Below are 49,634 nucleotides of genomic sequence, written 5' to 3' on the forward strand. Positions count from 1 at the left end.
GAAGGACAGGTTCCACGCGTCGCTCAGGTTAGCCTGGAAGTCCAGTTCCACGCCACGGCCGGTAACCTTGTCAGCATTGATCAGCTGGTTCATGTTCACGGTGCCCGAACCTGCGGTCAGCTGCTTGTCGGTCATGCGGTAGTCGAACACAGTCGCGGTCATGCGCGCGCGGCGGTCGAACAGGTCAGCCTTCACGCCCATTTCCACCGACACGGCTTTTTCAGCATCAGCCTGAGATGGCTTGGAATCCAGGCCAAACAGGCGGCCCTGCATGGATGGCGCGCGGTAACCGGTAGCGATACGGCCGAACAGGTTGGTGTTCTTGTCCAGAGTGTAGGTACCGCTCAGGTCCCAGCTCACGTTGCTCGAGGTGTCGGCCAGGGTGTTGACTGCGGACTTAGGAGGCTCAACGCGGGTCGCGGTGAAGTCCTTCTTGTCCTTGGTGTAGCGCAGGCCGGCGCGCAGCTTGAAGTCCGGCGACACGGCGTAGTTGACGGTACCGAAAGCGGCCCACGACTTGGCATCCTGCACCTGGGTCGCGTAAGCGGCGTTCTGCGGGTTGCCCTTGGTCAGCGAGTCGTACGAGATCGAGTCGATCTGGATATGCTCGTCGAAGTAGAACAGGCCGGCGATCCACTGCAGCGGGCCCTTGTTGTTGGACTCGACACGGAACTCTTGCGAGAACTGCTTATGGTCAGGAATCAGGTCGGCGGTTTCAACCACGAATGGGATGAAGCCCGGGCCCATTGGTGGAGCGTAGGAAGCGCCGTAGCCGCCGTCCACGTCACCGCGCGAGAAGAACTCCAGCTTTTCGTAGCCGGTGATCGAGTGGAAGGTCAGGCCAGGGGTATCCCAGCGCAGGCGCAGGTTGGCGCCCTTGTTCTTCAGGCTTTGCGAGTTGCCGCCGTCGGTCGGGTAGGAACCGTAGTCGAAGTTGTCGACCAGCTCATTGGTGCCCTTCTTCAGGATATTGGCGCGGAACAGGGTGGCATTGCCATCCATGTCGCGGGCGTGCACGTTGAACAGCGCGCTGAAGTCCTTGTTAGGCTTGACCAGCACCTGGATGCGGCCGGCGTTGTCCTTGTAGCCTTCGAAATCGGTGGTTGGGGCGTTCGGACGATCGTTATGTACACGGTCGCCGCGGTGCTGCGATTGCAGGGAAACGCGGGCTGCCACAACTTCGTTCACTGGAATGTTGTACGCGCCTTCCAGGTTGCGTACGCGGTCCTTGCCGAAGCCCAGGTTCACATAGCCTTCCTGGCGGAATACCGGCTTGGCGGAGTCGAACTTGATCACGCCGGCTGGGGAGTTACGGCCGAACAGGGTGCCCTGTGGGCCGCGCAGCACTTCAACCTGGTCCACGTCGAACACAGGGAAGCCCTTCAGCATCGGGTTTTCCTGCACGATGTCGTCCATCACCAGGCCAACCGGCTGGGAGGCGTTCAGGTCGAAGTCGGTGTTACCCAGGCCGCGGATATAGAAACGCGGGAAGGTACGGCCGTAGTCGGATTCAACGGATACGGATGGCGAACGGCCGTTCAGGAAACGGATGTCCTGGCCACCGGAAGTCAGCACGTCCAGCTTCTCGCCCTTCAGGGTGGCGATTGCCATCGGCACGTCCTTGATGTTTTCAGCGCGGCGCTGTGCGGTAACAATCACAGTCTCCAGCTGGCCAGGCTTTTTTACTTCTTCGGTTGGCTGCGCTTCTTGCGCGCTTGCGTATTGCAGGGGAAAGGCGCCGGCGACTGCCAGGGCGATCAGGGAATGCTTGAGGCGTTTATCCATACCCAATGTTCCAATCTTAAAGAAAAGTAACGAAATGTTGCATTGGCGCGCATGTTAACACGAAAGTAAACTAGGTTAATTGCTTTCGAGTAAGCACTCATTTAGTTGACTTACGTATAAATAGGCAAGTAAAAACGTATTTGCCATACATATAGCGCCTGCGGCATAGTAGTGATCCACGAATCCATGCCCTGACAAGCGGATTCATGTATGTGAACAAGTAGTTGCAGTTTGATTACGTGCCTAAGATTTAATCAAGGGGACTTAGTCAAAATTTCATTTGTGTGTTGTTGACAAGCTACACGGAGCCTTAGCTTGCTTTGGCGCGAAAAAGCGATCCGAGGCACTCCATAAAAATATACAATAACGAACTTCCACGGAGCCCTTACATGAAAATCAAACAACTTAGTATGATGATCGCCGCAGTTACGGTCGCAGCAGGCGCACACGCCGCTGATCCGAAGCTGGGCATCGTGTACGACGCTGGCGGCAAGTTCGACAAGTCGTTCAACCAGTCCGCATTCGAAGGCGCCTCGCGCTTCCAGAAGGACACCGGTATCAAATTCATCGAAGTGCAAGCCAGCAGCGACACCCAGGCTGAGCAGGTGATGCGCGGCCTGGCCCGCAAGAACCTGGACCTGATCGCCGCAATCGGCTTCGCCCAGACCCAGGCCGTGCAGAAAGTCGCCAAAGAATTCCCGAAAGTCCGCTTCGTCCTGATCGACGGCGTGGCGCAAGGCAATAACGTCAATTCGGTGACCTTCAAGGAAGAAGAAGGTTCCTACCTGGTGGGCGTGGCCGCTGCCATGGCCTCCAAGACCAAGAAGCTGGGCTTCATCGGCGGCATCGACATCCCGCTGATCCGTACCTTCGCCTGCGGCTATGCCCAGGGCGCCAAGTCGGTCGACAAGAAGTCCGAAGTGATCTCCAATATGGTCGGCACCACCTCCGCCGCCTGGAACGACCCTGCCAAGGGCGGTGAGCTGGCGCGTGCGCAGTTCGACCGCGGCGTGGACGTGGTGTTCGCGGTGGCCGGCGGTTCCGGCATGGGCACCCTGCAGACTGCCAAGGAAAAGGGCAAGCTGTCGATCGGTGTGGACTCCAACCAGAACCACCTGTACCCGGGCTCCGTGCTGACCTCCATGGTCAAGCGCGTCGACAACGCCGTGTACGACTCCTTCATGCAGATGAAGAACGGCACCTGGAAGGCCGGCGTCACCGCCAAGGGCCTGAAGGAAGGCGGCGTGGACTGGGCGCTGGATGAGCACAACCGCAAATTGATCACTCCGGAGATCGAGAAGAAAGTCATGGGCGCGCGCAAGGACATCATTGACGGCAAGACCAAAGTCATCGATATCCGCACCACCAATGCCGCCTGCCCGGCCTAACCAGCAGTTCCAATAAAGAGAACGCGCCGACGGGAATTCCCGTCCGGCGCGTTTTTCAGTAAATAAGACCGAAAAATCCTTATGACGCCAGCAGTAGAATTCCGCAACATCTCCAAGCACTTTGGGGCGGTAAAGGCGAATACGGACGTCAGTTTCTCCATCGCCAAAGGGGCCATCCATGGCCTGGTGGGCGAGAACGGCGCCGGCAAGTCGACCTTGATGAGCATCCTTTACGGCTATTACCGCGCAGATGGCGGTGAGATCCTGCTGGACGGTAAGGTGCAGCACATCCACAACTCGCACGAGGCGATCCGCCTTGGCATCGGCATGGTGCACCAGCACTTCATGCTGGTCGAGAACATGACCGTGCTCGATAACGTGATGCTGGGCAGCGAAGGCGGCTTCCGCCTGCGCGAGCACCGCGCCGAGACCGAGAAGAAGCTGCGCGAAATCTGCCAACGCTATCGCCTCGACGTCGATCCGCTCGCCACCATCCAGGACCTGTCGGTGGGCGCGCAGCAGCGCGTCGAGATCCTGAAGCAGATCTACCGCTCGGCCAACATCCTGATCCTGGACGAGCCGACCGCCGTGCTGACCGCGCAGGAAACCGAATCGCTGTTCGAGATCCTGAAGCTGTTCAAGGAGCAGGGCAAGACCATCATCCTGATCACCCACAAGCTGCAGGAGATCAAGGACATCACCGACACCGTCACCGTCATGCGCGGCGGCCGTGTGGTGGGTGCAGTGCAGACTGCCGACACCACCAAGGAAGAACTGGCGCAGATGATGGTCGGCCGCCCGATCGAGAACAACCTGCCGCGCGGCGCCTATAACCCGGGCAAGCCGGTGCTGGAAGTGCGCAACTTGCAGCTGGCCGACGACAACGGCGTCAAGCTGCTGCAGGATATCGGCTTCACCCTGCGCGCCGGTGAGATCGTGGCGATTGCAGGCGTGTCCGGCAACGGCCAGTCCGAGCTGATGGAAATCCTGTCCGGCATGAAGCTGCCGACTTCCGGCGACGTAGACTTCGAAGGCAAGCCCCTGCCGTTCGCCGGCCGCAGCGACGCCGACGGCCTGCCGACCAAATTCCGCGAACTGGGCATCGGCCACGTGCCGGAAGACCGCCTGCGCGACGGCGTGATCAAGGCCTTTTCGGTCATGCACAACACCTTCTTCGGCTACCAGGACAAGGTAAAGAACAAGTGGGGCCTGATCGACTTCAAGGGCATCGCCCAGCGCTGCGCCGGCCTGCTGAAAGAGTTCGACGTACGCCCGGCCAATCCGGACCTGCGTATCGGGCTGCTGTCCGGCGGTAACCAGCAGAAGGTGGTGATCGCACGCGAAGTGCTGGCCAAGCCTAAGCTGATGCTGGTCGGCCAGCCGACCCGCGGCGTGGACATCGGCACCATCGAATCCATCCACACCCAGCTGCTCGCGCTGCGCGACCAGGGCGTGGCGATCCTGCTGGTATCGGTGGAGCTGGAAGAAGTGCGCGCCCTGGCCGACCGCATCCTCGTGATGTGCGGCGGCAAAATCACCGGCGAACTGAAAATCGACGAATTCGACACCACCCGCATCGGCCTGCTGATGGGTGGCATGCACAAGCACTGATTATGACTACGAACGATATGCCACGCTGGGCAACTGGCTTTGTCCTGCCCATCCTGAACCTGCTCTCCGCGCTGCTGGTTGCTGCGCTGGTGATCCACCTGCTCGGCGAAGATCCGCTCGAGTCGATGAAGATCCTGATCAACAGCGCCGTCGTCAATCCGGAAGGCTTGTCCTACACCCTGTTCTACGCCTCCACCTTCGTGTTCACCGGTCTCGCCGTGTCGATCGCGATGCAGGCCGGCCTGTTCAACATCGGCGCCGAAGGCCAGATGTACTTCGGCGGCCTGGGCCTGACCCTGGCCATGCTGGCGTTCGACGCTTCCCTGCCCTGGTACCTGCTGATCCCGGTCGGCATGATCGGCGCCGCCCTGTTCGGCGCGCTGTGGGCCTTCATCCCAGGCTACCTGCAAGCCAAGCGCGGCTCGCACATCGTGGTGACCACCATCATGTTCAACTTCATCTGCGCCTCGCTGATGAACTTCGTGATCGTGAAATACCTGATCCCGGCCGGCGAACAGAATACCGCCTCGCGCGTGTTCTCGGCCGCCGCCGAAATGACGCGCCTGAACGGCCTGTTCCCGATCCTGGGCGAAACCCCGCTGAATATCGGCTTCTTCTTCGCCATCATCGCGCTGGTGGTGTACGGCGTTGTGATGAGCCGCTCCGCCTGGGGCTACAAGGTGCGCGCACTGGGCCTGAACCAGCACGCCGCCCACTACGCCGGCGTCAAGATCAGCGCCATGATCATCATCGTCATGCTGATTTCCGGCGCGCTGGCAGGCCTGGGCGCGGTCAACTCCATCATGGGCTCGACCCACTACCTGTCGCTGAACTTCGTTGGCGGCGCGGGCTTTGTCGGTATCGCGATTGCGCTGATGGGCCGCCAGCATCCGGTCGGCATCTTCCTGTCCTCCGTGCTGTTCGGCGCGCTGATCCAGGGCGGCTTCGACCTGTCGCTGGAAAAACCGAACATTCCAACTGAAACCTTCATCTTCATCCAGGGCTTGATCATCCTGTTCTGCGGCGCTATGGAAAACCTGTACGCCCCGGCCATCATCAAGCTGATCAAATCGCGCAAGGGCTAATACCATGACTTTCGAAGATCTCCACCTGGGCTCCATCCTCGTCTCCACCGTGCGCAATGCGCCGGTGCTGATTTTCGCCGCCATGGCCGGCCTGTTCGCGGAACGCTCCGGCGTGATCGACATCGGCCTGGAGGGCAAGATCCTGGCCTCCGCCTTCGTCTCCGCCGCCGTCGCCTTCGCCACCAAGAACCCATGGATGGGCATCCTGGCCGGCATGGCCGTCTCCGTTGCGCTGGCCATGCTGCAAGGCTTCGTCGCCATCACCCAGAAGGGCAACCAGCTGGTAGGCGGCATCGCCATCAACATTGCCATGAGCGGCCTGACCTTCGTGGTCGCGCAATACTTCTTCCAGCAAGGCGGCCGTACCCCCGACCTGGGCGAAGCGCGCCTGTTCGACGTGGTGCTGCCGGGCACCGCCGCTGTCGCCGACGTGCCCTTCCTCGGCTGGTTCTACACCAAGCTGATTGGCGGCCACTCCGTGCTGGTCTACCTCGCGTTTGCGCTGGTACCGCTGGTGCACTGGTTCCTGTACCACTCCCGCTTCGGCCTACGCCTGCGCGCCTGCGGCGAAAACCCGCACGCCGCCGATGCGGCCGGCGTCTCGGTGGAACGCACCCGCTACGCCGCCATGCTGATCGCCGGCATCCTGTGCTCGTTCTCCGGCGCCTACCTGGCCATCGTGCAATCCGGCTTCTTCCTGCGCGACATGTCGGCTGGCGCCGGCTACCTGGCGCTGACCGCCATGGTGTTCGGCAACTGGCGTCCGGTGTACACCTTCCTCGGCTGCCTGATGTTCGGCTTCTTCGGCGCCGTGCAGATCCAGCTGGAAGGCGTCGACCTGCCGGTAATCGGCCGCATCCCAGGCGCCCTGATCCAGATGGTTCCATACGTCGTGACCGTGATCGTGCTGGCCGGCCTGATGGCCAAGTCGGTGGCGCCAAAAGCCATCGGCGTACCGTTCGTCAAGTCGCGTTAAATCGGCGCCAAATTCGGTACCAGGTCTGACAATCGAACAAAGAGAAACGGGGCGAAAACGCGATATAGCGTTTTTGCCCCGTTTTGATTTAGATCCAAGGTGTGTCATCCGTGTCCGAATGACAGACCTGGCATCGGTTTAAGGCCAGATTTTTTGCAGCATGGCGGCCAGGTTGTAGCCGCCCTTGATCAGCTGTTCACGCGCGATGGCGGAGGACGGCACCGGGTAATTATCCGGCACAGTCATCGCCCACACGGTATAGGTGGAACCGCTGCGGCTGGTCTGCTTGGTTGCCAGGCCAACCTTTACGTCGGCGTAGGCTTGTTTGGAGACCGCCAGCGAATCATTGGCCCACTGCACCGGCCAAGTGCTCACATCGCCTTTGGCCAGGGTCACAATCGGCTTGCCGTCGATTGCCCACTTGGTGAATCCATCCACCGTGCGCTGGCTGCTGCGGCGCATTGCGTAATCGACCACGGTGGTGTCCCAGTAGGAGTGGAACGGCTTGGTCGGGTATTTCGACACTTCCGCGTCTTCGCCAGGAATAACCTTGGCGCTGGCTGCTTTCAGCAGGGCTTCGTCCATCTGCAGGTTATTGCCGCCGCGCGAGTCGAAGATGTTCAGCGAGTCGACTTCCTTTTCGGTCTTCGGCACCACGAACTTGCCGTCCTTGTCGACGAAGGCTGCACCCACGTGCAATGGCTGGTGGATGTCGCCGGCCAGGTGGGTCAGGATCAGCAGCGCCTGGCGCGGCGTGAACTTGCCGTCGCCCTTGCCCTGCAGGGTGGCGATGCATTGCTGCATGGTCTGCACGATATCGTGTTCGGCTGTGCCGACGCCGTGCAGGTGGTATTCGTTCAGCTGGAACGGTACGTCGGTGTAGTGGTACTCAGTGTGCTTTGGATGCGCAGCGACGTAATCATTCATCTCCTGCGACTGCGGGCCGCAGAAAGTGCCCTTCACGCAGTCGGCCCAGTTGGCAACCTTTTCCAGGTTCTCGCCTTGCAGCAGCAACGCGGCGATCTGCTTCTCGGCATTGGTGCCCTTGAGCAGGTTGTCGGCGATGGCGCCGACGATGCGGTGGCCGGCATTGCCCCAGGCCATGGCGTTGTTGGCGGCGAAGGCGCCGGCCAGTGCAGCGATCAGTACGATTTTCTTCATTCTTCTTTACCTTTGCTAGGTTTCGGGTAGTCCTTGTTGATGTCGATCGGCTGCGCGTACGGCGACGACCATGCCTGCTCTTGCACGGCGTACAGGCGCTTGGCCATGGCGTCGTTGCGCATCACCACTTCCAGGTTGCGCGACAGGTCGAAGTAGCCGCCGGCCCAGTTGCTGGTGCCGACCCAGGCCAGCTTGCCATCGATGACCATGGTTTTGCTGTGCCACACGCGGGCGAACGGGATGAAGCCGGTCGAGGCTTTCGGCAGCGTGACGATGCGGATTTCCACATTCGGCAGCATGGCCAGCGATTTAAGGTGGTGGATGGCCGGCTTCTCGGTGTTCCAGTTCGACACCAGCAGCTTGACCTTGACACCGCGCGTGGCGGCAGCGCGCAGCGCGTTGTCGACCACGGCGTAGAACGGGCGGGTGCCGTTCGGGCCGTAGCTCAAAGGCGCGTAGTCCAGCATGGAGACGCGGATCTCCTGTTTGGCGTCGGCCAGCAGCGCCGGCAGCACGGTTTCGGAGTCGGCCACGCCGACCGGATTGTAGGCGGCCGGGCTGGCGACCAGGAAGCTGGCGTCGGCCGGCAGCGCTACTGGCGCGCCGGCAATCCCCTTGGCCTGCACCGGCGCGACGGTCTTGCCGGCGGCCAACGCGGCCTGGGCGTTCCAGTCCTGCTCGAAGATGGCCTGCACCTGGCCCGCCACCTTGGCGTCGGTGATGCGCAGGCCGGTTTCGTGGATGTGCGTGAAGGCGCGCCAGTCGAAGTTCTGGCTGCCGACGAAGGCGATCTTGCGGTCCACGGTCAGGTATTTGGCGTGGATGATGCCGTTGCCGGTCAGCTGGTTCACGTCCAGCACGCGCATCTCCAGGTTCGGGATGGCGCGCAGGCGCTCCACGGTGGCCTTTTCCGACAGGCCGCTGACGCCCTTCTTGTCGATCAGGAAGCGGATCTTCACACCGCGCTTGCCGGCCGCTTCCAGGCGCTCGATCACTTTCTCGAACGGCGCACCAGGCACGCTGGCCACGTAGAACTGGCCGATGCAGATTTCGCTCTTGGCGTTGTCGAACAGCTCGGCCCACACTTCGATCGGGCCGCGCAGGTCGTCGCTTTTCAGCGTGGTCTCGACCGGTGCGGTTTGTACCAGTTCAAAGCCCGGCACCTGGAAGTCCGCGTGGGCGCTGCCGAAGCAGGCCGCCAGTGCGGCGGCGAGGAGATAACGGCGCATAGCCATCCTTTCTTTATTTGATGCGCACAATGCGCGGGACGGCGCCATAGGTGCCGGCTGGTTTATTGTCCTGCTCCAGGCGCTGCAGGTAGCTTCGCAGCGCGTCGACGTCGCGCACGCCGGTTGGCGCCTGGTTGCTGCCTTCGCGGAAGGTCACGAAACCGTCGTTGCCCTCCGCCAGGAAATTGAATACCGCCACGCGGTAGCTGGCGCCGTCTTCGATCGCTGCTCCGTTCAGCTTGACGCTGTCGCGCACAATGCGCTGACCCAACGGCCGGCGTCCATCCCACGCGTAGCTGAAGCCTTCCGATACCTGCAGCACGCCGCGTTTTTCGGCCTCCACGCCGCCCCATTGCCCTTCCAGCAATTTGAAGATCTGGGCCCCGGTCAGGTTCATCACCACGATCTCGTTCCCGAACGGCAGCACGGCCTGTACGTTGGCGACGTTGGCGATATGGTCCTTGCCCGCATCCAGGCTGGTGCGCACGCCGCCGGTATTGGTGAAGGCGATCTGCGCGCCCCATTTGCGCCCGGAAGCGAGGATGGCGTCCGCCACGATCTGCCCCAGCGGCGATTCGTCGGCATTCGGCATCAGGGTCTTGCTGATCGATGGCACGGCCAGGCGCGCCACCGGCTTGCTCAGCTCCGCGTGGCTGCGCTTGCGCAGGTCGGCCAGCAAGGCATCGACTTCGGGCACGCCGGCATAACGCCCCGGCTCCACCACGATATTGCGCGCGCTGGTGTCCACCACGGCGCCGCTCTGGCGGTCCACCACCAGCGTTATGCGCGACAGTATGTGGCCGAACTTTTCCGCCTGCGTCACCAGCTTGCCGTCCACACGGCACAGGTAGCCGGTATGCGAGTGCCCGCTCACCACCAGGCGGATGGCCGGGTCGAGGCGCTTCACCACGTCGACGATATCGCCCGACAGGTCGCCGCAGTATTGCTGGTCATAGCGCGCTTCGGTGCGGCCGCCCTGGTGGATCAGCACCACGAACACCGTCGCGCCCTGCGCGCGCAGCTCCGGCAGCAGCCGGTTCACGGCCTGCGCCTCGTCGATGAATTCCAGGCCGCTGACGCCGCCGGCGGCCACCAGCTCCGGTGTCGCCTTCAGCGTGGTGCCGATAAAGGCGATTTTGACGCCCTTCACTTCGGCGATGTGATACGGCGGCAGCAGCGGCTGGCGGGTGCGCGTATCGATCACGTTGGCCGCCAGATAGCTGAATTTCGCTCCCTCGTGCGGCGAATACTTGCAGGCCTTGTCCGGGCGCGGCGAATTGGCGCAGCCGCCCTTGGCCTGGCGCAGCAGCTCCACGCGGCCATTGTCGAATTCATGGTTGCCGACGGAAGTGGCGCGCATGCCCAGCATGTTGAGCGCCTGGATGGTCGGCTCGTCGGCGAACATGGCCGACATTGCCGGGCTGGCGCCGATCATGTCGCCGGCGCCCACCAGCAGCAGGTCCGGGTCTTCCTGGCGCCAGGCTTGCAGCGTGGCCGCCAGCGCATCGATGCCGCCGGCCTTGGCGCTATCGCCGAAGCGCGAGGCTTCCAGGTGGCCATGCAGGTCGTTCAGGCCGACCAGGTTCAGTTCTACCTGGCTGTCCGGGCGCTGCAGCGCGCAACCGGCCAGCAGGGCAGCCAGGGCTAATGGACGCAGAAAAAGCTTCATAAAATCGCAGGCTGGATAAAAGTAGATTGTACAAGCCGCGCCGGCTGCGGCGCGGCTGCGAAACGTTATGTTACGCACAAAAAAAACGGGCCTTGCGGCCCGTTTTCATGCGGTTCTAAGCAGCTTAGAACTCGTAACGCAGGGATGCCTGGATCGACCACTGCGATTCGCCGCGAACCTGGCGAACATCGTAGTCTTCCACAGCGTCACGCACGCGGTACACGTACTTGCCGGTAACTGGGTCAACACCGCCGAAGTCCACGAAGGAACGCGACACGCCGCCGGACGAGGAGTAGCCAACTTCGTTGATGTGGCCCCAACGCTTGTTCAGCAGGTTACCCAGGTTCTGGATATCGAAGCGGAACACGCCTTTGTGACCGGTCATGAAGCCAGGGATCTCTTGCGAGATACGCAGGTCGAAGTTGTGCGCCCATGGAGCGAACGATTCGCCGCGCTTCACGATGCCGCCCTTGCTGTTACGCAGAGCGCGGTACTGGTTAACAACTGCCCAGAACTTGTCTTCGTTAGCGTGGTTGGTTGCGGTGTCGCCAGCAAAGATCACGTCGCCCGAACCTGGTGCACGTGGGATGTACATCAGGTCGTTGGAGGTGATGCTGTCGCCGTTGGCGTCGTTGTTGAAGGTCCAGTTGTACGGCTTACCGGAACGGCCTTCGTAGTTCAGGCCGAAGGTGGTGCGGTAGTTGCCGAAGAAGGCCTTACGGAAGTTCACCAGGGCTGCGATACGGTCCTTCACCATGTACTGGGAATTCGCCACCACGTTTTCGTTCGGGTTGAACGAACCACGGGCGCCGTAGGTCGAGCTGGCGGTCGAAGCCTGCAGCGGCGACACTTCTTCAGCATCGGTGTAGGTGTACGACACGGACCAGCCGAAGCCACCGATCAGCGGACGGCTCAGGGACACGGTCGCCAGGTTGGACTGGCCTTCCTTGGTGTTGGTTGCCACGAACACGTTGCCGAAGGCTGCATTGCTCAGTGCCTTGTTACGGGCGCCGGCGCAGTTGAAGCCGTTGACGGTGCCGGTGGTGATCATGCCGCCGGTGGCGTTCCAGCAGTTCGGGTTCAGGCCCTGGGTGGTGTAGTACAGCGCGCGGCCGTCGGTACCGGTCTTGGTCGCTTCGCCCAAGTTCAGGTTACGGTAGTAGATACCGTCCTTGGTGCGCAGCGCCAGCAGTTCGGTGGTCAGGACCATGTTGTACCAAGGCAGTTCGTGGTCGAATGCCAGGTTGGCTTTCCAGATCGAAGGCTGACGGAAGCCTGGAGCCAGTGCATCCACGTTGGCAGCGGAAGTCGCGCCCGGGAAGTTGGTCACTTGCTTGGTCACGTCAGGGTTGAAGGTGCCGTTCGGGCAAGCCGAGGTGGTGGAACCGGAGCAGCTGACGGTGCGGGTTGCCACGCCGTTGTTCTGGTATGGGTTGGCCATCCAGACCGACATCGCCACGCCCTGGAACAGGCCGGCGCCGCCGCGAACCTGGGTTGGACGCTCGTGGTCAATTTTGTAGTTGAAGCCAACGCGCGGCTGCCACAGTTTCTGGCCGTCGATGGTGTTGGTGTTGTCCAGGCCGAAACCGCCGGTGGCGCGGGCGCCGGTGGCTGGGTTGCCGGCAACGTAAGCTGCCTGCACCGCGGCGTTGCGGGTTGGACGCTCAGGCAGATCGGTCATGTCGACGCGCACGCCGGCATTCACGGTCAGGCGGTCGGTCACGCTCCAGGTGTCCTGTACGAACAGGCCGGTGTTCTTCAGGGTGAAGTGCGCGATCGCGTCATCGAAGGTGCGGCCAGCGGCTGGCACCTGCACCGAGAAGCTCGATGGACGGCCGTTGCCGAAGTTTTCCAGCATGGCTTGTACACGCTGGTCGTAGCTCAGGTTGTTACAAGTAGCAGGGGTGGCCTGGAACGAGTACACAACGTTGTCGATACACGCGAAGGTGTAGTTGCCGTATACGTTCTGCAGGAAGATGTTGGTAACTTCGTTCTTGTTCATGTCCGCGCCGAACTTCAGTTCATGCGCGCCCAAGCTCCAGTTGGCGCCGACGTACATGTCGTCGGTATTGGTGCCCAGCACGTTACGCTGACGGCTGAACTCGGTACCTGCGTTCAGGAAGCGGTTCGCGGTCGATACGCCGGCTGGAGTGCCGGCCGGGTTGGCGCCGGTGAACTGGAAGCCCATTGCCGGCAGGGTGGAGCCGACCTTTGGTACGGCGTCGTACTGGCGGTTGGACCACTTGACTTCGGTCGAGAAGTTCGGGGTCCAGTCGGAGTAGAGCTGGGCCACTTTGGTTTCCAGGACCTTGCCCTGGGTGTACCAGTTCGAGCTCAGCGACAGGCTGCTGGAGCCGAAGCCGGAGAAGATTGGCTCAGCCTGGTCGGTCTTGGACCAGCGGACCATCATGCGGTGGTCGTCGTTGATGTTCCAGTCAACCTTCACCAGCTTGTCGGTCACGTTCATGGCCGCGCCGCTGGCTTCCATGCCGCCCAGGTCCATGCCGTACTTGGACTTGGCCAGAGCCGAGATGGAGGAGATCGCCGCTGGGGTGATACCGATGTTGGTCAGGCTCGAACCCAGTGGGCCGAAGGCCGGGGTCGACAGGCTCGACTTGTACTTTTCGTAGTTGACGAAGAAGAACAGCTTGTCCTGGATGATCGGGCCGCCCAGGGTCGCGCCCTTGGTGGTGGTCTGGAATGGCTGTGGCTTGGTGTAGGCGCCGGTCGACAGGTTGAAGCGGTCGCCAGCCATGTCTTCGTTACGGAAGACGGTGTACACGGAGCCCTTGAACTTGTTGGTACCGGACTTGGTCACGGCGTTGATGTTGGCGCCGGTGTAGCCCTTCTGGGTCACGTCGTAGTTGGCGACGTTGATCTGGGACGACTGGATCGCTTCGATCGAAATTGGCTGCTTGGCGAACGGCGAACCGGAGCCTTCCAGGCCGAAGGTGTCGCTCACGGCCACGCCGTCGATGGTCATCGAGTTGAAGCGCGAGTTCTGGCCGGCTACGGAGATCTCGTTACGCTCCTTGTCGGTCTGCGAAACGCGTGGGTCCATACGCGCGTAGTCTTGCAGGCTGCGCTGGATCGAACCCTGGATTTCCAGATCAGCGGAGCTGATCGTGGTCACGGTGCCCTGGGTTGCCTTGTTGAACTTGTCAGCGCGGGCAGCGTTGGAACCGGCGATGGTCACGGTCTGCATGGCCTGGCCGATGGTGGCGTCCACGGAAGCGGTTTCAGCCAGTTCGACGAAGATGTTATCGCGCTTTTCGGAAACGCCGTTCTTGGTAATGGTGATGGTGTACGGGCCACCGGCGCGCAGGCCGCGGGCAACATAACGGCCTTCGGCATCCGTGGTCACGGTGCTGACCGAGCCGGATTCCACGTGCACGATGTGCACGGTTGCGCCAGCTGCTGGCTTGCCGTCGGAGGCAGAAATACGGCCGCCAATCGCGGAGGTCGTGTTCTGCGCGAATGCCGGAGCGGCAAACACGAGGGACAGGCTCAACGCGATTTGCGTCAGCCGGAGCCGTTTATGATTCATCATTGATATACCCCAAAAGAGAACAAAATATTGGTAAATGTCGCCAACTCACTGCAAAGTGTCGACGCATTTGCGCTTTTTACTAAATGTTGCAAAAAATAGCAGCCGCCCAGCGATTTTAGGCACCCTTGGTGACAAGGGTGCTACAGCGTTATGACAAACTTGTGACGCCTGTGACCATTCAGACGTGGTGGACGTATCTTTCCGTCAACTATGCCTGAAATGTGTCATTCAACACAAATTCATTTTCCTTTAGGTATTTATACGTAGGGAAAATAAATTGCATATCGTTATACGTTTTTTTGAAATTACAGAGGGCTTTAAGGCGGCATTATAAAGAATCGCCACGCCTTGGAGGGAAATGCAACGTTGGGGATTTGTAACTGGAGGGGGCACTTGTGGCGAAAGGGCCACAAGTGCGCTCAAACAGAGGCTTACTTCAGCGAAGCTGCCACCTCGGCTTCGAACTTGGCGAAACGCGCGTCCAATTGCTTCAACAGGCGCTGTTTGTCGCTGTCGGCCAGGAAGCCGTAACGGATGCTGTCATATGACAGCTTCTTCACTTCCGCATAGCTGGTTTTGTAGCGGCTGGCGAACAGCACGTACTCGTTCGACAAGGTGTTACGGCTGACGCCGGTATCGTCGCTCGACAGCACAAACGGCACGCCATATTTGCGGTAGATGTTAACTGGGTGCATCTCACCCTTCACGCCCAGGATGAATTCGTTTGAAGTCAGGTTCACTTCGACTGGAATATTTTTCTCGCGCATCTTTTTCAGGATAGCCAGCGGCTGGCTCTCATGGGCGATGTCCATGCCGTGGCCGATGCGCTTGGCGCCGGCGATGTCGATGGCTTCGGCGATGTGGAACTTCAAGCCTTCCGGCGGCACCTGGCCCAAGGCCAGCTCGCCGGCGTGCAGCGACAGCTTGACGCCCGGGTACTTGGCGCTCAGGAATTTATACATGCGCATGTGCAGCTTGTAGTCGCGCATCGAGACTGGATAGTGCTCGGCGCCAACAATATTCACCGACACCACCTTCTTGTTCTGGCTGGCGATCTTGAAACCGGCGGCCATCTGCGAGAACACGATGGAAGGCGACAGGAAGCGCAGCACGAAGGGCTGGTAACGCATGGTGAAGTTGTCGTCGTCGATGCCGGCGCTGCTGCTGTCGACATAGGCGCTGTAGTCGGCGATGCCCTTATTGAAAGCCGGGCTGGCTTCCAGCTTGGCCAGGTAGGCGGCGAAGGCCGCTTCGTCGCTCAGCTTGCCGTCGAATTCGGCGTCGAAGGTGATCGGGGCGATCTCGAAGACGGTTTCGATATAGCTGACATTTTCGGCGATAGCGCGTTCTTTCAGGCGTTTCTGGCCGTCATTGCCATTGGTCGATGCCACGCCGTCAAAGCGCAGGAAGGTGGTGAAGAAGGCCAGGTCGGGCGGCAGCTGGTTCTCGGTGTGGTTGTAGAAGTCCATCACCGACCACTTGTGCATCAGCGAGCGGTAGGCGACCGGGTCTTTTTCCAGTTCGGCAACGGTGGCGCAGTTCTTGCGGTCGGCCGCCTTGTCGGTCTGCACGCTCCAGGTGGTCTTGTCGATGCAATAGCCCAGCTTGTCGACCCACTCCAGGTATTGCTCGGCATAAATGGAGCCCGAGTAGTGGTGGTGCAGGTCGGCGCCCTTCGGCATATTGTTGAAGAACATGGTCAGCTCTGCCGTTTTCGGCGCCGGGCCGGCCACCAGGGAGGCGAAGTGGCGCGCGGTTGCTTCGGCGGCGGTCGGGGCGGATTGGGCACCCGGCGCGGCAAAGGCGGCGGAAACCGCGGCGGCGATCAGCAGGCTGGACAAGTTCTTGGGCATGGCGTTCCTTTATCAGTGTGCTTGGTGGACCAGCTGCCCTGCCGAATACGTTGCCGCAATGGCACGGTCATCTCCCAGCAGCGCCAGCGCGAACAGCTGTTCTTCCAGGCTGTCGGTATTGGCGCTGCGGCGTGCCAGCAGCGGCGTGGCCTGCGGGTCGATCACGATGAAGTCCGCTTCGCGGCCGGCGGCGAAACTGCCGATAGTGTCGTCCAGGTGCAGGCTGCGCGCGGCGCCCAGCGTCGCCAGGTAGAACATGCGCATGGCAGGCAGGTAGCTGCCCTTCAAGCGCGCTACTTTATAGGCTTCATTCATGGTTTGCAACATGCTGAAGGAGGTGCCGGCGCCGACGTCGGTGGCCAGCGACAGCAGCATGCCGGCCTTGTCGGCTTGCTCGAAATCGAACAGGCCGGAGCCCAGGAACAGGTTGGAGGTCGGGCAGACGGCGGCGGCGGACTTGGTCTCGGCCATGCGGGCACGGTCGTTCTCGTCCAGCCAGATGCAGTGGCCGTAGACGGCGCGCGGACGCATCATGCCGTAGCGGTCGTAGACGTCCAGGTAGCTGCGCGCCTCCGGGAACAGCTGCTTGACCCAGGCGCATTCTTCCTTGTTTTCCGAGACGTGGGTTTGCAGGAAGGTGTCCGGGTAATTGCGCGCCAGCTCGCCGGCCAGCTGCATCTGCGCTTCCGTGGAGGTGGGGGCGAAGCGCGGGGTGATGGCGTACAGCGAGCGTTCGTGCTTGTGCCAGCGCTGGATCAGGGCTTCCGTCTCCAGCGCGCCGCTTTCGGCGGTGTCGCACAGGAAGTCGGGGCAGTGGCGGTCCATCATGACCTTACCGGCGATCATGCGCAAGTTGCGCTTTTCGCTGGCGGTGAAGAAGGCGTCCACCGATTGCGGATGCACGGTGCAGTACACCATGGCGGTGGTGGTGCCATTGCGCAGCAGCTCGTCGAGGAAGAATTCGGCGACCTGCGCGCTGTGCGCCGGGTCGGCGAACTGGCGCTCGGTCGGGAAGGTGTATTGCTCCAGCCATGGCAGCAGGCCTGGCGCCGGCGAGGCGATCATGTCGGTCTGCGGGTAGTGCACGTGGGCGTCGATGAAGCCGGGCATGATGATCTTGCCGCGGTAGTCGTGCACCGGTGCGTCCGGCGCCAGCGTGTGCGCCAGGGTGGCGTAGTCGCCGGCTGCCTGCACCTTGCCGTCTGCGACGATCAGCAGGCCGTCTTCGTGCCAGGCGTGGGCGCGTTCGATGAAGGCCGGATCGGCGTGAAAATGCAGCAAGCCTGCTCGGTAGGCTTGCACGCTGGATTGCTTGCTCATTCTTTATTCTTTCGCCTGGGATTCCCAGACCATCAGTAGTTGTGCTGCGACCGACGCGGCGATGACGGCCGGTGCTTTGTTGATGATACCCGGTAGGCCGACCGGGCATACCATGGTGTCGGCGCTCAGGCCTTTGGCTTCCATGCGGCTGGTGAATTGGGCGCGCTTGGTTTTGGATCCGATCAGGCCGAACCAGCCTACCCTTTCCCTTGCTGCGATGGCTTCGCAGAGGCGCTGATCGAGGGCGTGGCTGTGGGTCATGACCAGGTAGCTGGCGTTGTCGGGGGCTTCTTCGACGCAGGCTTCGGGTGTATCGGTGGCTTCGATGGTGACGTTGTCCGGAATCTGGTCGGGGAACATGGCGTCGCGTTCGTCGACCCAGGTCACGCTGCAGGGCAGCTCGGCCAGGGCGCGCACGATGGCCGCGCCGACGTGGCCGGCGCCGAACAGGACCAGGTGGGCTCGAGGGGCGTTGATCGCGTCGACCAGCCAGCGGCGGCCGCCTTCGTCAGTGCGGATGTGGGTTTGCGCATGGCGCTCGTCGATGATGCGGCTCTCGGCCGGGCCGTCGAGGGCCACGATACGGCAGGTATCCTCCTTGCGCCGCTGGCGGAGCTGCGCGAGGACGCGTTCCAGGTCGCCGCTCACCGGCTCAAACAACAGCCACACGACGCCGCCACAGCATTGCCCCAGGCTCGGACCGAGCGGGAAGCGCTCCAGGCGCGCCGCGGCCACGGGCGCGGCGGCGGCGGACGTGGCGAGGATGTCGCGGGCGATGGCGAGGGCCTTGTGTTCGAGGTGGCCGCCGCCGATGGTGTCTTGCTGGCCGTCGGCGGTAACGAGCATGTGGGTGCCCGCTTCGCGCGGCACCGAACCTTCGGCGCGTGCGACCGTGACGAGGACTGCCGGCACGCCGGCTGGAGTCAACCAGTCCGCCATATCAGCCTGCCGCGCCCGGCGCAACCGCCGCTTCGACTGCGCTGATGGCGCGCAGGATCTCTTCGCTGGTGGCCGGCGCATTGAGCGGCGGATTCACGCGATGCTCGCCGACGGCGGAAACCGCGTCGCGAATCGCGAAGAACACCGAGAACGGCAACAGCAGCGGCGGCTCCCCCACCGCTTTCGAGCGATGGATGGAATCCTCAACATTCTTGTTGGCGAACAAACGCACCCGGAAATCCGCCGGGCAGTCGGAAATGCCCGGGATCTTGTAAGTCGACGGCGCATGCGTCATCAGCTTGCCCGCCGGGTTCCACCACAGCTGCTCGGTGGTCAGCCACCCCATGCCCTGGATGAACGCCCCTTCCACCTGGCCGATATCAATCGCAGGATTCAGCGACTGGCCGGCATCGTACAGCGCGTCGGCACGCAACAGCTTCCACTCGCCGGTCAGCGTATCCACCACCACTTCCGACACCGCAGCGCCGTACGCATAGTAGGAGAACGGATGCCCGTTCATGGTCTTCGGATCCCAATGCAAATGCGGCGTAGCATAGAAGCCGTCCGACCACAGCTGCACGCGCGCCAGGTAAGCCTTCTGCACCAGCGCCGCGAACGGCACGCTCTGCCCGTTCACATGCACCTCATTGGCGTAGAACCGAACGGCCGACGCTTCGCCGCCCAAGGTCTTGGCCGCAAACTCCGCCAGGCGCTGGCGGATCTGGCCAGCAGCGTCCTGCGCCGCCTTGCCGTTCAAGTCCGCGCCGGTGGAGGCTGCGGTGGCGGAGGTATTCGCCACCTTGCTGGTATCGGTCGCCGTCACGCGCACGTGCGACAGGTCCAGCCCCAGCTCGTGCGCCACAACCTGCGCCACCTTGGTATTGATGCCCTGCCCCATCTCCGTGCCGCCATGGTTGACCAGCACCGAGCCATCGACATACACATGCACCAGTGCGCCCGCCTGGTTCAGGTGGGTCACATTGAAGGCGATGCCGAACTTGACCGGCGTCAGCGCCAGCCCGCGCTTCAGCACCGGGCTGGAGGCGTTGTAGGCGGCAACGTCAGCGCGGCGCGCGCGGTATTCGCTGCTCTGCTCCAGCTCCGCCACCAGTTCATGAATCACGTTATCCACGATCACCTGGCCGTATGGCGTCTGGTTGCGCTCCGTCTTGCCGTAGAAATTCAGGCGGCGGATATCCAGCGCATCGCGCCCCAGGTTGCGTGCAATCTCGTCGATCACGTACTCGATGGCGATGGCGCCCTGTGGGCCGCCAAAGCCGCGGAACGCGGTGTTCGACTGGGTATTGGTCTTGCCGCAGCCGGCATGGATCTCAACGTCCGACAGGTAGTAGGTATTGTCGAAGTGGCAGACCGCGCGTGTCGCGACTGGGCCGGACAAATCGGCCGAGAAGCCGGCGCGCGAAGTCATGTCGACCTTGGCCGCCACGATGCGGCCCTCATCGTCGTAACCGACTTCGTACTCGTAATAGAAGCAGTGCCGCTTGCCGGTCACCATCATGTCGTCATCGCGGTCGGCGCGCAGCTTGACCGGCTTGCCGGTGCGCGCGGCAGCGATGGCCGCCGAAGCCGCCCACAAGGCCGACTGCGACTCCTTGCCGCCGAAACCACCGCCCATGCGGCGGCACTCCACTGTCACATGGTTCGAATGCAGGCCCAGCGCGTGCGCCACCACGTGCTGCATTTCGCTCGGGTGCTGGGTCGAGCACTGCACCAGCATGGCCCGGCCCTCTTTCGGGATCGCATAGGCGATCTGGCCTTCCAGGTAGAACTGCTCCTGGCCGCCGACATATAGCTGGCCTTTCACGCGATGCGGCGCCTGCTCGAAGGCCGCCTGCGCGTCGCCGCGCAGCAGCTTCATTGGCGGCAGCACGTAGGAACCGGCCGCCTTGGCCGCTTGCGGCGTCAGGATCGCTGGCAGCTCTTCGTAGCCCACTACGCCGCGCTTGGCCGCGCGGCGCGCATTGGTGTGCGAGTCCGCCACCACGATGAAGATCGGCTGGCCGACATACTGCACCAGGCCATCGGCCAGGATCGGGTCGTCATGGATGATCGGGCCGCAGTCATTGGTGCCCGGGATATCGGCCACGGTGAACACCGCCACCACGCCCGGTGCGGCCCGCACCGCATCCAGGTCCAGCGAGGTAATACGTGCATGGGCCTTGGACGACAGGCCCAGCGCCGCGTGCAGGGTGCCCTGCAGCTCGGGGATATCGTCGGTGTAGGTGGCCTGGCCCAGCACGTGCAGCTCGGCCGATTCGTGCGGGCGCGGAATGCCGACGCCGGTCCAGGTGGCGGCCTTCAGTTCAGGGGTGACGGGATGGTTCATGATGCCTCCACGGCAAACGCATTGACGGCATTGGCCGCCAGCGGCGCATCGCTGCGCGTCTCCAGCCAGAAGCGGCGCAGCAGGTTCTGCGCCGTCTTCATGCGGTATTCACTGCTGGCGCGCATATCGCTCAAAGGCGCGTAGTCGCGCGCCAGGGCCGCCATGGCATCGGCCAGCGCAGCCTCGCTCCAGGCGCGGCCCGCCAGCGCGGCTTCGGCCTGCGCCGCGCGTTTGGGCGTGGCCGCCATGCCGCCGAACGCGATGCGTGCTTCGGTAATCTGATCGCCGTCCATGCGGAATGCAAACGCTGCGCAAACGGCGGAAATATCCTGGTCGAAGCGCTTGGCCAGCTTGTAGGTGCGGAAGCGCACATCGGCACGCGGCAGCGGCACGCGCAGGGCCTGCACGAATTCGTCCGGCTGCAAGTCCTTCTTCATGTAATCGAGGTAGAAGCTTTCCAGCGCCAGTACGCGCTCGCCCGCCGCACCGCACAGCACGACCTGCGCGCCCAGCGCGATCAGCCACGGCATCGAATCGCCGATCGGCGAGCCGTTGGCGACATTGCCGCCCAGGGTGCCGGCATTGCGGATCGGCAGCGAAGCGAAGCGCTGGCGCATCTCGCCCAGTTCCCGCGGGTAGTGCTGGCACAACACGTTGTAGGCATCTTCCAGCGACACGCCGGCGCCGATTTCCACCGCGCCGTCCAGCGCCCGCACGGTCTTCAGCGCATCGACATGGCCAAGGTAGATGATGTCGCCCAGCTCGCGCATCTGCTTGGTGACCCACAGGCCGACGTCGGTGGAGCCGGCCAGCAAGGTAGCGCCCGGGTTGGCGGCGCGCAGCTGGATCAGTTCATCCAGGGTGCGCGGAGCCAGGAAGGTCTGGCCGTGCGCGGAGTAGACCGCCAGCGAGTCGCGCTTCAGCGCCTCCAGCTGCTCGGCCACACGGGCCGCATCGAACTGCACTTGCGGCAGTTCGACCATGCGCTGGGCGGCGTCGATGATCGGACGGTAGCCGGTGCAGCGGCACAGGTTACCCGACAGGCAGTCGTCGATTTCCTTGCGCGAGGCGCACTGGCCGTCCTGCTTCAGGTACAGGCCCCACAGCGACATGGCGAAACCGGGGGTACAGAAACCGCATTGCGAGCCATGGCATTCCACCAGCGCCTGCTGCACCGGGTGCAGCGCGCCGTCCGGCTGCTGCAGGTCTTCCACGGTGAACAGGGCCTTGCCGTCCAGCGTAGGGGTGAGCTGGATGCAGGAATTGACCGCCTTCAGCTGCAGCTGGCCATCATCGGCCAGCGAGCCGACCAGCACGGTGCAGGCGCCGCAATCGCCCTCGGCGCAGCCTTCCTTGGTGCCGGTGCAGTGCAGATCTTCGCGCAGATGCTGCAACACAGTCTGCGTCGGGGCAGCGTCGTGCACTTCATGCACGGCGCCACGGTAGTAAAAACGGATCGGTTCTGCCATCTTGGCCTCGCAATAGTCCTAGATTGCAAGACTAACATTTCCACCACCCCACCATATAAGAAAACTCTTATTTTGAATATCAGACGTTTCGCATATAGGGGTGGTGCTGGTGCCAGTGCTCGGCAATGTCGATGCGGCGCGTGATCCACACCTTGTCATGGCTCTGCACGTAATCGAGGAAGCGCGCCAGGGCGGCGGCGCGCGCCGGACGCCCCACCAGGCGGCAATGCAGGCCGATCGACAGCATTTTTGGCTGGTTCAGGCCGTTCGGGTCCCCTTCCTTATAGAGTACGTCGAATGCGTCTTTCAGGTAATCGAAGAATTGCGTGCCACTATTGAAGCCTTGCATCGCGGCAAAACGCATATCGTTGGTATCCAGGGTGTAGGGCACGATCAGCTGCGGCGTGCTGGCCGGCTTGCCGTCGCCCCCCGTGTGCGCCACCTCTTGCCAGAACGGCAGGTCGTCGCCGTAATAGTCGGCGTCGTAGCGGAAACCGCCATGCTCGACCACCAGCCGGCGCGTATTCGGCGAATCGCGACCGGTGTACCAGCCCTGCGGCGCGCTGCCGGTCAGCTCCTTGATGATCTGCACCGCCTCCTGCATATGGGCGCGCTCGGTGGCCTCGTCCATGTTCTGGTAGCTGATCCAGCGCAGGCCGTGGCAGGCGATCTCATGGCCCAGTTCCTGGAAAGCGGCCACCGCTTCTGGGTTGCGCTGCAGGGCCATCGACACGCCGAAGATGGTCAGCGGCAGCTTGCGCTCCTCGAACATGCGCAGCAAACGCCACAGGCCGGCGCGCGAGCCGTACTCATAAATCGATTCCATGCTCATGTGGCGGTTCGGGAAGGCGGCCGCGCCGATGATCTCGGACAGGAAAGTCTCCGACGCCGGGTCGCCGTGCAGCACGCAGTTCTCGCCACCCTCTTCGTAGTTCAGCACGAATTGCAGGGCCACGCGGGCCTGGCCGGGCCAGTTCGGGTGGGGTGGCGTGCGGCCGTAGCCGATGAGGTCGCGGGGATAGTTGCTCATGATGCTCCGGGATGAAAGGTATATGCTCAATAATATATTGGCGTTATGGCACCAGTATATGATCTGCCGGATACACAAAATAAGGAATCACTATGGGAAAACTGAGCACCCACGTCCTCGACACCGCCCACGGCAAGCCAGCCGCAGGGGTGCGCGTGGCGCTGTATGCGCTGGCGGGCAGCGGCCGCACGCTGCTGAAGGAAGATGTGACCAATGCCGATGGCCGCTGCAGCGCGCCGCTGCTGGCGGGCGAGACCATGCGGCCGGGCCGCTATGAGCTGGTGTTCGGCGCCGGCGACTACTTCGCCGCGCTGGGTGTGGCATTGCCGGAGCCGCGCTTTCTCGACCAGGTGACGATCACCTTCGGCATCGCGCACGCCGACCAGAACTACCACGTGCCGCTGGTGGTGTCGCCCTGGTCGTATTCGACCTACCGCGGCAGCTAGTCGCGCAGCATGGCGGGGCGGTCGCCGCGGCGGGCGCGCTGCTGCAGCTGCATCAGGCCATATAACAAGGCTTCCGGGGTCGGCGGGCAGCCCGGGATGTAGACATCCACCGGCACGATGCGGTCGCAGCCGCGCACCACCGAGTAGGAGTAGTGGTAGTAGCCGCCGCCGTTGGCGCAGGAGCCCATCGACACCACATAGCGCGGTTCGGGCATCTGGTCGTACACCTTGCGCATGGCGCGCGCCATCTTGTTGGTGAGGGTGCCGGCCACGATCATCAGGTCCGCCTGGCGCGGCGAAGGACGCGGGCACATGCCGAAGCGGTCCATGTCATAGCGCGCCGAGGCGGCTTCCATCATCTCCACCGCGCAGCAGGCCAGGCCGAAGCTCAGGTACCACAGGCTGTTGGTGCGGGCGGTTTCCATCAGGCCTTCGAGCGAAGCCAGGATATAGCCATCGCGCTCCAGCGTTGCTTCCGTTTCCATTGCATTCCCCTTTGATTAGCGCCGCCACGATAGCGGGGCTTGGGGAAAAAGGATTGTATGGATGCGACACCGGGCGCGCTTAGCCCTGGCTGACCACCACCGCGCGCGAGGCGTCGTCGTAGCGCAGCAGGCGCAGCGCGCCATTGGCGTCGGCCGCCGCTTCCATCAGGGCTTTGGGCGCCAGGCCGGTGAACTGGACGAAGTCGCGCACCATATGGGCCTGGTCGTGGTAGCCGGCATCGACCGCTACCCGGGTCAGGATGCCGTGCCGCATCGGCGTGGCCACCAGGGCCGACAGCGCGCGGATGTAGCGCATCATGCGGCGGCTGTCGCGCAGGGTCTGGCCGTAGCTGGCCATCACGCGCCGTTCGAGCTGGCGCACGCTGATGCCGTAACGCTCGGCGATGTCCGGCGTGGGTAGCGCCAGCAGCTCCGGCGCCAGGGTGAACGGGCGTTGGCCGTTGTCGCGCGCGGCCAGGCGGCGCAGCAGCCAGTCGCTCATGGCGGCGACCCAGCGCGAGCTGTCGGCGGCGCCGGCGCGCAGGCCATCTTCGAGCCGGGCGGCGCCGTCCCAGTCGGGCGCGGCATCGGCCAGCGGCACCACGGCGTCGCGCAGCTCGCCCACGGGGACGTCGAGCAGGCGGGAAAACTGGCTGGCCTCGATCACGGCGCTGATAAAGGTGGTGCCGGGCTCCCACACGGCGGGGAAATGCTGGCTCAGCGGGCCGGTGACGAAGGGTTCGCTGTGCACGCGCTCGCGGCCGTCCGGATCGGCAAAGCGCGAGCCGCCGCGGATGAAAAAGGTCAGCATGGGACAGGGCGTGGCCGGCACCAGCACGGCGCCCGGGCTGTAGTACTCGATATGGAAATAGCGCACCACGCCGGCCAGTGCGGCAGGCGGCAAAATGGCGAGGCGCATCGGCGCCAGGAGTACATCCACGTCTCTCATGGCCCAATATTATAGGCCGTGGTGGCGCGGGACGCCGGCAGGCCGCGTGGTAGAATCGCCGCTTCACCGACTCCTCCCGAACACCTTGGATACCGTTCCCTTGTGGGCGCAATTTGCCGCCCTCTCCTTCCTGATCCTGGCCTCAGCCTTCTTCGCGATGGCTGAAACGGCCCTGATGGCCGCCAACCGCTTCCGCCTGCGGCACCAGGCCAAACGCGGCAGCCGCCGCGCGATCGCCACCCTGTGGCTGCTGGAACGCACCGAGCAACTGCTGTCCCTGGTCCTGGTGGCCAACACCCTGATCAACGCCATGGCCATCGCCCTGGCCACCGCCATCGCTATAACCCAGTTCGGGCTGGAAGAACACGTGATCGCCCTGTCCACCGTGGCCACCGTATTCGTGCTGATCGTGCTGGCCGAGATTTCGCCCAAGATCGTCGGCGCGCGCTATGCCGACCAGATCGTACTGCCGGCCTCCTTCGTGCTGCGCCCGCTGCTGTCGGTGTCCAAGCCGCTGCTGTGGTTCGTGCACCTGTTCGTCAACACCCTGCTGCGCCTGTTCCGCGTCAAGCCCACCGGCCAGGTGCACGAAGGCCTGCTGTCGGCCGACGAACTGCGCTCGGTGCTGCTGGAAAACGGCAGCTTCATCCCGAAAAAGCACAAGAGCATCCTGCTCAACCTGTTCGACCTCGATACCATCGCGGTGGACGACATCATGACCCCGCGCGCCCAGGTCGAAGCGCTCGACTTCTCGCTGCCGGTCGAAGAAATCAAATCCCAGCTCACCACCTGTTTCCACAACAAGCTGCCGGTGTACGACGGCGAGATCAACCGGATGATCGGCATCCTGCACGTGCGCAAGGCAGTGTCCCTGCTGAACGAGGACGACGAGCTGACGGTGGAACACTTCCGCACCCTGCTGTCGGAGCCGTTCTTCATCCCGCAGGACACGCCGGCCTTCGCCGCGCTGCAGAACTTCCAGGAGAATAAGGAACGCCTGGCGATCGTGGTCGACGAATACGGCGAGGTGCAGGGCCTGGTCACCCTGGACGACATCATCGAGGAAATGATCGGCGATTTCACCACCTCCACCCCCAGTGCGACCCGCGCCGACAGCTTCGGCTGGGACGCCGAGGGCGCCTGCCTGCTGGAGGGCAGCACGCCATTACGTGACATCAACAAGCGTCTGGGTTTAAACTTCCCGCTGGATGGGCCCAAGACCTTGAACGGAATGTTGCTGGAAGAATTACAGGATATTCCCGATGCACCGATCTCGATCAAGGTGGGTGCCTGCATCATCGAGGTGGTGCAAGCACAGGACCAGGCTATCAAAGTAGTGAAATTACGACGCCCGGAGCCCCGCTACGCAGAGTGAAACGTGCGGCGCTTTACAAAAATGATGCCTACAGGCATCATCCGGAGACTCACTCAATATTATCAATCTGATAGTGCGCTCCTATGGCTGCAGTCCAACCCAACCCGGCGACCGGCACTCCCATGTCGGGATTGGCTCGGGCCCTGATGCAAGCGGGGCGTCTGACCCCGCCGCAGGCGGACGCGCTCCAGAAAAAGGCCCAGGCCGAAAAATCCCACTTCATTGATGTCCTGCTAAGCAGTGGCAGCATCAATCCGCGCGAACTGGCCGCCTTCTGCGCCGACACCTTCGCCTACCCACTGCTCGACCTGGCCGCCCTGAATATCGAGCTGCTGCCGCAAAAAGCCATCGATGCCAAGCTGATGCTGGCGCAGCGCGTGGTCCCGCTGTCCAAGCGCGGCAACAAGATGTCGGTGGCAATCTCCGACCCCACCAATACCCAGGCGCTGGACCAGATCAAGTTCCAGGCCGAATCGACGGTGGAACCGGTCATCGTGCCGCACGATGCCCTGCTCAAGCTGCTGGAAAACCTGTCCAAGAGCTCCGAGCAGACCATCATGGACCTGGCGGGCGAGGAAGGCGAGATCGAATTCGCCGAGGAAAGCGAAGCGACCCCGACCCAGGCCCAGGCCGACGCCGCGGCCGACGTGGAAGACGCGCCGATCGTGCGCTTCCTGAACAAGATGCTGATGGATGCGGTGAATATGGGCGCATCCGACTTGCACTTCGAACCTTACGAAAAGTTCTACCGCATCCGCTTCCGCGTCGATGGCATGCTGGTCGAACACGCCCAGCCGCCGACTTCGATCAAGGACAAGCTGGTATCGCGCATCAAGGTGCTGTCCAAGCTGGACATCTCGGAAAAGCGCGTGCCGCAGGACGGCCGCATGCGCCTGATCGTGTCGCCCACCAAAACGATCGACCTGCGCGTCTCGACCCTGCCGACCCTGTTTGGCGAGAAGACCGTGATGCGTATCCTGGATGCGACCCAGGCCCAGATGGGCATCGACTCGCTGGGCTACGACCCGGACCAGAAGGAATTGCTGATGGACGCCGTGCACCGTCCTTACGGCATGGTGCTGGTGACCGGCCCGACCGGTTCCGGCAAGACGGTGTCGCTGTACACCTGCCTGAATATCCTGAACAAGCCCGGCATCAATATCTCGACCGCGGAAGACCCGGCCGAGATCAACCTGCCCGGCGTGAACCAAGTCAACGTCAACGACAAGGCCGGCCTGACCTTCCCGGTGGCGCTGAAGTCCTTCCTGCGCCAGGATCCGGACATCATCATGGTTGGTGAGATCCGTGACCTGGAAACGGCGGACATCGCGATCAAGGCCGCGCAGACCGGCCACATGGTGTTCTCCACCCTGCACACCAACGACGCGCCGTCGACCCTGACGCGTCTGATGAATATGGGCGTGGCGCCCTTTAATATTGCCTCCTCCGTCATCCTGATCACGGCGCAGCGCCTGGCGCGCCGCCTGTGCACCTGCAAGCAGCCGGTCGACATTTCGCCCGACCTGCTACTGAAAGCCGGTTTCAAGGAAGAGGAACTGGATGGCACATGGAAGCCTTACGGCCCGGTGGGCTGTGAGCGCTGCAACGGATCCGGCTACAAAGGCCGGGTCGGTATCTATCAGATCATGCCGATCTCGCCCGCGATCGAAGCATTGATTCTGGCACACGGCAACTCGATGCAGATTGCGGCACAATCGGAGGCGGAAGGCGTCAAATCGCTGCGCCAATCGGGGCTGGTCAAAGTCAAGAACGGCCTGACCAGCCTGGAAGAAGTGCTGGGCTGCACCAACGAATAGGAAACACGGATATGGCTACTGCGGGCAATGCGAAGGAACAAGTCTTCTCATGGGAAGGCAAGGATAAGACCGGTAAAACGGTGCGCGGCGAAATGCGCGCCGGCGGCGAGGCGGTGGTCAATGTGACCCTGCGCCGCCAGGGCATCATGGTGACCAAGGTTAAGAAGAAGGTCTACCGCTCCGGCAAGAAGATCTCCGACAAGGACATTACCCTGTTCACCCGCCAGCTGGCCACCATGATGAAAGCCGGTGTGCCGCTGCTGCAAGCCTTCGACATCGTCGGCAAGGGCCACGCCAATCCCTCGGTTTCCAAGCTGATCCTGGACCTGCGCTCGGATATCGAGACCGGTACCAGCCTGAACATGGCCTTCCGCAAGTACCCGCTGTACTTCGACCCGCTGTTCTGCAACCTGGTGGCGGCCGGCGAACAGGCCGGTATCCTGGAAGACCTGCTGACCCGCCTGGCGATCTACAAGGAAAAGACCCTGGCCATCAAGGCCAAGATCAAGTCGGCCCTGACCTACCCGATCGCGGTGCTGGCGGTGGCTTTCATCGTGACCGCCGTGATCATGATCTGGGTGGTGCCGGCCTTCAAGGAAGTGTTCGCCAGCTTCGGCGCCGACCTGCCGGCGCCGACCGTGTTCGTGATGACCTTGTCGGAATACTTCGTCAATTACTGGTACATCATCTTCGGTTCGATCTTCGCGTCGCTGTACTTCTTCTTCCAGTCCTGGCGGCGCTCGACCAAGATGCAAGCCACGATGGACCGCATCCTGCTGAAGATCCCGGTGTTCGGCGACGTGATCCGCAAGGCCACCGTGGCACGCTGGACCCGCACCCTGTCCACCATGTTCGCGGCCGGCGTGCCGCTGGTGGAATCGCTCGATTCGGTGGGCGGCGCTTCCGGCAATAACGTCTACGTGGAAGCGACCAAGAAGATCCAGACCGAAGTCTCGACCGGTACCAGCCTGACCGTGGCCATGCAGAACGCCGACGTGTTCCCAAGCATGGTGACGCAAATGGTGGCGATCGGCGAAGAATCCGGTGCGCTCGATGCCATGCTGGGCAAGGTGGCCGACTTCTATGAAGAAGAAGTCGACGAAGCGGTATCCCAGCTGTCCAGCCTGATGGAGCCGATGATCATGGTGATCCTGGGCGTGCTGATCGGCGGCCTGGTGGTCGCAATGTACCTGCCAATCTTTAAACTCGGTTCTGTGGTGTAAAACAAGAATGCAAGAAACCCTGATGCTGTTCTCCCCTCCCGCAACGCTGGCCGCCGCCGTGGTGGCCGGCATCCTGGGGCTCTTGATTGGCAGTTTCCTCAATGTCGTCATCCACCGCCTGCCGATCATGATGCAGCGCGAATCGGACAATTATGTGGCGTCGGAATCGGGCAAGGAATTGCCGCACACCGACCGCTATAGCCTGGTGGCGCCGCGTTCGGCCTGCCCGCACTGCGGCCACCAGATCACGGCGATCGAGAACATCCCCATCATCAGCTGGCTGGTGCTGGGCGGTAAATGCCGTGCCTGCAAGGCGCCGATTTCGGCGCGCTACCCGATCATCGAAGCGCTGACCGGCCTGCTGTCGGGCTGGCTGGTGTGGCAATTCGGGTTCGGCTGGACCGGCATGGCGACCCTGGTGTTCGCCTGGCTGCTGATCGCCATGACCTTCATCGACGCCGACACCCAGTTGCTGCCGGACGACCTGACCTATCCCCTGCTTTGGCTGGGCTTGCTGGTGAATATCCAGGGCGCCTTCGTGCCGCTGCAGGATGCCGTGATCGGCGCCGCCGCCGGCTACCTGGTGCTGTGGACGGTGTACTGGGTCTTCAAGCTGGTCACCGGCAAGGAAGGCATGGGCTACGGCGACTTCAAGCTGCTGGCGGCGCTGGGCGCCTGGCTGGGCTGGCAGATGCTGCCGGCGATCATCCTGCTGTCCTCGGTGGTCGGCGCGGTGGTCGGCATCACCCTGATCCTGTTCTTCAAGCATGGCCGCAGCAAGCCGATCCCGTTCGGCCCTTACCTGGCCGGCGCCGGCCTGCTGGCCCTGGTGTTCGGCCCGCAGATCGCCGCTTTCATGCACGGCGTGGCGCCATAATATGCCGGCGCGCTTCACGGTCGGCCTGACCGGCGGCATCGGCAGCGGCAAGAGCCTGGTCGCCAGTATGTTTGCCGACCGCGGCGCCAGCATTGTGGATACCGACCAGATTGCCCACAGCCTGACGGGCGCCAGGGGTGCCGCCATGCCGGATATCATTGCTGAGTTTGGCGAGCAGATGGCCGATAGCCATGGCGCCATGGACCGCGCCAAAATGCGCGAGCTGGTGTTCCGCGAGCCGGACGCCAAGCGCCGCCTGGAAGCCATCCTGCACCCGATGATCCGCAGCGCCACCGAGGCGGCGGCGGCCGATGCGACAGGCAGCTATGTGATCCTGGCGATTCCGCTGCTGGTCGAGTCCGGCAGTTGGAAGCAGCGCGTCAGCCGCGTGCTGGTGGTCGACTGTCCGGAGGAGATCCAGGTGGCGCGCGTGATAGCGCGCAATGGGCTGGCGGAAGAGCAGGTTCGGGCGATTATGGCGGCGCAGGTGCCGCGCCAGGTGCGCCTGGCGGCGGCCGATGACGTGATCGATAACGGCGGCCGGATCGAGGCGCTGACGCCTCAGGTAGACCGCTTGCATGATTTTTATCAGCAATATTTGTAATTTTGCTTCGCATGGTTCAGAATCACGTGATTATTAACAGGTTCTCCACACGAGGGATGCTTTGATCGTCTACGAATATCCTTTCAATGAGCGCATCCGCACGCTGCTGCGCCTGGAGGATTTATACGAGAAATTCAAGTTCTTCGTGCATCAGGAGCATCCGATGCAGCACCACGTGGCGCTGGCGACCATTTTCGACATGCTCGAAGTGGCGGGACGCGCCGACCTGAAATCCGATTTGCTGCAAGAACTGGAGCGCCAGCGCCAAAGCCTGCTGGGCTACCGTTCCAATCCCAATGTCCAGGCTGAAATGCTGGACGCCATCCTCTCCGAGCTCGACAGCGTGTCCAGCGCGCTGGTGGCAGCGCAGGGCAAGACCGGCCAGAACGTGCGCGACAATGAGTGGCTGATGAGCATCCGCGGCCGCACCATCATTCCGGGCGGCGCCTGCGAATTCGACCTGCCTTCCTACTACGCCTGGCAAAAGCAGCCGGCGGAAAAGCGCTTCAACGATATCGTCACCTGGTTCAATCCGCTGGTGCCGCTGTTCGATGCGCTGGGCCTGGTGCTGCGCCTGCTGCGCGATTCGGGCGCGCCGGTGAAGATGATCGCCAATGCGGGCAGTTACCAGCAGATGTTGCAGGGTAAGGTGTACCAGATGCTGCGCTTGTCGGTGGATGAGTCGCTGGGCGCGATTCCTGAGATTTCGGCCAACAAATATATGCTGTGGGTGCGCTTTACTTCCCAGGGCGGGGACCTGAAACCCAAGCCGCTGGAAGAAGATGTACCATTCGAGCTGACCCTCTGTAATTTCTAAGTACCATGCCGACTGTCGTTGAATGTCCCACCTGCCAGGCCAAGGTTGAGTGGACGGAAGCCAATAAATACCGCCCTTTCTGCAGCGAGCGCTGCAAGCTGATCGACCTCGGCGCCTGGGCGGAGGAAAAATACACCATTCCGGGTAGCGCACCGACTGATCCTCTGGATGAGGATCAGCAGTAATGCTGCGCCTGCTCGCCGCTGCGTCCTTGGCTGCTGCCGCCAGCCTGGCCCATGCCGGGCCGCGCGAAGTGGCGCTGCAGGTGGCGGACTCGCAGTGGAATACTTACCGTTTGCAGGGTGATGCAAAGGCGCTGGGGCCGCTGCTTTCCGACCGCTGGGTGCTGACGCACTCCGATGGGAAGGTCCAGCATAGGGCGGATTATCTTGGCCAGCTGGGCACGGGCTCGCGGCGGAATACTTCGATTACCAATGAAGATGTCACCGTCGAGCTGCATGGCGATACGGCCATTGTGACGGGCAAGAGCGTGCAGTCGGGCGTCGGCGAACAAGGGCCGTTCAGTGGTACGTTCCGGTTTACCCGTACCTGGCATTGGCAGGATGGGCGCTGGGTGATGCTGGCGTCGCACTCTTCGCGCCTGGCGCCTTAACCCCGGTAAACCAGGGTCAGACCCAAGGGTCTGACCCGGGCCTGCGGCAGCCGCGTATCTGGGTCTGACCCTTGGGTCTGACCCAGGTTTACCGGTTTTAGTAGCGCACCCGGTCCAGCCATTCGAGCAACGGAATCGTCGCCGGCAGCAAGGGCTCCACGCCTACCGTGCCCTGCCAGGCAAAGGCCTGGCCTTCCAGGCTTTGCGGTTCGCCGGTCCACTCGCGGCTGATGAAAAAGTGCAGCCGCACATGCGCGTGCGGGTAGACGTGCTCGATACCGCACCACTCCTCTGCACTGACGATGTGGATCCCCAGTTCTTCGACGAACTCGCGCTTGAGCGCCTCCAGGATCGTCTCGCCCGGATCGACTTTCCCGCCCGGGAATTCCCAATAGCCCGCGTAAGGTTTGCCCTCCGGCCGCTGGCCAAGCAGCACATCGCCATTCGGCATCATCAGGATGCCCACCGCCACATCAATCGGGCGCGCACTCATGGCAGCCTCCCTGCATAATCCCGCGCAAACTGCCACGCCACGCGCCCCGAGCGCGAGCCGCGCTGCAAGGCCCATTGCAGGGCCTCGGTGCGGGCTTCGGAGATCTGCGACACGCTGCAGCCAAAGGCCGCCAGCCAGTGCGCCACGATGCCCAGGTAGTCCTCCTGCTTGAACGGATAGAACGACAGCCACAAGCCAAAGCGCTCGGACAGGGAAATCTTCTCTTCCACGGTCTCGCCCGGATGCAAGTCGCCATCCTCGTCGTGGGTGTAGGTCGCGTTGTCCGACATCCGCTCCGGCATCAGGTGGCGCCGGTTCGAGGTGGCGTAGATCAGCACATTGTCCGTCACCGCCGACACTGAGCCATCCAGCGCCACTTTCAGCGCCTTGTAGCCGCTCTCCCCTTCTTCGAACGAGAGATCGTCGCAGAACACCACGAAGCGTTCCGGCCGGCCAGCCACCAGGTCCATGATATCGGGCAGGTCATGCAGGTCGCCCTTGTCGACTTCGATCAGGCGCAGGCCATCGACGGCGAACGCCGCCAGGCAAGCCTTGATCAGCGAAGACTTGCCGGTGCCGCGCGCGCCGGTCAGCAGCACGTTGTTGGCCGGCTTGCCCTGCACGAACTGGCGGGTGTTCTGCTCGATCTGCGCTTTCTGGCGGCCGATATGCTGCAAGTCGTCAAATGCGATCTGCGCCGGACGCGGCACCGGCTGCAGCCAGCCCGCGCCATCGTGCCGCTTGCGCCAGCGGAAGGCGGTGGAAGCCTTCCAGTCCGGCGCGACAGGCGCCGGCGGCAGGATCGCTTCCACGCGCTCCAGCAGCGCCTCGGCGCGGCGCAGGAATAGGTCGAGTTGGGTCGCCACCGATCAGGAACGGTAGTCGGCGTTGATCGACACGTAGTCGTGCGACAGGTCGCAGGTGTAGACGGTGGCGGCGGCGGTGCCGCGCGCCAGCTTCACCCGCACCGTGATTTCGCTCTGCTTCATCACGCGCTGGCCGTCTTCTTCCTTGTAGTCCGGATTGCGGCCGCCGTCCTTGGCCACCCACACATCGTCCAGGTACAGGTTGATCTTCGACACGTCCAGGTCGTCCACGCCGGCGTAGCCGATGGCGGCCAGGATGCGGCCCAGGTTAGGGTCGGAAGCGAAGAAGGCGGTCTTCACCAGCGGCGAATGGCCGATCGAGTAGGCGATCTTGCGGCATTCCGCGACGTCCTTGCCGTCTTCCACGGTGATGGTCATGAACTTGGTGGCGCCTTCGCCGTCGCGCACGATGGCTTGCGCCAGGAACACCGACAGTTCGGTCACGGCGGCGGCCAGCGCCTTGTATTCCGGCGAGTCGACCGAATCGACCACCAGGGTGCCGGCGCCGGTGGCGACCAGCATGAAGGAATCGTTGGTCGAAGTGTCGCCGTCGATGGTGATGCAGTTGAAGGACTGGTCGGCCGCTTCCTTGACCAGCACGTCCAGCACCGGCTGCGCCACTTTGGCGTCGAAGGCCAGGTAGCCCAGCATGGTGGCCATATTCGGCTTGATCATGCCGGCGCCTTTGGAGATACCGGTCATGGTCACCTTGTGACCGGCGATATCGACGGTGCGCGAACCAGCCTTTGGCTGGGTATCGGTGGTCATGATCGCTTCGGCGGCGTTGAACCAGTTATCCAGCTTCAGGTTCTGGATCGCCTTCGGCAGGCCGGCCACGATCTTGGCGACCGGCAGCGGCTCCAGGATCACGCCGGTGGAGAACGGCAGGATCTGCTGCGCGTCGCAACCGAGTTCCTGCGCCAGTGCGGCGCAAGTGGCGCGCGCATTGGCCATGCCCGCTTCGCCGGTGCCGGCGTTGGCGTTGCCGGTGTTGATCATCAGGGCGCGGATCGGCTTGCCCCCCGCTTTCACGGCCGCCAGGTTTTCCTTGGAAATCTGCACCGGCGCGGCGCAGAAGCGGTTCAAGGTGAACACGCCGGACACGGTGGCGCCATCGGCCAGCTTCATGACCAGCACGTCCTTGCGGCCCGGCTTCTTGATACCGGCTTCGGCATAGCCAAGCTCGATACCGGCAACGGCTTGCAGGTCGGCGGCGACAGGGATAGGGGAATTGACGGCCATAGTGTTCTTCTCGGTCAAAAATAAATGGGTAATCGAAGGCGCTATTGTAAACGCAACGCTTCTTCCGATGCGCAGTGCAAAAAGCCCACAGATATTAGAACGACCGCACTATTTTTGAGCGCGAGCGTACAACTAGCAGAAGTTTTGAATTATCTTAGGCAACTGCCGTTGATTAACGGCACCACTTTGGTGCTTCTCACAAGAATATATTCGATCGGATCACTTTCATGAAGAAACAGCTTCTCGCCGCCGCAATCCTGGCAGCCACCGGCATGATGGCCCAAGCCGGTACCCTGGGCGACGGCAACCTGAGCATCAGCGGCTTCGGCACCCTGGGCGTGGCCCAGACCGACAAGGACGATGCCAAATTCGCACGCTACAACCAGGCTTCCGGCACCGGCGATTCGCCGCGCATCGGCCTGGACAGCAACCTCGGCCTGCAAGCCAGCTACACCTTCAACGACCGCCTGTCGGCGACCGTGCAGGTGCTGACCCGCAAGAACACCAGCCCACAGTTCACCACCGACCTGACCTGGGGCTTCCTGAAGTACAAGCTGAACGACGAGATCAATGTGCGCGTCGGCCGCGTGGTGCTGCCAGCCTTCCTGATCTCGGACTACCAGAACGTGGGCTATGCCAACACCATGATGCGTCCGCCGATCGAAATGTACGGCCAGGCGCCAATCGAAAACCTGGACGGCGGTGACGTCAACTGGCAGCACGCCTTCGGCGACACCAATGTCACCGTGCAAGCCTTCGGCGGCATCAGCCGCGGCAAGCTGTACATCCCGACCGGCGGCGGCTCGATCGCCAAGCACCAGTCGCCGGTGTTCGGCGCAGCCGTGACGGCCGAATACGGTCCGTTCACCGCGCGCGTGGCGCACGCCCGCGCCCAGATCGAATCGAACAACCTGGGCCCGATCAATAATGTGACCGATGGCCTGACCAAAACCGGCATCCCGGCCATGGTGCAGCTGGCGAACGACCTGACCCTGAAGGGCGGCAAGCGCATGAGCTTCACCGAGATCGGCTTCACGATGGACTACAAGAACGTCGTGCTGCAGGCCGAATACGCCCAGCGCCGCGCGCACGAGCCGGTGTACATCCCGGAAACCAATTCCGGCTACGCCATGATCGGCTACCGCATGGGCAAAGTGCTGCCTTACTACACCCACGCCTACTACAAGGGCGCCGGCTCCACCGTGACCGTGCCGACCGTACCGGCGGCGCACCCGCTGGCGCCAACCCTGGGCGCCATCCGCGGCCTGCTGACCTCGCCTGAGCAAGAGACCGACCTGGTCGGCCTGCGTTGGGATTTCGCCAAGTCGCTGGCCCTGAAGGTGCAGGTCGACCACGTGCAGCCTAAAGTGAAAGGCGGCTCCCTGATCCTGCCGTCCGGCGTGCCGACCTACAGCAAATCCGTGAATGTCTATGCCGTTGGCGTCGACTACGTGTTCTAAGGAGGAAGCCATGAAAAAAATCCTGACCGCCCTGCTCGCTTCCACCCTGGCTGCCGCTGCCCTGCCGGCATCGGCTGAAATCGTGGTGATCGTCAACAAGGACAACCCAGCCTCGCGCATGTTCTCGGAACAGGCGTCGCAGTTCTTCCTGGGCAAATCGGCCATGTTCACCCCGGTGGACCAGGCCGAAGGCTCCAAGATCCGCGCCGACTTTTACCAGAAGGTGGCCGACAAGGATCCAGCCCAGGTGAAAGCCATCTGGTCCAAGCTGGTCTTTACCGGCAAGGCCACGCCGCCGAAGGAATTCAAGTCCAACGCGGACGTCAAAAAGGCCGTGGCGGAAGACCCGAAAGCCATCGGCTACATCGACAAATCGGCGGTGGACGATAGCGTCAAAGTCATCCTGACCTTGCCGTAAGCCGCCTCCACCCCGCGCCAGACGCCGCCCCGCAACAGCCGGGCGGCGTTTTGTTTTAAACATCAGCAACTTTCACTACTGAACGCTACAATGCGGTGATAAACAAAAATCAATAAAGCTGGGAGCACAACTTTGAAGCTTTCGCTGCGCGCGAAATTCCTGCTGCTGAGCGCCTTTGTCCAGGCTCTGGTGGTGGCCCTGTTAATCGGCAATAGCCTGCGCCTGATGACCAATGCCGTCAGCCGCAATGCCGACCGCGTCGCCCACGAATACGCTGTCAACCTGAACCTGACCCTGACGCCCTACGCCAGCAGCGGCCGGCTGGGCGAACTGCGCACCTACTGGTCGGAAATGCTGTCCGACCCGCGCGACAGCTTCCTGCGCTATATCGTGATCCTCGACGCCGCCGGCGAAATCATCCTGGAAGCAGGCGAGCGCCCCACCTTCCTGCCCGAATCGCTGCGCCAGGCCCAGCTCGGCGGCGTGCGCACCGCGGTCGATGGCAACCTGCTGCACGCCCAGGCGCCGCTGCTGCTGAAAGACAACCAGGTCGGCACCCTGCACTTCGGGCTGTCCACCATGGACCTGGTGGCGGCGCGCGACGATGTGCTGCGCCAGGGCGGCCTGATCGCCCTGCTCGGCTTCGCCCTGGCCCTGCTGATGTTCTATACCCTGACGCGCGGCTTTGGCCAGCGCCTGGGCGACCTGGCGCGCCACTCGGAAAAGCTGGCTGAAGGCCAGTTCAGCCAGTTGCCCGAGCACGGCGACGACGAACTGCAAGTGGTGACCCACTCGCTCAACCTGATGAGCAATGCGCTGCGCGAACGCATCGCCCAGCTGGAGGAATCGCAGCGCCGCCTGCGCGAATCAGAGGAGCGCTTCCGCACCCTGTTCGACATGACGCCGCTGCCGCTCACGGTGTCGGACCAGGATGGCCATATCATCGGCGCCAACCAGGCCGTGGTGCGTACCTTTGGCATCCCGATGCAGGAGCTGCTCGGCAAGCGCTCGGACGAAATCCAGTTCTGGGCCGATCCGAGCGAGCGGCTGCGCATCTGGAACCAATTCCGCCTGCACGGCGTGGTGCAGGGCGAGATGGCCTCGGTGCGCCTGCCAGGCGACCGGCCGGGCCAGGTGGCGATCTGGTCGTCCTCGCTGCTGCTGGATGGGCGCCACGCCATCATCTGGGCCATCCTCGACCTGACGCAGGAAGTCAATGCCAAGCGCGAACTGCGCGAGTTGAACGATGCGCTGGAAACGCGCGTGCGCGAACGCTCGGCCGCGCTGGAACAGGCCAACCGCGACCTGTCGAGCGCGCTGGAAACCCTGCAGCGCACCCAGCATGACCTGATCGCTTCCGAAAAGATGGCTTCGCTGGGCTCGCTGGTGGCCGGCATTGCGCATGAACTGAATACGCCGATCGGCAATTCGCTGCTGGCCTCCACCGCGCTGACCGACCGTGTGGAGGATTTCAAGCAGACCGTGGCCGATGGTTCCATCCGCCGCTCCACCCTCAACCACCACCTCGACGAAGTGCAGATGGCGTGCGGGCTGATTTCGAATTCGCTGCAAAAGGCGGCCGACCTGATTGCCTCCTTCAAGCAGATCGCCGTCGACCAGACCAACGACCAGCGCCGTCACTTCCGCCTGCAATCGGTGGCGCTTGATACCGCAGCCACCTACACCCCGCGCCTGCGCCGCAGCGCGATCCATATGCAGGTGGAGGTGTCGGCTGAGCTGGAACTCGATTCCTATCCGGGCAGCCTGTACCAGGTGTTCAATAACCTGATCAACAACGCCCTGCTGCACGCGTTTGAAGGCCGCACCAGCGGCAAGCTGTGGCTGTCCGCCCGTGCGGTTGACGACGAACAGATTGAGATCGTGTTCCGCGATAACGGCGTCGGCATGTCGGACGAGGTGAAGCGCCATATCTTCGACCCGTTCTTCACCACCAAGATGGGCAACGGCGGCACGGGACTGGGCATGAACATCGTCTACAACATCGTCACCGGCGTGATGGGCGGCCGCATCACCATCGACTCCACGCCGGGCGACGGCACCACGGTGCGCATGGTGGTGCCCACCGTTTCGCCGCAACGCGACTAGCCAGGCACGCCCAGCAATCCCTGCTCGCGGATAAAGCTGACCACCTGCTGCACACCTTGCCCGCTGCGCAAATTGGTGAACACAAAGGGGCGCTCGCCGCGCTGGCGTGCGGCGTCGCGCGCCATGACTTCCAGGTCGGCGCCGACATGCGGGGCCAGGTCCGTCTTGTTGATAATCAGCAGATCGGAGCGGGTGATGCCGGGACCGCCCTTGCGCGGGATTTTTTCACCGCCCGCCACGTCGATGACGTACAGGGTCAGGTCAGACAGTTCGGGGCTGAAGGTTGCGGCCAGGTTGTCGCCGCCGGATTCGACCAGGATCAGGTCGAGCGCCGGAAAATCCGCCTGCAAGCGCGCGATCGCCTCCAGGTTGATCGAAGCGTCTTCACGGATCGCAGTGTGCGGGCAGCCGCCCGTTTCGACGCCCATCAGGCGTTCCGGCGGCAACGCCTCGGCGCGCAGCAGAAACTCCATGTCTTCGCGGGTGTAGATGTCGTTGGTGATGACGGCCATGTCGTAATCATCGCGCATGGCTTTGCACAGCATCTCGCAGAGGGCGGTCTTGCCGGAGCCGACCGGGCCGCCGATGCCGACGCGCAGGGGATTGGATGCCATAGTTATTCCTTTATGAACGGTAAAGCCTGCCGTGCTGCACTTCGTGCCGCATCGACAGCAGGGACAGCCCGGGCGCCCAGTTGCACATATTCGTATCGTCCAGCGCTTGCGCGGTATGGGCCGCTGCTTCGATTTCAGCGCGCAGCGATAGCAGCAGGCGCTGGCCGGCGACCTGCCCCAACGGAATGGATTTGACGCACACCAGCACCTGGTTCTCGGCCCAGCCGAACAGCATGGCCAGCAGCGCAGCCTCATGCGGGATGCCCAGCGCATGCACGGCCCGCGCCAGCGCAGGCAGGTAAGCTTCCTCGCCTTCGGTGGCGGGGGCCAGTTCCAGCTCGGCCGCCAGGCGCGCCAGCGAAAAGCCCATCTGCACCGATTCCGCCCGCAGTTCCGCCGTATCGCGCGAGGCCAGGTAGCGCTCGGCCCAAGCCGAAGCCGTCGCCGCATCGCCTGCCGCATGGGCGCGCAGCAGGCGCCAGAACAGCGGAGCATCCCAGCGCGCCAGCACTTCGTGCAGCATGCTGGCCATCCAGGTGCGCGCCGTAGCGGCATCGCGCACGCTGCCCTGCTCCAGCGCCGCCTCCAGCCCTTGCGAATAGCTGTAGGCGCCAATCGGCAGCGCCGGGCTGGCCAATTGCAGCAAATGCAGCAGCGCCTGCGCTTCCATCATCACGCGTCCGCCGGGCGATGGATTTTTTGCCGCAGCGGCACCGGCGCCAACGGGTGGCCGTGCGCATGGCCGCCGGCATAGGCCCCCGCCTCGGGTTCGAACGCCGCCATGTCTTCCGTCACGTCTGCGCCCAGGCCGGCCAGCATGTCGCGCAGCACCGCATCGACGCGGATGCGCAGGAAGCCGTCGCCCACCTCCACCTGGCTATGGCGGTTGCCGAGGTGGAAAGCGCAGCGCAGCAGGCCGTGCGCATCGGCGGCGCGCACGGTGTAGACCGGCTCCTCCGCCGCGCGCACGCGCGCCACGAAACCGGTTTCCCCGGTCAGCAGGTCGCCATCGCGCAGCACCGTGCCGCGCACTGTGAACAGGGCAATCTCCTCGCCCGACACCAGGCGCGCGCGCTGGCGGCACTTTTCGCGCTGGTCGTAAGTCAGTACCAGTTCGCCGTCGACACGCTCGGCGGCGGGCAGTTTGGTGTGCAGTGTCAGCATGGTCATCGCCCAATCAGAACAGGAAATAGCGCTGCGCCATCGGCAGCACCGGCGCGGCTTCGCACACCAGCAACTGGCCGTCGGCACGCACCTCATAGGTTTCGGGATCGACCTCCATATGCGGGGTCGCGCCGTTGTGGACCATATCGGCCTTGCGCAGCTGGCGCGTTGCGCGCACCGGCACCACGCGCTTGGCCAGTCCCAGGCGCTGCGCCACGCCGGCCTCGAACGCCGCCTGCGAGACGAAGGTCAGCGACTTTTTCAAGCCGCCGCCGAAGGCGCCGAACATCGGCCGCGTGTAGACCGGCTGCGGCGTCGGAATGGAGGCGTTCGGATCGCCCATCTGGGCGCAGGCGATCATGCCGCCTTTCAGCACCATCGACGGCTTGACGCCGAAGAAGGCCGGCCGCCACAGCACCAGGTCGGCCAGCTTGCCCACTTCCAGCGAACCCACCACATGCGAAATGCCGTGCGCGATGGCGGGATTGATGGTGTACTTGGCCACATAGCGCTTGACGCGCGTGTTGTCGTTGCGCTCGCTGTCGCCCGGCAGCGCGCCGCGCTGCACCTTCATCTTGTGCGCGGTCTGCCAGGTGCGCAGGATGACTTCGCCCACCCGCCCCATGGCTTGCGAGTCGGACGACATCATCGAAATCGCGCCCAGGTCGTGCAGGATGTCTTCGGCTGCAATGGTCTCGCGCCGGATGCGCGATTCGGCAAAGGCCACGTCCTCGGCGATGGCGGCGTCCAGGTGGTGGCACACCATCAGCATGTCCAGGTGCTCGTCCAGGGTGTTGACGGTGAACGGGCGGGTCGGGTTAGTGGACGATGGCAGCACATTGGACTGGCCGACCGCCGCGATGATGTCCGGCGCATGGCCGCCGCCCGCCCCTTCAGTATGGAAGGTGTGGATAGTGCGGTCCTTGAACGCCGCCAGCGTCGCTTCCAGGAAGCCGCCTTCATTCAGGGTATCGGTGTGGATCGCGACCTGCACGTCCATGCGGTCCGCCACCGACAGGCAGTTGTCGATCGCCGCCGGCGTGCTGCCCCAGTCCTCATGCAGCTTGAGGCCGATGGCGCCAGCCTCGATCTGCTCCTCCAGCGGGCGCGGCAGGCTGACATTGCCCTTACCCAGGAAGCCCAGGTTCATCGGGAAGGCGTCGGCCGCCGCCAGCATGGAATGGATGTGCCAGGGGCCGGGGGTACAGGTGGTGGCCGCCGTGCCGACCGCCGGCCCGGTGCCGCCGCCGATCATGGTGGTCACGCCCGATGCCAGCGCCTCCTCGATCTGCTGTGGGCAGATGAAATGGATGTGCGTATCGACCCCGCCGGCGGTGACGATCATGCCCTCGCCCGCAATGATCTCGGTGGCGCCGCCGATGGCCATCGTGACCCCAGGCTGGATGTCGGGATTGCCAGCCTTGCCGATGGCAGCGATCTGGCCGTCCTTCAAGCCGATATCGGCCTTGACGATGCCCCAGTGATCCAGGATCACGGCATTGGTGATCACCGTATCCATCACATCCCGGTGCGGCAGCTGGGATTGCCCCATGCCGTCGCGGATCACCTTGCCGCCGCCGAATTTCACCTCTTCGCCGGGAATAGCGTAATCGTGTTCGATCTCGATAAACAGTTCGGTATCGGCCAGGCGGATGCGGTCGCCCTTGGTCGGCCCGAACATTTCGGCATACGCGCGGCGCGAGATCCGGGCCATTATGCCTCCCCATCCAACGCGCCCATCACGCGCGCATTGAAGCCGTAGACGTGGCGTGTGCCAGCCAGTGCCACCAGCTGCACCGTGCGGTGCTGGCCGGGCTCGAAACGCACGGCGGTGCCGGCTGCGATATCGAGCCGCATGCCGCGCGCCTGTGCGCGGTCGAACTGCAAGGCCTCGTTGACTTCGAAGAAGTGGAAGTGCGAACCGACCTGCACTGGCCGGTCGCCGCTATTGGCCACCACCAGGGTGCAGCCGGCACGGCCGGCATTGAGTGCGATGTCGCCCTCTTCAAGCAGGTATTCGCCAGGTATCATGCCATCCTCCTCAAATGATCGGGTGGTGCACCGTGACCAGCTTGGTGCCGTCTGGAAAGGTCGCCTCGACCTGGATATCGGGGATCATTTCGGGCACGCCCTCCATCACCTCGTCGCGCGCCAGCACCTGGGAGCCCTCGGCCATCAGCTCGGCCACGGTCTTGCCGTCGCGCGCGCCTTCCAGGATCGCCGCACTGATCAGGGCCACGGCTTCCGGGTAATTGAGCTTGAGGCCGCGCGCACGGCGGCGCTCCGCCAGCAGCGCGGCGGTGAACAGCAGTAGTTTGTCTTTTTCGCGTGGCGACAGGTCCATATCAGGTATTCCATATCCGGAGTTCGGTTGCGGGGCGCTCCATCCACTGCGGGCGCAAGGTTTGCCAGGCGCGTGACATCAACGTGCGCGCCTGTTCGGCATCGTGTCCCAGGTAGCGCAGCACCAGCAGAGGCTTGAGCGCGGTCACGCCCAGCGCGGGATCGAGCGCGCGCAACTGTGCAATCAAAGCGGGTTCCGTAGCGCGCCCCACCGCCAGGAAAGTGGCGCAGACCGTCGCGCCACCCAAAATGTGCGGGCTGTGCATGGCGCTGCTGCCGCCATGCAGCACGCCCTGGTCCCACCACAGCAATCGCCCAGCCTGGCGCACCTGCAGTTGTTGGCGCACCGTGCCGCTCGCAAAGCGCTCCCCGCTGGCACTTCGCCCAAAGCAGAGGATGTCGCAGCCAAGGTAGCGCGCACCGGGCGCCAGGTCGACCACCTGCAGCAAATGCGCGTCCGTACCATCGAAGAAGATCATTTCCTGCGGCAGCCATTCCAGCCGCGCGTCCGGCCCAGCCTGGATGTGGACCCGCTGCCAGGCCGGCTTGCCATTGGCGCGGTACCACTTGGCTGCGCCTGGCGTGGTCAGCAGGGCATGTGCAGCGGCTTCGGCATCGATGTCGATGTGCAGTTCATCGCCGCCGGCAATGCCGGCCGGCGGGTGCAGCACGATGTTGTGGCAGACCGCCTCCCCTTCCGGATACAGGGCCTTTTGCACGCGCAAGGGACCGCTATGCGCGCGCTGTACCAACCGGGTGGCTGCACCGCAGCGCGCATAGCGCAGCGCCAGGCTGGCGCGCCACGCGGCGGGAGGCAAGGCTGCGGCGGGAAGGTCGCTATGCATGGCAGCCGTCACTATCCAGGAGACGCATCGTGCGGGCGCGCCATGACCATCGCCAGCAGGAAGCTGCCGGCCAGCACCGCCACCAGCGCCGCGCCGAAGGCCAGTTCCTTGCCGTCGCTCCAGTCCCCGATCGCGGGCGATGCCAGTTTCAGCACACCGAATCCCGCCACCATAAAACTCGCGCCGGCCACCACCCAGCCCATGATGCGCGACGCCATCACTGCTGCCTCGCCGCTACGGCGCAGCAAGCGCGCGATCCAGATGCCATGCACGCCATCGGACACCAGCATCCCCACCGTAAACAGTGCGCCCAGCAGCAATGCATGCGGCCAGCCGCTGAACTGGCTGGCCGCCACGGCAAACAGGGTGGCCTGGCTGACCGTATCGAGCGACACGGCAAACAGGGCGCCCAAAAGCGCCACCCCGCCCGGCCCCGAAGCGGCAGCCAGGCGGCCCAGTAAGCGTGTCTTCAATCCCACCGTCGCAACGACTTGCCCGGCAGGCGCGCTGAGCAAGGCGTGCACATTCAGCAGGCCCAAACCGAGCAGGCAGACGATGGAAATCCAGGCGCCCCACAGCTCAAGCCAAGCCGGCGGCTGCCAGTATGCGGCCAGCGAGGTCAGCGCCGCGGCAATGGCGCTCATCACCGCGCCGTGCCCCAGCGAGAACCAGGCGCCGCACTGGCACGCCAGGCGTGGCCGGGCCGCCATGTTCCAGCGGGCCAAGCCATCGATGGTCGCCAGGTGATCCGCGTCGAAGCCATGCTTCAGGCCAAGGCTGAGCACCAGCAAACAGAGTCCAATCAAATTGTCGGGAAGGTTATCGGCCATGCCCATCAATAAGCAAGACGCATACCAGTTGCGGTGGCCAGTCGAACAGGCATAATAGTTGCGTTGATATAGTCGCCATCAAATACAAGGCGCCCCCATGCACACCTTGCACCAAACATGGAAAGCCCACGCACCAAAACGGTTCAGTGCCCGGTGCGGCCACGGCTGGGCCGGCAGCTTATTCGCGCAAGGAGCCTGCCATGCAACAGACGATTGAGCGCCCGCCGGGGCGGCTGGTGCTGGTGGTTGACGACATGCCCGAAAACCTGGCCGTGCTGCACGACGCGCTCGATGAATCGGGTTATTCCGTGGTGCTTGCCAACGACGGCGCCAGCGCGCTGGAACAAGCCCATGCACTTCTGCCCGACGTTATGCTGCTGGATGCGGCCATGCCCGGCATGGACGGCTTCGAAGTCTGCCGCCGCTTGAAAGCGGACCTGCAGACCCGCGCCATCCCGGTCATCTTCATGACCGGCCAGCCGGAAAGCGAACATGTGGCGGCGGCGTTCCAGGCTGGCGGCAGCGACTACGTGACCAAGCCGGTGCGCCAGAACGAAATGCTGGCGCGCATCCACGCCCACACGCAGAACGCGCGCCTGCAGAGCCAGTCCCGCAGCGCCCTCGATGCCTTCGGCCACGCGGTGCTGACGGTGGATCCGGACGAACGCATCCTATGGCAAACGCCGCTGGCGCGGCAATGGCTGGACAGCTACTTCCCGGCACATGCCAAGTCCGCGCTGCCGCTGCCGGTATCGCCCTGGCTGCAGCGCGCCGTCCGGGCCCGCTCCGGCGGCGAACAGGCTGCGCCGCTGGTAATCGAGCAAGGCACGCGGCGCCTGATTTTCATGCTTGGCGAGGCGGATGAAGCTGTGCAGTGGAGCATCGTGCTGCGCGAAGAAGCCGATGACGCGCTAGTGCAGTCCCTGATGGCGAAGCACCGCCTGACCCAGCGCGAGGCCGAAGTGCTGCACTGGGTCAGCGAGGGCAAGAGCGACAGCGACATCGGCGACATCCTCGGCACCAGCCCGGGCGCCGTCAAAACCCATCTCGAGCAGGTACTGGCGAAACTAGGCGTGGAGACACGCACTGCCGCCGCCGCGCTGGCCGTCTCGTCCCGGCCGCTGTGACCTGAAAGCAAAACGGCCCGGACGCTTGCGCGGCCGGGCCGTTTTGTCAGGCAGCTTTAAGGCTTACGCCAGCTTGCCGTGGCAAGCCTTGAACTTCTTGCCGCTGCCGCATGGGCATGGGTCGTTGCGACCGACCTTGAAGCCCTGGCTCAGGGCTTCTTCCAGTTCGGCGACCGGCATGGCGGTTGGGGCCAGCAGTTCTTCCGGCGCAGCGTTCGGGTTGAAGTCGGCGTGCTGGTAATGCACGTTTTCCACGTGCGACTGGTTCATGGCGGCTTCCGCTGCCTCGACTTCTTCGCGCGACTGGATGCGCACCATCATGATCATGCGGATCACGTCGTTCTTGATCATGTCCAGCATGGTGCCGAACAGTTCGAACGCTTCGCGCTTGTATTCCTGCTTAGGATTCTTCTGCGCATAGCCGCGCAGGTGGATACCCTGGCGCAGGTGGTCCAGCGCTGCCAGGTGCTCGCGCCAGTGGGTGTCCACCGACTGCAGCATGACGTTGCGCTCGAAGCCGGCGAAGGCTTCCTTGGAAACGATGTCGACCTTGGCCTGGTACACGGCATCGGCTGCCGCCACCACGCGCTCGACGATGTCCTCGTCGGTGACGTTGTTTTCCTTCTCCATCATCTCGACCAGCGGCAGCTCGATCAGCCACTCGTTGGCCAGGGCCTTCTGCAGCGCAGGAATATCCCACTGCTCTTCCACCGATTCCTCCGGCACGTACTGGCGCACCAGGTCGGTGAACACGCCGTGGCGCAGGCTCATGATGGTGTCGGAAATGTCGGTCGCTTCCAGCAGCTCGTTACGCTGCGAGTAGATCACCTTACGCTGGTCGTTGGCGACGTCGTCGTATTCCAGCAGCTGCTTACGGATGTCGAAGTTGCGCGCTTCAACCTTGCGCTGCGCGGATTCGATGGAACGGGACACGATGCCCGCTTCGATCGGTTCGCCTTCCGGCATCTTCAGGCGGTCCATGATGGCGCGCACGCGGTCGCCGGCGAAGATGCGCAGCAGCGGGTCGTCCAGCGACAGGTAGAAGCGCGAGGAGCCCGGGTCGCCCTGGCGGCCGGAACGGCCACGCAGCTGGTTGTCGACGCGGCGGGATTCGTGGCGCTCGGTACCGACGATATGCAGGCCACCGGCCGCCACCACCTGGTTGTGCAGCGCCTGCCAGCCGTCGCGCAGGGACTGCGCCTGGGCGGCCTTGTCGGCATCGCTCAGGTCCGGGTTGGCTTCGATGAACTGGATCTGTTTTTCAACGTTACCGCCCAGCACGATGTCGGTACCACGGCCGGCCATATTGGTGGCGATGGTGATCGCTTTCGGCGAACCCGCCTGGGCGATGATTTCCGCTTCGCGCGCGTGCTGTTTCGCGTTCAGCACGTTGTGCGGCAGCTTGGCCTTGTCCAGGATGCCGGACAGCAGCTCGGAGTTTTCAATCGAGGTGGTACCCACCAGCACCGGCTGGCCGCGCTCGTAGCAGTCGCGGATGTCCAGCATCATGGCGTTGTACTTCTCGGCGTTGGACTTGTACACCTGGTCCTGGCGGTCCTTACGCTGGGAGGGACGGTTCGGCGGGATCACCACGGTTTCCAGACCGTAGATTTCCTGGAATTCGTACGCTTCGGTATCGGCGGTACCGGTCATGCCGGCCAGCTTGCCGTACATACGGAAGTAGTTCTGGAAGGTGATCGAAGCCAGGGTCTGGTTCTCGTTCTGGATCTTGACGCCTTCCTTGGCTTCCACCGCCTGGTGCAGGCCGTCGGACCAGCGGCGGCCGGTCATCAGGCGGCCGGTGAATTCGTCGACGATTACCACTTCATTGTTCTGCACCACGTAGTGCTGGTCCTTGAAGTACAGGGCGTGCGCGCGCAGGGCGGCGTACAGGTGGTGCACCAGGGTGATGTTGGCGGAATCGTACAGGGACGCGCCTTCCGGCAGCAGGCCCATCGCGGTCAGGATGGCCTCGGCCTTTTCGTGGCCGGCTTCGGTCAGCAGCACCTGGTGCGATTTCTCGTCCTTGGTGTAGTCGCCCGGCACTTCCACTTTACCCTTGCCGTCCGGCGTGTCTTCGCCGATTTGCTGGGTCAGCTGCGGCGGCACCAGGTTGATCTTGTGGTACAGGTCGGTGTGGTTCTCGGCCTGGCCGGAGATGATCAGCGGGGTACGCGCTTCGTCGATCAGGATCGAGTCCACTTCGTCGACGATGCCGAAATTCAGGGTGCGCTGTACGCGCTCGCTGGCTTCGAACACCATATTGTCGCGCAGGTAATCGAAACCGAATTCATTGTTGGTGCCGTAGGTGATGTCGGCAGCGTAAGCGGCTTGCTTGTCGGCGTGCGGCATCTGCGACAGGTTGACGCCGCAGGACAGGCCCAGCCAGCGGTACAGCTTGCCCATGGTCTCGGCATCGCGCTGCGCCAGGTAATCATTGACGGTCACGATATGCACGCCCTTGCCGGACAGTGCGTTCAGGTAGGCCGGCAGGGTTGCGGTCAGGGTCTTGCCCTCACCGGTGCCCATTTCGGCGATCTTACCGTAGTGCAATACCATGCCACCGACCAGCTGCACGTCGAAGTGGCGCATCTTGAACACGCGCTTGGAAGCTTCGCGGCAGACGGCGAAGGCTTCCGGCAGCAGGTCGTCCAGCGTCTCGCCATTGGCAACGCGTTCCTTGAGGGCAGGCGTTTTCGCTTGCAGCTCGGCATCCGACAGCTTTTCGAACTCCGGTTCCAGGGCGTTGATCGCCTTGACCGTTTTTTGGTATTGCTTGAGCAGACGCTGGTTGCGGCTGCCGAAAATCTGGGTCAGTAAGGACATTTCTTAGTTTCTTCCTGCGGGTCCGCCAATGGCAAAAGTGCGTGATTTTATCATGCGTTCGTAGCAAGGTTGGGATCTTGGCCTATATAACAATAGGCCAGCGCTGAAAAATTCACCGGCTGGGGCCGCCACGGTAAAATGGCGGCATGGGTTTCTCGTTCACCAACCGCAAGCACGCCCCGCAGGAAGCCACGGATTTCCTGCGCGGGAACGCACGCCTGGCGGCCTTGCTGCCGGCCGTGCAGCGCATGGCAAAATTACAACAGGATTGCTGGGAAGTACTACCAAGCGCCTTCAAAGCGTGCGAAATCTTCGCTTTTGACGGCGGCGAACTGACCCTGGCGGTACCGAATACGGCGGTGGCGGCCAAGCTCAAGCAGCAGGTGCCGAATATGCTGGTGAATTTGAACGGGAAAGGGTGGCAGATAAACAACATCCGCTTCCGGGTGCAGATCGCCAAGGGCATCGCCCCCGTGCGTCCCAGCGGCGAAGGCCTGAAATTATCGGAAGCCGCCGTCGACTCCTTCGACGAGATGAGCAAGAAGCTGGAACCGACCGCCGCCAACGAACCATTAATCGCCGCCATGCAGCGCCTGGTCGCCCGCCGCCGTACCTAACCAGCAACTTTTGTCCGCTTGGGGGGTGGGGGGGGGCCAAGATGGGGAATTTTTTTTATATGTGA

43 protein-coding genes (1 of these 43 only partly in view) are annotated in these 49,634 nt (G+C 63.2%); 18 read left to right on the top strand and 25 right to left on the bottom strand.

The genetic code is table 11. The features are described from left to right. Positions 1-1,785: the 5' portion of a TonB-dependent receptor gene (locus tag AAHE99_RS03270; protein ID WP_342114369.1), read on the bottom strand. Its footprint begins 462 nt before the window's first position; the window shows 1,785 of its 2,247 coding nt (coding positions 1-1,785); it begins with the start codon at positions 1,783-1,785; the stop codon falls past the left edge of the window. Between the two features lie 389 nt (positions 1,786-2,174). Here AAHE99_RS03270 and AAHE99_RS03275 point away from each other — a divergent pair, with 389 nt between their 5' ends. The 4 genes from AAHE99_RS03275 (at position 2,175) to AAHE99_RS03290 (ending at position 6,845) form a co-directional block, all read left to right on the top strand. Beyond that, positions 2,175-3,173: a BMP family lipoprotein gene (locus AAHE99_RS03275; RefSeq protein WP_342114371.1), complete on the top strand. Its 999-nt coding sequence runs from the start codon at positions 2,175-2,177 to the stop codon at positions 3,171-3,173. An 81-nt stretch (positions 3,174-3,254) separates the two neighbouring features. Beyond that, complete coding sequence (locus AAHE99_RS03280; protein ID WP_342114373.1) at positions 3,255-4,784, top strand: ABC transporter ATP-binding protein; 1,530 nt, start codon at positions 3,255-3,257, stop codon at positions 4,782-4,784. 2 nt (positions 4,785-4,786) lie between these two features. Next, complete coding sequence (locus AAHE99_RS03285; protein ID WP_342114375.1) at positions 4,787-5,869, top strand: ABC transporter permease; 1,083 nt, start codon at positions 4,787-4,789, stop codon at positions 5,867-5,869. Between the two features lie 4 nt (positions 5,870-5,873). Further along, entirely contained in the window at positions 5,874-6,845 is a 972-nt protein-coding gene (locus tag AAHE99_RS03290) for an ABC transporter permease (protein ID WP_342114377.1), read from the top strand. 138 nt (positions 6,846-6,983) lie between these two features. Here the strand turns inward: AAHE99_RS03290 and AAHE99_RS03295 are convergent, their stop codons facing one another. From AAHE99_RS03295 to puuE, 10 genes are all read right to left on the bottom strand, one after another. Beyond that, positions 6,984-8,006 carry a S1/P1 nuclease gene (locus tag AAHE99_RS03295; protein ID WP_342114378.1) on the bottom strand — a complete coding sequence of 341 codons (1,023 nt, stop codon included), beginning with the start codon at positions 8,004-8,006 and terminating at the stop codon, positions 6,984-6,986. Further along, a complete protein-coding gene (locus tag AAHE99_RS03300; protein ID WP_342114379.1) occupies positions 8,003-9,235 on the bottom strand; it encodes a phospholipase D-like domain-containing protein in 1,233 nt (410 codons plus the stop codon). The genes AAHE99_RS03295 and AAHE99_RS03300 overlap by 4 nt, the downstream gene beginning before the upstream one ends. Before the next feature lie 13 nt (positions 9,236-9,248). Further along, positions 9,249-10,904: a bifunctional metallophosphatase/5'-nucleotidase gene (locus AAHE99_RS03305; RefSeq protein WP_342114380.1), complete on the bottom strand. Its 1,656-nt coding sequence runs from the start codon at positions 10,902-10,904 to the stop codon at positions 9,249-9,251. 124 nt (positions 10,905-11,028) lie between these two features. After that, positions 11,029-14,415 carry a TonB-dependent receptor gene (locus AAHE99_RS03310; RefSeq protein WP_342114381.1) on the bottom strand — a complete coding sequence of 1,129 codons (3,387 nt, stop codon included), beginning with the start codon at positions 14,413-14,415 and terminating at the stop codon, positions 11,029-11,031. 470 nt (positions 14,416-14,885) lie between these two features. Then, the gene (locus AAHE99_RS03315) at positions 14,886-16,307 is read right to left on the bottom strand and encodes an adenosine deaminase family protein (protein WP_342114382.1); all 1,422 of its coding nucleotides are present in this window, start codon (positions 16,305-16,307) and stop codon (positions 14,886-14,888) included. Between the two features lie 12 nt (positions 16,308-16,319). Continuing rightward, a complete protein-coding gene (gene guaD / locus AAHE99_RS03320) occupies positions 16,320-17,627 on the bottom strand; it encodes a guanine deaminase (RefSeq protein ID WP_342114383.1) in 1,308 nt (435 codons plus the stop codon). Between the two features lie 3 nt (positions 17,628-17,630). Continuing rightward, positions 17,631-18,566, bottom strand: a complete 936-nt coding sequence (gene xdhC, locus AAHE99_RS03325) for a xanthine dehydrogenase accessory protein XdhC (RefSeq protein WP_342114384.1) — start codon at positions 18,564-18,566, stop codon at positions 17,631-17,633. A gap of 1 nt (position 18,567) precedes the next feature. Beyond that, the gene (gene xdhB / locus AAHE99_RS03330) at positions 18,568-20,913 is read right to left on the bottom strand and encodes a xanthine dehydrogenase molybdopterin binding subunit (protein WP_342114385.1); all 2,346 of its coding nucleotides are present in this window, start codon (positions 20,911-20,913) and stop codon (positions 18,568-18,570) included. After that, positions 20,910-22,382: a xanthine dehydrogenase small subunit gene (xdhA, locus tag AAHE99_RS03335; RefSeq protein ID WP_342114387.1), complete on the bottom strand. Its 1,473-nt coding sequence runs from the start codon at positions 22,380-22,382 to the stop codon at positions 20,910-20,912. Before xdhA ends, xdhB begins: the two co-directional genes overlap by 4 nt. Positions 22,383-22,461: 79 nt before the next feature. Continuing rightward, positions 22,462-23,412, bottom strand: coding sequence for an allantoinase PuuE (gene puuE / locus AAHE99_RS03340; RefSeq protein ID WP_342114389.1), 951 nt, complete (start codon positions 23,410-23,412; stop codon positions 22,462-22,464). A gap of 92 nt (positions 23,413-23,504) precedes the next feature. Between puuE and uraH the strand changes: the two genes are divergently transcribed. Next, entirely contained in the window at positions 23,505-23,858 is a 354-nt protein-coding gene (uraH, locus tag AAHE99_RS03345) for a hydroxyisourate hydrolase (RefSeq protein WP_342114391.1), read from the top strand. On the opposite strand, the gene AAHE99_RS03350 is transcribed toward uraH, so the two are convergent. Together AAHE99_RS03350 and AAHE99_RS03355 are read right to left on the bottom strand one after the other, a co-directional pair. Continuing rightward, positions 23,855-24,343, bottom strand: coding sequence for a NuoB/complex I 20 kDa subunit family protein (locus AAHE99_RS03350; protein WP_342114393.1), 489 nt, complete (start codon positions 24,341-24,343; stop codon positions 23,855-23,857). The genes uraH and AAHE99_RS03350 overlap by 4 nt on opposite strands. Before the next feature lie 79 nt (positions 24,344-24,422). After that, positions 24,423-25,283 (bottom strand): helix-turn-helix domain-containing protein, encoded by an 861-nt coding sequence (locus tag AAHE99_RS03355; protein ID WP_342114395.1) that lies wholly within the window; start codon positions 25,281-25,283, stop codon positions 24,423-24,425. A 94-nt stretch (positions 25,284-25,377) separates the two neighbouring features. Between AAHE99_RS03355 and AAHE99_RS03360 the strand changes: the two genes are divergently transcribed. The 8 genes from AAHE99_RS03360 to AAHE99_RS03395 all read left to right on the top strand — a co-directional run bounded on the left by AAHE99_RS03360 (position 25,378) and on the right by AAHE99_RS03395 (position 32,618). Then, on the top strand, positions 25,378-26,667 hold the full coding sequence (locus AAHE99_RS03360) for an HlyC/CorC family transporter (RefSeq protein ID WP_342114397.1): 1,290 nt from the start codon (positions 25,378-25,380) through the stop codon (positions 26,665-26,667). A gap of 83 nt (positions 26,668-26,750) precedes the next feature. Next, positions 26,751-28,484, top strand: a complete 1,734-nt coding sequence (pilB, locus tag AAHE99_RS03365; RefSeq protein WP_342114400.1) for a type IV-A pilus assembly ATPase PilB — start codon at positions 26,751-26,753, stop codon at positions 28,482-28,484. A gap of 11 nt (positions 28,485-28,495) precedes the next feature. Beyond that, entirely contained in the window at positions 28,496-29,707 is a 1,212-nt protein-coding gene (locus AAHE99_RS03370) for a type II secretion system F family protein (RefSeq protein ID WP_342114402.1), read from the top strand. Between the two features lie 7 nt (positions 29,708-29,714). After that, on the top strand, positions 29,715-30,584 hold the full coding sequence (locus AAHE99_RS03375; RefSeq protein WP_342114404.1) for a prepilin peptidase: 870 nt from the start codon (positions 29,715-29,717) through the stop codon (positions 30,582-30,584). 1 nt (position 30,585) lies between these two features. Beyond that, the gene (gene coaE, locus AAHE99_RS03380) at positions 30,586-31,188 is read left to right on the top strand and encodes a dephospho-CoA kinase (protein ID WP_342114407.1); all 603 of its coding nucleotides are present in this window, start codon (positions 30,586-30,588) and stop codon (positions 31,186-31,188) included. Between the two features lie 61 nt (positions 31,189-31,249). Then, positions 31,250-32,005, top strand: coding sequence for a cell division protein ZapD (gene zapD / locus AAHE99_RS03385; protein ID WP_342114410.1), 756 nt, complete (start codon positions 31,250-31,252; stop codon positions 32,003-32,005). Positions 32,006-32,010: 5 nt separating this feature from the next. Continuing rightward, positions 32,011-32,190 carry a DNA gyrase inhibitor YacG gene (gene yacG, locus AAHE99_RS03390; RefSeq protein ID WP_342114413.1) on the top strand — a complete coding sequence of 60 codons (180 nt, stop codon included), beginning with the start codon at positions 32,011-32,013 and terminating at the stop codon, positions 32,188-32,190. Further along, positions 32,190-32,618 carry a nuclear transport factor 2 family protein gene (locus AAHE99_RS03395; protein ID WP_342114415.1) on the top strand — a complete coding sequence of 143 codons (429 nt, stop codon included), beginning with the start codon at positions 32,190-32,192 and terminating at the stop codon, positions 32,616-32,618. Before yacG ends, AAHE99_RS03395 begins: the two co-directional genes overlap by 1 nt. A 97-nt stretch (positions 32,619-32,715) precedes the next feature. Here the strand turns inward: AAHE99_RS03395 and mutT are convergent, their stop codons facing one another. Genes mutT through argJ form a run of 3 tightly spaced genes read right to left on the bottom strand, consistent with a single transcriptional unit; the run spans position 32,716 to position 35,219 of the window. Further along, entirely contained in the window at positions 32,716-33,111 is a 396-nt protein-coding gene (gene mutT, locus AAHE99_RS03400; RefSeq protein WP_342114417.1) for an 8-oxo-dGTP diphosphatase MutT, read from the bottom strand. Then, positions 33,108-33,977 carry an ATP-binding protein gene (locus tag AAHE99_RS03405; RefSeq protein WP_342114419.1) on the bottom strand — a complete coding sequence of 290 codons (870 nt, stop codon included), beginning with the start codon at positions 33,975-33,977 and terminating at the stop codon, positions 33,108-33,110. The genes mutT and AAHE99_RS03405 overlap by 4 nt, the downstream gene beginning before the upstream one ends. A 3-nt stretch (positions 33,978-33,980) precedes the next feature. Continuing rightward, complete coding sequence (argJ, locus tag AAHE99_RS03410) at positions 33,981-35,219, bottom strand: bifunctional glutamate N-acetyltransferase/amino-acid acetyltransferase ArgJ (protein WP_342114421.1); 1,239 nt, start codon at positions 35,217-35,219, stop codon at positions 33,981-33,983. A gap of 227 nt (positions 35,220-35,446) precedes the next feature. Here argJ and AAHE99_RS03415 point away from each other — a divergent pair, with 227 nt between their 5' ends. The 3 genes from AAHE99_RS03415 (at position 35,447) to AAHE99_RS03425 (ending at position 39,203) form a co-directional block, all read left to right on the top strand. After that, complete coding sequence (locus tag AAHE99_RS03415; RefSeq protein WP_342114423.1) at positions 35,447-36,679, top strand: porin; 1,233 nt, start codon at positions 35,447-35,449, stop codon at positions 36,677-36,679. Positions 36,680-36,689: 10 nt separating this feature from the next. Next, entirely contained in the window at positions 36,690-37,097 is a 408-nt protein-coding gene (locus AAHE99_RS03420; RefSeq protein ID WP_342114425.1) for a hypothetical protein, read from the top strand. 132 nt (positions 37,098-37,229) lie between these two features. Beyond that, on the top strand, positions 37,230-39,203 hold the full coding sequence (locus tag AAHE99_RS03425; protein ID WP_342114427.1) for an ATP-binding protein: 1,974 nt from the start codon (positions 37,230-37,232) through the stop codon (positions 39,201-39,203). Here AAHE99_RS03425 and ureG read toward each other — a convergent pair. From ureG to AAHE99_RS03465, 8 genes are read right to left on the bottom strand one after another with little or no spacing between them, the layout of a single operon-like run. After that, a complete protein-coding gene (ureG, locus tag AAHE99_RS03430) occupies positions 39,200-39,817 on the bottom strand; it encodes an urease accessory protein UreG (protein WP_342114428.1) in 618 nt (205 codons plus the stop codon). The genes AAHE99_RS03425 and ureG overlap by 4 nt on opposite strands. Positions 39,818-39,827: 10 nt before the next feature. Next, complete coding sequence (locus AAHE99_RS03435) at positions 39,828-40,487, bottom strand: urease accessory protein UreF (protein ID WP_342114452.1); 660 nt, start codon at positions 40,485-40,487, stop codon at positions 39,828-39,830. A 2-nt stretch (positions 40,488-40,489) separates the two neighbouring features. After that, on the bottom strand, positions 40,490-40,981 hold the full coding sequence (gene ureE / locus AAHE99_RS03440) for an urease accessory protein UreE (protein ID WP_342114431.1): 492 nt from the start codon (positions 40,979-40,981) through the stop codon (positions 40,490-40,492). A gap of 13 nt (positions 40,982-40,994) precedes the next feature. Beyond that, positions 40,995-42,695 (bottom strand): urease subunit alpha, encoded by a 1,701-nt coding sequence (gene ureC / locus AAHE99_RS03445; RefSeq protein WP_342114433.1) that lies wholly within the window; start codon positions 42,693-42,695, stop codon positions 40,995-40,997. Further along, positions 42,695-43,012: an urease subunit beta gene (locus AAHE99_RS03450; protein ID WP_342114435.1), complete on the bottom strand. Its 318-nt coding sequence runs from the start codon at positions 43,010-43,012 to the stop codon at positions 42,695-42,697. Before AAHE99_RS03450 ends, ureC begins: the two co-directional genes overlap by 1 nt. Positions 43,013-43,022: 10 nt before the next feature. Continuing rightward, positions 43,023-43,325: an urease subunit gamma gene (locus AAHE99_RS03455; RefSeq protein WP_342114437.1), complete on the bottom strand. Its 303-nt coding sequence runs from the start codon at positions 43,323-43,325 to the stop codon at positions 43,023-43,025. 1 nt (position 43,326) lies between these two features. After that, positions 43,327-44,169 carry an urease accessory protein UreD gene (locus tag AAHE99_RS03460; RefSeq protein ID WP_342114439.1) on the bottom strand — a complete coding sequence of 281 codons (843 nt, stop codon included), beginning with the start codon at positions 44,167-44,169 and terminating at the stop codon, positions 43,327-43,329. 11 nt (positions 44,170-44,180) lie between these two features. Beyond that, positions 44,181-44,960: a HoxN/HupN/NixA family nickel/cobalt transporter gene (locus AAHE99_RS03465; protein ID WP_342114441.1), complete on the bottom strand. Its 780-nt coding sequence runs from the start codon at positions 44,958-44,960 to the stop codon at positions 44,181-44,183. A gap of 239 nt (positions 44,961-45,199) precedes the next feature. Here AAHE99_RS03465 and AAHE99_RS03470 point away from each other — a divergent pair, with 239 nt between their 5' ends. Further along, complete coding sequence (locus AAHE99_RS03470; RefSeq protein WP_342114443.1) at positions 45,200-46,126, top strand: response regulator transcription factor; 927 nt, start codon at positions 45,200-45,202, stop codon at positions 46,124-46,126. A gap of 63 nt (positions 46,127-46,189) precedes the next feature. Here AAHE99_RS03470 and secA read toward each other — a convergent pair whose 3' ends face one another. Further along, a complete protein-coding gene (gene secA / locus AAHE99_RS03475) occupies positions 46,190-48,952 on the bottom strand; it encodes a preprotein translocase subunit SecA (RefSeq protein ID WP_342114445.1) in 2,763 nt (920 codons plus the stop codon). A gap of 146 nt (positions 48,953-49,098) precedes the next feature. Here secA and AAHE99_RS03480 point away from each other — a divergent pair, with 146 nt between their 5' ends. After that, entirely contained in the window at positions 49,099-49,569 is a 471-nt protein-coding gene (locus AAHE99_RS03480) for a DciA family protein (protein WP_342114448.1), read from the top strand. The last annotated feature ends 65 nt before the right edge of the window (positions 49,570-49,634 follow it).

This window comes from Pseudoduganella sp. OTU4001 (assembly GCF_038440195.1).
Lineage (GTDB): Bacteria > Pseudomonadota > Gammaproteobacteria > Burkholderiales > Burkholderiaceae_D > Rugamonas.

Excerpts from the sequence above, each read along its gene's own strand:
- AAHE99_RS03275 (WP_342114371.1), top strand. The coding sequence starts at position 2,175 with ATGAAAATCAAACAACTTAGTATGATGATCGCCGCAGTTACGGTCGCA.
- AAHE99_RS03280 (WP_342114373.1), top strand. The coding sequence starts at position 3,255 with ATGACGCCAGCAGTAGAATTCCGCAACATCTCCAAGCACTTTGGGGCG.
- AAHE99_RS03285 (WP_342114375.1), top strand. The coding sequence starts at position 4,787 with ATGACTACGAACGATATGCCACGCTGGGCAACTGGCTTTGTCCTGCCC.
- AAHE99_RS03290 (WP_342114377.1), top strand. The coding sequence starts at position 5,874 with ATGACTTTCGAAGATCTCCACCTGGGCTCCATCCTCGTCTCCACCGTG.
- AAHE99_RS03295 (WP_342114378.1), bottom strand. The coding sequence starts at position 8,006 with ATGAAGAAAATCGTACTGATCGCTGCACTGGCCGGCGCCTTCGCCGCC.
- AAHE99_RS03300 (WP_342114379.1), bottom strand. The coding sequence starts at position 9,235 with ATGCGCCGTTATCTCCTCGCCGCCGCACTGGCGGCCTGCTTCGGCAGC.
- AAHE99_RS03305 (WP_342114380.1), bottom strand. The coding sequence starts at position 10,904 with ATGAAGCTTTTTCTGCGTCCATTAGCCCTGGCTGCCCTGCTGGCCGGT.
- AAHE99_RS03315 (WP_342114382.1), bottom strand. The coding sequence starts at position 16,307 with ATGCCCAAGAACTTGTCCAGCCTGCTGATCGCCGCCGCGGTTTCCGCC.
- guaD (WP_342114383.1), bottom strand. The coding sequence starts at position 17,627 with ATGAGCAAGCAATCCAGCGTGCAAGCCTACCGAGCAGGCTTGCTGCAT.
- xdhC (WP_342114384.1), bottom strand. The coding sequence starts at position 18,566 with ATGGCGGACTGGTTGACTCCAGCCGGCGTGCCGGCAGTCCTCGTCACG.
- xdhB (WP_342114385.1), bottom strand. The coding sequence starts at position 20,913 with ATGAACCATCCCGTCACCCCTGAACTGAAGGCCGCCACCTGGACCGGC.
- xdhA (WP_342114387.1), bottom strand. The coding sequence starts at position 22,382 with ATGGCAGAACCGATCCGTTTTTACTACCGTGGCGCCGTGCATGAAGTG.
- puuE (WP_342114389.1), bottom strand. The coding sequence starts at position 23,412 with ATGAGCAACTATCCCCGCGACCTCATCGGCTACGGCCGCACGCCACCC.
- uraH (WP_342114391.1), top strand. The coding sequence starts at position 23,505 with ATGGGAAAACTGAGCACCCACGTCCTCGACACCGCCCACGGCAAGCCA.
- AAHE99_RS03350 (WP_342114393.1), bottom strand. The coding sequence starts at position 24,343 with ATGGAAACGGAAGCAACGCTGGAGCGCGATGGCTATATCCTGGCTTCG.
- pilB (WP_342114400.1), top strand. The coding sequence starts at position 26,751 with ATGGCTGCAGTCCAACCCAACCCGGCGACCGGCACTCCCATGTCGGGA.
- AAHE99_RS03370 (WP_342114402.1), top strand. The coding sequence starts at position 28,496 with ATGGCTACTGCGGGCAATGCGAAGGAACAAGTCTTCTCATGGGAAGGC.
- AAHE99_RS03375 (WP_342114404.1), top strand. The coding sequence starts at position 29,715 with ATGCAAGAAACCCTGATGCTGTTCTCCCCTCCCGCAACGCTGGCCGCC.
- coaE (WP_342114407.1), top strand. The coding sequence starts at position 30,586 with ATGCCGGCGCGCTTCACGGTCGGCCTGACCGGCGGCATCGGCAGCGGC.
- yacG (WP_342114413.1), top strand. The coding sequence starts at position 32,011 with ATGCCGACTGTCGTTGAATGTCCCACCTGCCAGGCCAAGGTTGAGTGG.
- AAHE99_RS03395 (WP_342114415.1), top strand. The coding sequence starts at position 32,190 with ATGCTGCGCCTGCTCGCCGCTGCGTCCTTGGCTGCTGCCGCCAGCCTG.
- mutT (WP_342114417.1), bottom strand. The coding sequence starts at position 33,111 with ATGAGTGCGCGCCCGATTGATGTGGCGGTGGGCATCCTGATGATGCCG.
- argJ (WP_342114421.1), bottom strand. The coding sequence starts at position 35,219 with ATGGCCGTCAATTCCCCTATCCCTGTCGCCGCCGACCTGCAAGCCGTT.
- AAHE99_RS03415 (WP_342114423.1), top strand. The coding sequence starts at position 35,447 with ATGAAGAAACAGCTTCTCGCCGCCGCAATCCTGGCAGCCACCGGCATG.
- AAHE99_RS03420 (WP_342114425.1), top strand. The coding sequence starts at position 36,690 with ATGAAAAAAATCCTGACCGCCCTGCTCGCTTCCACCCTGGCTGCCGCT.
- ureG (WP_342114428.1), bottom strand. The coding sequence starts at position 39,817 with ATGGCATCCAATCCCCTGCGCGTCGGCATCGGCGGCCCGGTCGGCTCC.
- AAHE99_RS03435 (WP_342114452.1), bottom strand. The coding sequence starts at position 40,487 with ATGGAAGCGCAGGCGCTGCTGCATTTGCTGCAATTGGCCAGCCCGGCG.
- ureE (WP_342114431.1), bottom strand. The coding sequence starts at position 40,981 with ATGCTGACACTGCACACCAAACTGCCCGCCGCCGAGCGTGTCGACGGC.
- ureC (WP_342114433.1), bottom strand. The coding sequence starts at position 42,695 with ATGGCCCGGATCTCGCGCCGCGCGTATGCCGAAATGTTCGGGCCGACC.
- AAHE99_RS03450 (WP_342114435.1), bottom strand. The coding sequence starts at position 43,012 with ATGATACCTGGCGAATACCTGCTTGAAGAGGGCGACATCGCACTCAAT.
- AAHE99_RS03455 (WP_342114437.1), bottom strand. The coding sequence starts at position 43,325 with ATGGACCTGTCGCCACGCGAAAAAGACAAACTACTGCTGTTCACCGCC.
- AAHE99_RS03460 (WP_342114439.1), bottom strand. The coding sequence starts at position 44,169 with ATGCATAGCGACCTTCCCGCCGCAGCCTTGCCTCCCGCCGCGTGGCGC.
- AAHE99_RS03470 (WP_342114443.1), top strand. The coding sequence starts at position 45,200 with ATGCAACAGACGATTGAGCGCCCGCCGGGGCGGCTGGTGCTGGTGGTT.
- secA (WP_342114445.1), bottom strand. The coding sequence starts at position 48,952 with ATGTCCTTACTGACCCAGATTTTCGGCAGCCGCAACCAGCGTCTGCTC.
- AAHE99_RS03480 (WP_342114448.1), top strand. The coding sequence starts at position 49,099 with ATGGGTTTCTCGTTCACCAACCGCAAGCACGCCCCGCAGGAAGCCACG.